At 71.2% G+C, this 57,318-nt stretch carries 48 protein-coding genes (2 of these 48 cut by a window edge); 17 read left to right on the top strand and 31 right to left on the bottom strand.

The features are described 5' to 3' along the window. Positions 1–418, bottom strand: the 5' portion of a protein-coding gene (gene gltX / locus IEY82_RS07855; protein ID WP_189123341.1) for a glutamate--tRNA ligase. Its footprint begins 956 nt before the window's first position; only the first 418 of its 1,374 coding nucleotides appear in the window; it begins with the start codon at positions 416–418; its stop codon lies off the left edge, out of view. Beyond that, positions 411–1,187, bottom strand: coding sequence for a fumarylacetoacetate hydrolase family protein (locus tag IEY82_RS07850; protein WP_189123340.1), 777 nt, complete (start codon positions 1,185–1,187; stop codon positions 411–413). Before IEY82_RS07850 ends, gltX begins: the two co-directional genes overlap by 8 nt. A 115-nt stretch (positions 1,188–1,302) precedes the next feature. Between IEY82_RS07850 and IEY82_RS07845 the strand changes: the two genes are divergently transcribed. After that, positions 1,303–1,641 (top strand): antibiotic biosynthesis monooxygenase family protein, encoded by a 339-nt coding sequence (locus IEY82_RS07845; RefSeq protein ID WP_189123339.1) that lies wholly within the window; start codon positions 1,303–1,305, stop codon positions 1,639–1,641. Here IEY82_RS07845 and IEY82_RS07840 read toward each other — a convergent pair. Beyond that, positions 1,638–2,234 (bottom strand): HD domain-containing protein, encoded by a 597-nt coding sequence (locus tag IEY82_RS07840; protein ID WP_189123338.1) that lies wholly within the window; start codon positions 2,232–2,234, stop codon positions 1,638–1,640. The two genes, IEY82_RS07845 and IEY82_RS07840, sit on opposite strands and share 4 nt — an antisense overlap. A gap of 91 nt (positions 2,235–2,325) precedes the next feature. Continuing rightward, positions 2,326–3,744, bottom strand: a complete 1,419-nt coding sequence (locus tag IEY82_RS07835; protein ID WP_189123337.1) for a hypothetical protein — start codon at positions 3,742–3,744, stop codon at positions 2,326–2,328. 154 nt (positions 3,745–3,898) lie between these two features. Here IEY82_RS07835 and IEY82_RS07830 point away from each other — a divergent pair, with 154 nt between their 5' ends. Next, a complete protein-coding gene (locus tag IEY82_RS07830) occupies positions 3,899–5,530 on the top strand; it encodes a heparinase II/III domain-containing protein (RefSeq protein ID WP_225262385.1) in 1,632 nt (543 codons plus the stop codon). Here the strand turns inward: IEY82_RS07830 and cimA are convergent. Both cimA and IEY82_RS07820 read right to left on the bottom strand, forming a co-directional pair. After that, on the bottom strand, positions 5,527–7,104 hold the full coding sequence (gene cimA, locus IEY82_RS07825) for a citramalate synthase (RefSeq protein WP_189123335.1): 1,578 nt from the start codon (positions 7,102–7,104) through the stop codon (positions 5,527–5,529). The genes IEY82_RS07830 and cimA overlap by 4 nt on opposite strands. A 187-nt stretch (positions 7,105–7,291) precedes the next feature. Next, the gene (locus IEY82_RS07820) at positions 7,292–7,933 is read right to left on the bottom strand and encodes a DsbA family protein (RefSeq protein WP_189123334.1); all 642 of its coding nucleotides are present in this window, start codon (positions 7,931–7,933) and stop codon (positions 7,292–7,294) included. 123 nt (positions 7,934–8,056) lie between these two features. On the opposite strand from IEY82_RS07820, the gene IEY82_RS07815 reads away from it, so the two are divergent. Further along, on the top strand, positions 8,057–8,704 hold the full coding sequence (locus IEY82_RS07815; RefSeq protein WP_189123333.1) for an O-methyltransferase: 648 nt from the start codon (positions 8,057–8,059) through the stop codon (positions 8,702–8,704). 6 nt (positions 8,705–8,710) lie between these two features. Here the strand turns inward: IEY82_RS07815 and IEY82_RS07810 are convergent, their stop codons facing one another. The 3 genes from IEY82_RS07810 to serA all read right to left on the bottom strand — a co-directional run bounded on the left by IEY82_RS07810 (position 8,711) and on the right by serA (position 13,280). Continuing rightward, complete coding sequence (locus IEY82_RS07810) at positions 8,711–9,808, bottom strand: branched-chain amino acid aminotransferase (protein ID WP_189123332.1); 1,098 nt, start codon at positions 9,806–9,808, stop codon at positions 8,711–8,713. 192 nt (positions 9,809–10,000) lie between these two features. Continuing rightward, on the bottom strand, positions 10,001–11,047 hold the full coding sequence (locus IEY82_RS07805) for a 3-isopropylmalate dehydrogenase (protein WP_189123331.1): 1,047 nt from the start codon (positions 11,045–11,047) through the stop codon (positions 10,001–10,003). Between the two features lie 643 nt (positions 11,048–11,690). Next, entirely contained in the window at positions 11,691–13,280 is a 1,590-nt protein-coding gene (gene serA / locus IEY82_RS07800; RefSeq protein WP_189123330.1) for a phosphoglycerate dehydrogenase, read from the bottom strand. Positions 13,281–13,615: 335 nt separating this feature from the next. Here serA and IEY82_RS07795 point away from each other — a divergent pair, with 335 nt between their 5' ends. From IEY82_RS07795 to IEY82_RS07770, 6 genes are all read left to right on the top strand, one after another. Beyond that, complete coding sequence (locus tag IEY82_RS07795; protein WP_225262383.1) at positions 13,616–14,377, top strand: hypothetical protein; 762 nt, start codon at positions 13,616–13,618, stop codon at positions 14,375–14,377. A 45-nt stretch (positions 14,378–14,422) separates the two neighbouring features. Beyond that, entirely contained in the window at positions 14,423–15,787 is a 1,365-nt protein-coding gene (locus tag IEY82_RS07790) for an MFS transporter (RefSeq protein WP_189123328.1), read from the top strand. 113 nt (positions 15,788–15,900) lie between these two features. Beyond that, positions 15,901–16,452: an FHA domain-containing protein gene (locus IEY82_RS07785; protein WP_189123327.1), complete on the top strand. Its 552-nt coding sequence runs from the start codon at positions 15,901–15,903 to the stop codon at positions 16,450–16,452. 110 nt (positions 16,453–16,562) lie between these two features. Beyond that, positions 16,563–18,107, top strand: a complete 1,545-nt coding sequence (dacB, locus tag IEY82_RS07780; protein ID WP_189123326.1) for a D-alanyl-D-alanine carboxypeptidase/D-alanyl-D-alanine endopeptidase — start codon at positions 16,563–16,565, stop codon at positions 18,105–18,107. Between the two features lie 241 nt (positions 18,108–18,348). Further along, a complete protein-coding gene (locus IEY82_RS07775; protein ID WP_225262382.1) occupies positions 18,349–19,146 on the top strand; it encodes a CAP domain-containing protein in 798 nt (265 codons plus the stop codon). 284 nt (positions 19,147–19,430) lie between these two features. Next, a complete protein-coding gene (locus tag IEY82_RS07770; RefSeq protein WP_189123324.1) occupies positions 19,431–19,628 on the top strand; it encodes a hypothetical protein in 198 nt (65 codons plus the stop codon). 56 nt (positions 19,629–19,684) lie between these two features. Here IEY82_RS07770 and ilvC read toward each other — a convergent pair whose 3' ends face one another. The 5 genes from ilvC to IEY82_RS07745 all read right to left on the bottom strand — a co-directional run bounded on the left by ilvC (position 19,685) and on the right by IEY82_RS07745 (position 26,914). Further along, positions 19,685–20,668, bottom strand: a complete 984-nt coding sequence (gene ilvC / locus IEY82_RS07765) for a ketol-acid reductoisomerase (protein WP_189123592.1) — start codon at positions 20,666–20,668, stop codon at positions 19,685–19,687. Between the two features lie 23 nt (positions 20,669–20,691). Next, positions 20,692–21,216, bottom strand: a complete 525-nt coding sequence (gene ilvN / locus IEY82_RS07760) for an acetolactate synthase small subunit (RefSeq protein WP_189123323.1) — start codon at positions 21,214–21,216, stop codon at positions 20,692–20,694. After that, positions 21,209–22,948, bottom strand: coding sequence for an acetolactate synthase large subunit (locus IEY82_RS07755; protein WP_189123322.1), 1,740 nt, complete (start codon positions 22,946–22,948; stop codon positions 21,209–21,211). Before IEY82_RS07755 ends, ilvN begins: the two co-directional genes overlap by 8 nt. 205 nt (positions 22,949–23,153) lie before the next feature. Continuing rightward, complete coding sequence (locus IEY82_RS07750) at positions 23,154–25,790, bottom strand: putative bifunctional diguanylate cyclase/phosphodiesterase (protein WP_189123321.1); 2,637 nt, start codon at positions 25,788–25,790, stop codon at positions 23,154–23,156. A 218-nt stretch (positions 25,791–26,008) separates the two neighbouring features. Next, positions 26,009–26,914, bottom strand: a complete 906-nt coding sequence (locus IEY82_RS07745) for a 2-hydroxyacid dehydrogenase (protein ID WP_189123320.1) — start codon at positions 26,912–26,914, stop codon at positions 26,009–26,011. Positions 26,915–26,964: 50 nt separating this feature from the next. Here IEY82_RS07745 and IEY82_RS07740 point away from each other — a divergent pair, with 50 nt between their 5' ends. After that, positions 26,965–28,005 (top strand): PQQ-dependent sugar dehydrogenase, encoded by a 1,041-nt coding sequence (locus IEY82_RS07740; protein ID WP_308015933.1) that lies wholly within the window; start codon positions 26,965–26,967, stop codon positions 28,003–28,005. A 68-nt stretch (positions 28,006–28,073) separates the two neighbouring features. On the opposite strand, the gene IEY82_RS07735 is transcribed toward IEY82_RS07740, so the two are convergent. From IEY82_RS07735 to IEY82_RS07725, 3 genes are all read right to left on the bottom strand, one after another. Beyond that, on the bottom strand, positions 28,074–30,074 hold the full coding sequence (locus tag IEY82_RS07735; RefSeq protein ID WP_189123318.1) for a VanW family protein: 2,001 nt from the start codon (positions 30,072–30,074) through the stop codon (positions 28,074–28,076). 93 nt (positions 30,075–30,167) lie between these two features. Beyond that, positions 30,168–30,830, bottom strand: a complete 663-nt coding sequence (locus IEY82_RS07730) for a response regulator (RefSeq protein WP_189123317.1) — start codon at positions 30,828–30,830, stop codon at positions 30,168–30,170. Continuing rightward, positions 30,827–32,419: an ATP-binding protein gene (locus IEY82_RS07725; RefSeq protein ID WP_189123316.1), complete on the bottom strand. Its 1,593-nt coding sequence runs from the start codon at positions 32,417–32,419 to the stop codon at positions 30,827–30,829. The genes IEY82_RS07730 and IEY82_RS07725 overlap by 4 nt, the downstream gene beginning before the upstream one ends. A 135-nt stretch (positions 32,420–32,554) precedes the next feature. On the opposite strand from IEY82_RS07725, the gene IEY82_RS07720 reads away from it, so the two are divergent. The 3 genes from IEY82_RS07720 to IEY82_RS07710 are packed head-to-tail and all read left to right on the top strand — an operon-like array spanning position 32,555 to position 35,580. Beyond that, positions 32,555–33,526: a tripartite tricarboxylate transporter substrate binding protein gene (locus tag IEY82_RS07720; RefSeq protein WP_189123315.1), complete on the top strand. Its 972-nt coding sequence runs from the start codon at positions 32,555–32,557 to the stop codon at positions 33,524–33,526. After that, positions 33,526–34,053, top strand: a complete 528-nt coding sequence (locus IEY82_RS07715; protein WP_189123314.1) for a tripartite tricarboxylate transporter TctB family protein — start codon at positions 33,526–33,528, stop codon at positions 34,051–34,053. The genes IEY82_RS07720 and IEY82_RS07715 overlap by 1 nt, the downstream gene beginning before the upstream one ends. Continuing rightward, positions 34,054–35,580 (top strand): tripartite tricarboxylate transporter permease, encoded by a 1,527-nt coding sequence (locus IEY82_RS07710; RefSeq protein ID WP_189123313.1) that lies wholly within the window; start codon positions 34,054–34,056, stop codon positions 35,578–35,580. Between the two features lie 31 nt (positions 35,581–35,611). Here the strand turns inward: IEY82_RS07710 and IEY82_RS07705 are convergent, their stop codons facing one another. From IEY82_RS07705 to IEY82_RS07670, 8 genes are all read right to left on the bottom strand, one after another. Continuing rightward, positions 35,612–36,943 carry an MFS transporter gene (locus tag IEY82_RS07705; protein ID WP_225262380.1) on the bottom strand — a complete coding sequence of 444 codons (1,332 nt, stop codon included), beginning with the start codon at positions 36,941–36,943 and terminating at the stop codon, positions 35,612–35,614. Between the two features lie 209 nt (positions 36,944–37,152). Beyond that, positions 37,153–38,658, bottom strand: a complete 1,506-nt coding sequence (gene gatB / locus IEY82_RS07700) for an Asp-tRNA(Asn)/Glu-tRNA(Gln) amidotransferase subunit GatB (protein WP_189123312.1) — start codon at positions 38,656–38,658, stop codon at positions 37,153–37,155. A 129-nt stretch (positions 38,659–38,787) separates the two neighbouring features. Beyond that, a complete protein-coding gene (gene gatA / locus IEY82_RS07695) occupies positions 38,788–40,278 on the bottom strand; it encodes an Asp-tRNA(Asn)/Glu-tRNA(Gln) amidotransferase subunit GatA (RefSeq protein WP_189123311.1) in 1,491 nt (496 codons plus the stop codon). Then, the gene (gatC, locus tag IEY82_RS07690; protein WP_189123310.1) at positions 40,275–40,574 is read right to left on the bottom strand and encodes an Asp-tRNA(Asn)/Glu-tRNA(Gln) amidotransferase subunit GatC; all 300 of its coding nucleotides are present in this window, start codon (positions 40,572–40,574) and stop codon (positions 40,275–40,277) included. Before gatC ends, gatA begins: the two co-directional genes overlap by 4 nt. 279 nt (positions 40,575–40,853) lie before the next feature. Next, entirely contained in the window at positions 40,854–42,926 is a 2,073-nt protein-coding gene (locus IEY82_RS07685) for a putative bifunctional diguanylate cyclase/phosphodiesterase (RefSeq protein WP_189123309.1), read from the bottom strand. Positions 42,927–43,299: 373 nt separating this feature from the next. Further along, positions 43,300–45,483 (bottom strand): NAD-dependent DNA ligase LigA, encoded by a 2,184-nt coding sequence (gene ligA, locus IEY82_RS07680; RefSeq protein ID WP_189123308.1) that lies wholly within the window; start codon positions 45,481–45,483, stop codon positions 43,300–43,302. Between the two features lie 96 nt (positions 45,484–45,579). After that, on the bottom strand, positions 45,580–46,029 hold the full coding sequence (locus IEY82_RS07675; protein WP_189123307.1) for a hypothetical protein: 450 nt from the start codon (positions 46,027–46,029) through the stop codon (positions 45,580–45,582). Positions 46,030–46,042: 13 nt separating this feature from the next. Then, on the bottom strand, positions 46,043–47,050 hold the full coding sequence (locus IEY82_RS07670) for a methionine synthase (RefSeq protein ID WP_189123306.1): 1,008 nt from the start codon (positions 47,048–47,050) through the stop codon (positions 46,043–46,045). A 23-nt stretch (positions 47,051–47,073) separates the two neighbouring features. On the opposite strand from IEY82_RS07670, the gene IEY82_RS07665 reads away from it, so the two are divergent. Then, the gene (locus IEY82_RS07665) at positions 47,074–47,706 is read left to right on the top strand and encodes an MBL fold metallo-hydrolase (protein WP_189123305.1); all 633 of its coding nucleotides are present in this window, start codon (positions 47,074–47,076) and stop codon (positions 47,704–47,706) included. Between the two features lie 6 nt (positions 47,707–47,712). Here the strand turns inward: IEY82_RS07665 and mnmA are convergent, their stop codons facing one another. After that, positions 47,713–48,771, bottom strand: coding sequence for a tRNA 2-thiouridine(34) synthase MnmA (gene mnmA, locus IEY82_RS07660; RefSeq protein WP_189123304.1), 1,059 nt, complete (start codon positions 48,769–48,771; stop codon positions 47,713–47,715). A gap of 91 nt (positions 48,772–48,862) precedes the next feature. Here mnmA and IEY82_RS07655 point away from each other — a divergent pair, with 91 nt between their 5' ends. Further along, a complete protein-coding gene (locus IEY82_RS07655) occupies positions 48,863–49,915 on the top strand; it encodes a DUF695 domain-containing protein (protein WP_189123303.1) in 1,053 nt (350 codons plus the stop codon). Here IEY82_RS07655 and IEY82_RS07650 read toward each other — a convergent pair. Then, positions 49,908–51,071, bottom strand: coding sequence for a cysteine desulfurase family protein (locus tag IEY82_RS07650; RefSeq protein WP_225262379.1), 1,164 nt, complete (start codon positions 51,069–51,071; stop codon positions 49,908–49,910). The genes IEY82_RS07655 and IEY82_RS07650 overlap by 8 nt on opposite strands. Before the next feature lie 53 nt (positions 51,072–51,124). On the opposite strand from IEY82_RS07650, the gene IEY82_RS07645 reads away from it, so the two are divergent. After that, positions 51,125–51,643 carry a TetR/AcrR family transcriptional regulator gene (locus tag IEY82_RS07645; RefSeq protein ID WP_189123302.1) on the top strand — a complete coding sequence of 173 codons (519 nt, stop codon included), beginning with the start codon at positions 51,125–51,127 and terminating at the stop codon, positions 51,641–51,643. A 335-nt stretch (positions 51,644–51,978) separates the two neighbouring features. Then, positions 51,979–53,172, top strand: a complete 1,194-nt coding sequence (locus IEY82_RS07640; RefSeq protein ID WP_189123301.1) for an MFS transporter — start codon at positions 51,979–51,981, stop codon at positions 53,170–53,172. Positions 53,173–53,332: 160 nt separating this feature from the next. On the opposite strand, the gene IEY82_RS07635 is transcribed toward IEY82_RS07640, so the two are convergent. The 4 genes from IEY82_RS07635 to IEY82_RS07620 form a co-directional block, all read right to left on the bottom strand. Continuing rightward, on the bottom strand, positions 53,333–54,286 hold the full coding sequence (locus tag IEY82_RS07635; RefSeq protein WP_189123300.1) for an electron transfer flavoprotein subunit alpha/FixB family protein: 954 nt from the start codon (positions 54,284–54,286) through the stop codon (positions 53,333–53,335). Positions 54,287–54,305: 19 nt separating this feature from the next. Continuing rightward, positions 54,306–55,085 carry an electron transfer flavoprotein subunit beta/FixA family protein gene (locus IEY82_RS07630; RefSeq protein WP_189123299.1) on the bottom strand — a complete coding sequence of 260 codons (780 nt, stop codon included), beginning with the start codon at positions 55,083–55,085 and terminating at the stop codon, positions 54,306–54,308. Between the two features lie 257 nt (positions 55,086–55,342). Continuing rightward, entirely contained in the window at positions 55,343–56,569 is a 1,227-nt protein-coding gene (locus IEY82_RS07625) for a serine/threonine-protein kinase (protein WP_189123298.1), read from the bottom strand. 36 nt (positions 56,570–56,605) lie between these two features. Beyond that, a protein-coding gene (locus tag IEY82_RS07620; protein WP_189123297.1) for a serine/threonine-protein kinase crosses the window boundary here: on the bottom strand, positions 56,606–57,318 show its final stretch. 1,063 nt of this gene lie beyond the right edge of the window; the window shows 713 of its 1,776 coding nt (coding positions 1,064–1,776); its start codon lies off the right edge, out of view — the gene reads right to left on this strand; the stop codon is at positions 56,606–56,608.

The following is a 57,318-nucleotide window of genomic DNA, read 5'->3' as shown; positions in this document are numbered from 1 at the left end:
GGGTGCGGAAGCGCACCGCGCCCTCGGTCAGGCCCCGGTCACGGCAGTGGCCGTCGTAGCCCTTGTGCTCGGAGCCGGTGCGGGCGACGAGCAGCTCGCGGGTGCAGTCGCAGTGGTAGGCCTTGCCGTCGGCGAGCAGCTTGGCCACGGCCTCGCGGTGCTGCGGCTCGTAGGCCGACTGGAAGTAGGGGCCCTCGAACGCCGGGGCGCCGCCGTTGATGCCGATCCAGTCGAGCGCCGAGATGATGCCCTCGGTCCACTCGGGCCGGTTGCGGGTGGCGTCGGTGTCCTCGATGCGCAGCACGAAACGGCCACCGGACCGCACGGCCAGCGCCCAGTTGAACAGCGCCGTACGGGCGCCGCCGACGTGGAACATGCCGGTTGGGGAAGGGGCGAACCGCACCCTCAGATCAGTCACGAGCGACCACCTTGTTCGTCAGAGTGCCGATGCCTTCGATGCCGACGCTGACCTCGTCGCCGACGTCGATCGGACCGACGCCCTCCGGGGTGCCGGTCAGGATCACGTCGCCGGGGATCAGCGTCATGACCGCGCTGACGTAGGCGACCAGCGCGGGAATGTCGTGGATGAGCTGGCTGGTGCGGCCGCTCTGGCGGACCTCGCCGTTGACCGTCGTGGTGAGCGCCAGGTCGCTCGCGTCGAGGTCGGTGCGGATCCACGGGCCGAGCGGGCAGAAGGTGTCGAAGCTCTTGGCCCGGGTGAACTGGACGTCCTTCTTCTGCAGGTCGCGCGCGGTGACGTCGTTGGCGCAGGTGTAGCCGAAGATGACGTCCCTGACCCGTTCGATCGGCACCTCGCGGCACAGCCGGCCGATCACCACGGCCAGCTCGCCCTCGAAGTCGACCCGGTCGGACAGCGACGTGGGGTAGACGATCGGCTCGCCGTGGCCGATCACCGAGGTCGACGGCTTCAGGAAGATGAGCGGCTCCTCGGGCACCTCGTTGCCCATCTCGCGCGCGTGCGCGGCGTAGTTGCGGCCGATGGCGATCACCTTGCTCGGCAGCATGGGCGCGAGCAGCCGCACCTGCGCCAGCGGGAACCGCTCGCCGGTGAACTGCACGTCACCGAAGGGGTGCCCGGAGATCGCGGACACGAACTCCTCGCCCGGACCGCCCTCGACCACGCCGAACGACACGCCTTCGCCTGTGGAGAACCTCGCTATACGCACCTGACAAGGCTATCGCCGCCGCCCGGGGAGTCGGTTCACGGCGACACGCCCGCCCTCGCGTTAGCCTGGAGCCCGCACCGGACGGTGCGGTGAGGTCGCCGCGAGAGGGGTCGTGTTGTCCGTCGTCAAGATCAATGTGTTGACGGTTCCCGCCGAGATGCGCGAGCAGCTCGAGCACCGGTTCTCCAACCGGGCCGGGATGGTCGAGTCGGCCGACGGGTTCGAGTGGTTCGAGCTGCTCAGGCCGGTCGAGGGCACCGACCAGTACCTCGTGTACACGCGGTGGCGCAGCGAGGACGACTTCCTCAGGTGGCAGGAGAGCCAGGAGTTCCGGCGCGGCCACGCCGAGGCGGCCGGCTCCGGCCAGGGGCACGGCCACGGGCAGGGGCCGGCCGCGTCGGGGGCGACGCTGTGGTCGTTCGAGGTCGTGGACAGCGCCGGGCCGAAGGGTTAGGCGTCCAGCGGGTTGCGGGCGATGCGCTCGGCGATGCCCGACCTGACGAAGCCGGCGGCCAGGCTCGCCGGCTTGCGGGCGCCCTGGTCGGTGACGCAGGCGGCGAACTCCTTGGCGATCTCCAGGCGGGGATGCCGGGCGAGCACCTCGTCGCGGAGCCCGGCCGGGAGCTCGTCGGTGCCGCGGCCGGAGATGTCCATGGCGGTCGAAAGCTCCAGCAGGTGTCCCTCCGGGTCCTCCTCCACCGGCACCTCGTCCCACATGTGACGGATGATCACCTCTGAGGCGCGGCGCCTGCGGTCCTCGGGCCAGCCGGCTCCCGCGCAGAAGGCCCAGGCCACGTGCCCGCCGGCCTCCTCGTATCCCACCGTGTGGCTGTCGAACTCGGCGGCCAGCCCGATGTCGTGCAGCATGGCCGACACGTAGAGCAGCTCGGCGTCGAAGGCGATGTCGTGCGCCCGGGCGTAGGCCGCGGCCCACAGGTAGGCCCTGATCGAGTGGTTGAGGAGCGAGGGCGTGTGGTAGCGGGCCGCCACCTCCAGGGCGCCGCCGCAGGCGGGGGTGTCGGGCAGCACCAGGTCGTTGAGGTTCATGTGCTCATCTTCGAGCCTCGGATCCGGCCGGGGCGAGTGGCCCTGTGGCCACCTGTCGACAGGATCCGGCCAACCCTCCCCCGCCCCGGCCTCACGGGCGGGACACCTGGCCGGGCGGCTCGGCGGCCTCGTCCCGGGGCGCGCCGCTCCGGCGCGGTTCACCGTCCGCGTCGCGGCGCCGGGCGAACGCCAGTCCCGCCGCCAGGCAGGCGAGCGGCACGGCCGGCAGCACGTACCTGTGGTCGAAGGCCGCGATGAAGACCGGCAGCGTGAGCAGCGTCACGGCGCTCGCCCACGGCAGCAGCACCTCCCCGCCCAGCCGGCGCCACCGGAGCGCCACCCCGGCCGCCCCGGCCACCAGGAGCGCGGCCAGGAACGGTCCACGCAGGTAGCCGAAGGTCTGGTAGCCGCGGATCCAGCCCGCGTACGGCTCCACCATGACCGTCTCGCCGGATTCGCCCTGGTAGGCGGTGGTGATCTCCTCGGCGGTGCGGTCCCTGGACGCGATCGAGTCCTTGAACGGCGCGGTCTCCTCGGGGAAGACGTAGGCGCTCTGGTCGCCCTCGACCGGATAGACCCGGCGTTCCCAGGAGAAGATGTGGGCCACGTCGACCAGGCCGGCGCGCAGGAAGTCGAGCGGCTGGGCGAGGATGGCCTGCTTGGCGAAGGCCCCGGCGACCTCGTCGCGCCGGACCGCCCCGCCCTTGACGTCGTTGATCGGGGAGTCGGCCGACCAGATGTACTCGGGCGGCGCCAGGCGTTCGCCCAGCGGCTCGGCCGGGCAGAGCGGCACGTCCGATCTGATCTTCGCGCAGTCGGCGAACGTCATGGTCCGGGCCCACAGGAAGGTGTTGCCACGGCTCAGCGCGAGCGTGCCGTGCTCCGACTCGAACCACAGGGCGTAGCAGGCCAGCGGGATCACGGCGGCCGCGGCGAGCGTGAGGACCGGCCGCCAGCCCGTACGGCGCAGCAGCACCGCGACCAGCACGACGGCGATCAGCGGCAGGCCGATGGTCCGGGTCACGGTGGCCGCCGCCAGCAGGAGCCCGGCGCCCGCGGCCGTCATGGGCGTGAGGGCCGGCCGCCGCATGAGCAGCGCGACCGCCGCCATGACGAGGAACACGAACAGCAGGTCCGCCATGATCAGGTGCTCCAGCTGGATCTGGAACGCGTCGAGCAGGACGGGCAGCGCGAACAGCGTGGCCGCCCAGCCGGGCAGCCGGCGACGCAGGAGCAGGTAGACGAGCACGCCGATGCCCAGCCCGAGCAGGTGCTGCACCACGACGACCAGCTCGATGCTGCTCAGGGGCCGCAGCGCCCACAGGAACAGCGAGTAGCCCGAGGTGCGCGACTCCAGCGGTCGCGGGTCGAGCCCGGCGTTGAGGTAGGCGAAGGAGTCGGCCCAGAACCAGATGGCCGGGCGGTAGCCGAGGATCGCCACGCCGCGCAGCGCCGCTCCGGCGAGCAGGGCGAGGAGAAAGATCCAGTGCTTGCGCAGCGTGGGCACCATCCGCCTCCTCAGTCCCTCTGAGCAAACCACCCTATAAAGTACGGATGAACATCGGCGCGTTAACGATCCGGAACCCGACTTGACCCCGTGATCGAGCCCGGCCACCATGTTCCACCTCGTCCCTCTTTGCTTCTTTTGTCCGGAAGGAACTGGCGTGCGCCGCCTCGCGATCCCCCTCGCCCTCATACTCGCCGTCGCGGGACTCACGAGCACCGCACGGGCCGAGGCGCCGGTGAAGCGCACCGCGCAGTGCCAGGGTGACTGGCTGCCCGGTTCGCCGACGGCCGACGAGGTCATGAAGGGCGAGATCTCCCTGGTGAGCCTGCCCGCGGTCAAGATCGGCAAGAAGATCGACTGGGGCATGAGCCCGTACCGGAACCGCTCGTGGGAGTACGTCTTCCAGTCGCTGCGCTGGATGGGCACGCTGGTGGTGGCGTACGAGAACACCGGCGAGCGCGCCTATCTCGACCGCGCCGAGGAGATCACCAAGGACTGGGTGGCGAGCAACAAGCGGGGCGCGCGCGGCACCAAGCCCTACGTCTGGAACGACCACCCCGTCTCGCTGCGCACCCAGGCGCTGGTGTGCCTGAGCATGCACGTCAAGGACGGCTGGCTCAAGGACAGCCTGGCCGTCCACGCCAAGCTGCTGGCCGACCCGAGGCTCTACAAGAAGGGCCACAACCACGGGATCGACCAGGACATCGCGCTCATGAGCATCGGCTGCCGCTACGGCCGCAAGGACTGGGCCGGCCTGGCCTCCAGGCGGCTCACCGGCACGGTCAAGCTCGACGTCGACGCGCAGGGCGCGCTCATGGAGCAGGCGCCGCGCTACGCCGTCTACGTGTACGGCAGGCTCCAGGTCGCGATGGCCGGCATGAAGGACTGCGGCCGCAAGGTGCCGGGCGAGATCTCCAGGCGGGCCGACGCGCTGAAGGACTTCGTCGCCCACTCCACGATGCCCAACGGCTACATGGTGCCCATCGGCGACGGCAGCGCCGAGACCGAGCCGAAGATGGAGACCGGCACCCCCAAGGAGAAGGTCAAGGTCTACCGGGCCGGCTACGTGTACGGCCGGACAGAGTGGGGCAAGGCCGACTCCGCCTACTACTCGATCAGGTTCGGCCCCGGCACCAAGTTCCACGGCCACGAGGACCACCTGGGCGTGACCTACTACGCGCACGGCCGCGACATCCTGGTCGACGCCGGGTTCCACTCCTACGAGAAGAGCGCCTACCGCTACTGGACGCTCTCCCCCGAGGCGCACAACGTCCCGGCCGTGGTGGGCGAGAGGTTCCGGCCCCGTACGGCCAGCAAGCTCACCAAGTCGAGCCAGGGCACGGACCGGCAGGCGTTCCGCCTCACCGACAAGGCCTACGGCACGGCCCGCACCCGCTCGGTGCTCGTCGACCACGGCGAGGACCTGATGGCGGTGCTGGACACGGCGTCGGGCGGCAAGCAGGTGCGCAACCAGTGGCGGTTCGCGCCGTCGTACAAGGTCGTCTCCAACAGCGGCGGCCGGGTGGTGCTGAGCGACGGCAAGTTCGACGTGACGCTGCTCCAGCTGTCCGGCTGCACGCCGGTCGGCGGGCAGAAGGTGGAGCGCGGCGGGAAGCTCGGCTGGATGTCGCCGACCTACCTGTCGAAGGAGCGGACCAACGTCGTGGTCTCGCCGGCCGCCACCTCGCTGCTGACCGTCATCGTGCCCGGCACGGACGCGCCGAAGGTGTCGTGCTCCGGCGGGAAGGTCACCGTCCAGGGCGTGACCTTCCCGGCAGGTCTCCTCTAGGCGGCCTCGCGGCCCGCGCGCAGCAGCCCGTAGGTCACGGCCTGCTCCAGCGCCTGCCAGGAGGCGTCGATGATGTTCTCGGCGACGCCCACCGTGGCCCACTCGGAGGTCTCGTCGCTGGAGGTGATGAGCACGCGGGTGACGGCGCCGGTGCCGTGGCTGCCCTCCAGGATGCGCACCTTGTAGTCGACCAGCTCCACCCTGGCCAGCTCGGGGTAGAGCTTCTCCAGGGCCAGGCGCACCGCGCGGTCGAGGGCGTTGACGGGGCCGTTGCCCTCGCCGGTGGCGACGATGCGCTCGCCCTTGGCGTGCAGCTTGACGGTCGCCTCGCTGACCAGCTCGCCGCCCTTGGCGCGCTCGACGATCACCCGCCACGACTCGACCTCGAAGTGACGCCGCCGCTCGCCGTGGACGGTGTCGCGCAGCAGCAGCTCGAACGAGGCGTCGGCGGCCTCGAACGTGTAGCCCTTCGACTCCAGCTCCTTGACCCGGTCGACCAGCTCCTTGGTGTTGCCGGCGCTGAGCTCGTAGCCCAGCTCACGGCCCTTGAGCTCGACCGAGGCGCGGCCGGCCATGTCGGAGACCAGCATCCGCATGTCGTTGCCCACCTGGGCGGGGTCGATGTGCTGGTAGAGGTTGGGGTCGACCTTGATCGCGCTGGCGTGCAGGCCCGCCTTGTGGGCGAACGCCGACGTGCCGACGTAGGGGGCGTGGGAGTTGGGGGTGACGTTGGTGACCTCGGTGATCGCGTGCGCGATGCGCGTCATGTCGGCCAGGGCCTGCGGCGGCACGAGGTCGAACCCCCGCTTGAGCTGCAGGTTGGCGACCACGGTGAAGAGGTTGGCGTTGCCGGACCGCTCGCCGTAGCCGTTGGCGCAGCCCTGCACGTGCGTCGCGCCCGCCTGGACGGCGGCGAGGGTGTTGGCCACCGCGCAGCCGGTGTCGTCGTGGCAGTGGATGCCCACCCGGGCGCTGGTGCCGGCCGCGGCCTGCACGATCTCGGCCAGTTCGTCGGGGAGCATGCCGCCGTTGGTGTCGCACAGGGCGATCACGTCGGCTCCCGCCTCGGCCGCGGTGCGGATGACCTCCAGCGCGTAGGCTGGGTTGGATCTGTAGCCGTCGAAGAAGTGCTCGGCGTCGAGGAAGACTCGCTGTCCCTCCGCACGAAGGTGGGAGACCGTGTCGCGGATCATCGCGAGGTTCTCCTGGAGAGTCGTGCGAAGGGCCAGCTCCACGTGCCGGTCGTGACTCTTGGCGACAAGGGTCACGACCGGCGCGCCGGATTCGCGCAGGGCGGCAACCAGAGGGTCGTCGGCTGCCCGCACACCGGCCCGGCGGGTCGCACCGAACGCGGCGAGCTGCGCGTGCTTCAGGTCGAGCTCTGTTTGAGCCCTCCTGAAGAACTCTGTGTCCTTGGGGTTGGCGCCCGGCCAGCCCCCTTCGATGAAACCGACGCCCAGCCCGTCCAGGTGGCGCGCGACGGAGAGCTTGTCGGCGACGGTGAGGTTGAGCCCTTCCTGTTGCGCGCCGTCACGCAGCGTCGTGTCGTACACGTGGAAGCGGTCGTCGGCCATGGTTTGTCGTCTCCCTGGGAAAACAAAAAGACCCCTCACGGACGTGAGAGGTCTGCGCGCTGGCGGTGTCCCTGTGTCAGCCAGCGCGCCTGTCAATAATGAGCAGACGGTAGAACATGATGCCTGCGAGTCTGCCACACGATTTCACCGGTCGGCACATTGATCTCGCCATGTGGGACCGGAGCGATCACACGGTGACGCCCGGACCGCCGGTGATGATCTCCTCCAGCACGGCCGGGTCGAAGGCCGCGTCGCCCAGCATTCGCCCGTCCAGCAAGACGGTCGGCGTGCCGTCGATCCGGATCTTGGCGCTCTCGGCCAGGTGATCCTCGGCGAAGGACTGTGAGATGACGCACTCTTCCACCGACGCGCCCACCTTCGTCGCCGCCGCGGCCAGCTCCTTCACGGTGAACCCGGAGGCCACCCCGTGCGGGGCCGGCTGCATGGCGTACAACTCGTCGCGGAAGGCCAGCCAGTTGCCCTCGGGCACGCACCGGGCGGCGGCCGCGGCCCGGACGGAGTTGGACCGCATGGGCTCGTCGCGGAAGATCGTGACGGGGTGGAAGACCACCTTGACCAGGCCCTCCCTGGCCAGCCGCTGGATCGTCGCGTCGACCCGGGAGTGCAGGTCCTTGCAGACCGGGCAGTCGTAGTCCTCGTAGATGTCGAGCACGGGGGCGTTGCCGCCCCTGTCGGCCAGCACCATGGTGCCGTCGACCTGCCGGGTCAGCCGCACGCCCCGCTCCGCCTGGCCGCCGTCGTACCCGACGATCGCGACCAGGGCCAGCATCGCGAAAGCGACCAGCACGGCCGCCACCCTCTTCATCATCCGCCCGCCCTCAGCTCATCGATCGCGCAGACCCTACCTGAAGAAGGTGAAATGTGACTGATCGGGGCGGGTCAGGCGTACCGCGCCACCGCCGGCCGCCGACTCGGCGCGACAATGGATCCCATGAAGGCCTTCGCGATGGACACCGCGCTCGCCCGGTACATCCTCGACCACACCACCCAGCCCGACCCGTTGCTGCGGGAGCTGGCGGCGGAGACCGAGGCGCGGACGGGCGACCACGCCGGAATGCAGATCTCCGCCGACCAGGGACGGTTCCTGACCATGATCACCCAGCTGGTGGCGCCGGCCGTGGCGGTGGAGGTCGGGACGTTCACCGGCTACTCGTCACTGTGCATCGCCCGCGGGCTGTCCGGCGGCAGGCTGCACTGCTTCGACGTGAGCGAGGAGTGGACCTCGATCGCGCGGCGCTACTGGGAGAGGGCCGGGGTGTCCGACCGCGTCACGCTCACGCTCGGCCCCGCGCTGGAGACCCTGGCCGCCTTCGACCAGCCCGTCGACCTCGCCTTCCTCGACGCCGACAAGGCGGGCTACCCGGCCTACTACGAGCTGCTCATGGACCGGCTGCGGCCGGGCGGGCTGCTCATGGTGGACAACACCCTGTGGACGGGTCACGTGGCCGACCCGTCGCGCGATGACGAGATGACGGTGCTGATGCGGGAGTTCAACGACCTGGTGGCCGAGGATCCACGGGTGACGGTCGTCATACTGCCCATCGCCGACGGGTTGACCATGGTGCGGAAGAACGGCTGAGCCGGGTCAGCTGATCTTGTGGATCCAGTTGTGCGGGTCCGGCCGCGAGCCGTACTGGATGCCGACGAGCTCCTCGCGCACCCGCATCGTGACCGGGCCGGGCGTGCCGTCGCCGATGCTCCAGGAGCGGTCGGCGCCCTTGACGAAGCCCACCGGCGTGACGACCGCGGCGGTGCCGCAGGCGAAGACCTCCGTCAGCTCCCCTGACTCGCATCCGGCCTGCCACTCGTCGGTGGTGATCAGCCGCTCCTCCGGCTTCAGCCCCAGGCCGGCGGCCAGCGTGAGGATCGAGTCGCGGGTGATGCCCGGCAGCAGGGTGCCGGTCAGGGCCGGGGTGACGAGCCGGTCGCCGAAGACGAAGAACAGGTTCATCCCGCCCATCTCCTCGACGTAGCGGTGCTCGTGGGAGTCGAGCCAGACGACCTGGTCGCAGCCGTTCTCGACGGCCTGACGCTGGGCGACGAAGGCGGCGGCGTAGTTGCCGCCGCACTTGGCGAAGCCGGTGCCGCCGGGGGCGGCGCGGGTGTACTCGGTCGACAGCCACACCGAGACCGGCTTGATGCCGCCGCTGAAGTAGGAGGCGGCCGGCGAGGCGATGACCATGTAGCGGTAGGTGCGGGACGGGTAGTTGACGCCGAGTCCGACCTGGGTCGCGAAGATGAACGGCCGCAGGTAGAGGCTGTGCCCCTCGGTGGTGGGCACCCAGTCGCGGTCGGTCTGGACGAGCAGCTCCAGCGACTCGACGAACGTCTCCTCGGGCAGCTCCGGCATGGCCATCCGCTGGGCCGAGAGGTTGAACCGGGCGGCGTTGGCGTAGGGGCGGAAGGCCACGATGGAGCCGTTGGACTGGCGGTAGGCCTTGAGCCCCTCGAACAGCTCCTGCGCGTAGTGGAGGACCGCCGTGGCCGGGTCGAGCGAGAGCGGCCCGTACGGTTCGAGCCGCGCGTCGTGCCAGCCCTCGCCGTCGGTGTAGTCGATCGAGATCATGTGGTCGGTGAAGACCTGGCCGAAGCCGGGATTCGCCAGTACCTGCTCCCGCTCGGCCGCGGTGCGAGCGTGGTCGGAATGCTGCACGTCGAAGCTGAGCTTCTGAGCGATGGTCATGACGGAGGTTCCTTCTCTCTACGAACTCTCTGACGAATCCACGGATCTGATCGACACGGCCCGTGGGTACTTCCTATTGTCTCGCTATTTGGGATGGCAAGAGGCCGATGGGGTGTTTGGCCTTTTAGACGCGAAAAAGCGCCTGGCGGGTCCTGTTCGGGACCGCCAGGCGCCGGTGGAGCTGGGCGGGCCCTAGCTCGATACTCGCGCGGTGATGTCGTCACCGATCTCGTGCGTGGTGCGGCTCGCCCACCCGGCCAGGCGCTCGACGATGTCGTCGGCGACCGCCTGCTCGACCTGGGCCGCCTCGGCGTGCAGGCCGAGGTGGTCGAGGAGCATGGCGACCGACAGGATCGTGGCGGTCGGATCGGCCTTGCCCTGCCCGGCGATGTCGGGGGCGCTGCCGTGCACCGGCTCGAACATGCTGGGCGTCGTGCGCTCGGGGTTGATGTTGCCGCTGGCCGCCAGGCCGATGCCGCCGGCGATCGCCGCGCCGAGGTCGGTGATGATGTCGCCGAACAGGTTGTCGGTGACGACCACGTCGAACCGCTCGGGGTGGGTGACGAAGAACATCGAGGCCGCGTCGATGTGGCTGTAGTCGGTGGTGACGTCGGGGTAGTCGGCGGCCACCTGGTCGACCGTGCGCTGCCAGAGGTCGCCGGCGAAGGTCAGCACGTTGGTCTTGTGGACGAGCGTCAGCTTCTTGCGCGGCCGCGACCGCGCCTTCTCGAACGCGTAGCGGACCACGCGCTCCACACCGTGGGCGGTGTTGAGCGACTCCTGCGTGGCGATCTCGTGCGGGGTGCCGCGGCGCATGGTGCCCCCGGTGCCCGCGTAGAGGCCCTCGGTGCCCTCGCGGATGACGATCATGTCGATGTCCTCGGGCCGGCTGTCGGCCAGCGGGGTCTCGATGCCCGGGAAGAGCTTGACCGGTCGCAGGTTGACGTAGTGGTCGAAGGCGAAGCGGATCTTGAGCAGCAGGTCGCGCTCCAGGATGCCCGGCGGGACGCTGGGGTCGCCGACCGCTCCGAGCAGGATGGCGTCGTAGCCGCGCAGCTCGTCGAGCACGCTGTCGGGCAACGTCTCGCCGGTGCGGTGATAGCGGGCGGCGCCCAGGTCGTAATGGGTGGCCTCGATCTTCGTGCCGACCGCTTCGAGGACCTTCAGCCCCTCGGCCACGACCTCGGTGCCGATGCCGTCTCCGGGGATGACTGCCAGGCGAATGTTGCGCGACTCCATGGATGGCACCTTACCGGCTCGTCTCGACTGACGAACACACCGTCTCATTTTCTGGACATTCCATTCTACTCCTCGCGGAGTAGCGCAATCAGCATGTCAGAGGAGAAAGCGCACTTCACCGGCAAGCGGGCCCCCGCCGAGCGGACCTGTCCGCACGACAGGGACCGCCGGTCTTCTACTGGCCCGGGTCCTGCGGCTGGCCGCCGTTGTCGCGGCGGTCCAGCGCGGTCTGCACGGCCTCGGCGGCCTTGTCCTCGTGCTCCTCGGCACCGTTCCAGGCATACATCTCGTACATGGGACTCATCTCGTTTCGCGGGGCGTCGTATCGGGAGGTCGGGCTCAGGTCGCGAGCCGACCGGGCCTGAAGCTCGCGGGCCCGGGTCACGGACCGGCGAAGGGGACTGACGGCCGACGGGAACGCCGCTCTCCGCGGCGGGTCGCCGACCTGCCCTAACAGGCCCCGCCGCGGCAGGTAATAAGTACGAGAACCTGGCGCATGTCTTGTTCAGGCTACCCGGCGCCGCTCCAGCTGTCTCGTTGGATGTCCTAGCATCTCGCATCGTGAGACAACCCATGGAACGACGAAGCGGCCGCCGCCGGACGATCCCGGCGGCGGCCGCACCCCCCTGAGCCCTGCGCGAGGTCAGTCCTCGAGGTCGACCGAACGACCGCTGTCGGCGCCGATCTCGCCGCCGATCTGCTCGACCACCTCGGCCGGGATGGCCGTGTCGACGGTCAGCGCGATGAGCGCCTTGCCGCCCTTGACGTCACGGGCCACCTGCATGGAGGCGATGTTGATGCCGTGCTCGCCGAGAAGGCGGCCGACCACCCCGACGACGCCCGGACGGTCGGTGTAGGTGAAGAACGACAGGTGCTCGGTCGGCTCGATCTCCATCTCGTAGCCGTTGACCTCGACGATCTTCGTGATCTGGCGCGGCCCGGACAGCGTGCCGGAGACCGAGACCTGGCGGCCGTCGGCGAGCACGCCGCGCACGGTCACCACGTTGCGCCAGTCAGGGCTGTCGGTGCTGGTGACCAGGTCGACGATGAGGCCGCGGTCCTTGGCGATCAGCGGGGCGTTGACGTACGTGACGGAGTCCTCGACCACGTCGCTGAAGACGCCCTTGAGAGCGGCGAGCTCCAGCACCCGCACGTCCTGGGAGGCGATCTCGCCGCGCACCTCGATGTCGAGCTTGGTGGCGACCTCGCCGGCCAGCGCGGTGAACACCCGGCCCAGCTTCTCGGCCAGCGGCAGGCCCGGCTTGACGTCCTCGGCGACCGCGCCGCCCTGGACGTTGACCGCGTCGGGCACGAACTCGCCGGCCAGTGCCAGCTTCACGCTGCGCGCGACCTGGGTGCCGGCCTTCTCCTGGGCCTCGTGCGTGGAGGCGCCGAGGTGCGGCGTGACCACGACCTGGTCCAGCTCGAACAGCGGGCTGTCGGTGCAGGGCTCCTTGGAGAACACGTCGATGCCGGCGCCCGCGACCCGGCCTTCCTTGATCGCGGCGTAGAGGGCGCTCTCGTCGACGATGCCGCCGCGGGCCACGTTGATGATGCGCACCGAGGGCTTGACCTCGTGCAGCTCCTTGTCACCGATGAGCCCGACCGTCTCCTTGGACTTGGGCAGGTGCACGGTGATGAAGTCGGCCTGCCTGATGACCTCGTCGAGGCTCAGCAGCTTGACGCCCATCTGCGCGGCGCGGGCCGGCGGCAGGTAGGGGTCGTAGGCGATCAGCTCGACCCCGAACGGCTGCAGGCGCTGGGCCACGAGCTGGCCGATCTTGCCGAGACCGAGGATGCCGACGACCTTCTCGTCCAGCTCGACACCGGTGTACTTGGACCGCTTCCACTCGCCGTTCTTGAGGGCGGCGTGGGCCTGGGCCGTGTTGCGGGCGCTGGCCAGGATGAGCGCGATGGTCTGCTCGGCGGCGCTGGTGATGTTGGAGGTCGGCGCGTTGACGACCATCACGCCGGCCTTGGTGGCCGCCTCGACGTCGACGTTGTCGAGGCCGACACCGGCACGCGCGACCACGCGAAGCTTGGGGGCGGCGGCGATGGCCTCGGCGTCGACCTGGGTGGCCGAGCGGACGATCAGGGCGTCGACCCCGGCGAGCGCGGGCAGCAGCTGGGAACGATCGGCGCCGTCGGTGTGGCGAACCTCGAAATCGGCGCCGAGCACGGCGAGGCCTGCCTCGGACAGCTCCTCTGCGACCAGAACGACGGGCTTGTTCACTGATGGATCCTTAGATGCAGGCGGCGGGCGTGAAGGACACCGTGACGGGTCCCTCGGGATCGCTCCTGAGTCTATCCGCGCTTGTGAACGCATTCACGAGGGACCCGCATACTGAGACGGCGCCTGCCCGGCGTACCCCTCGATGGGCAAAGTCATCCACATGAGAGCCGTCTTTGTCTTGATCGGGAGATTTATTGGCTATTAGCCTGATAAGCCATGGCCGACTACCTATGGTTCGTCATATGAGCATCGGGAACCCTGCGCTCGCCGACGTGCTCGCACAGCATGGCGCCCCCCACCGCCTGCTGGCAGCCCTATCGGACGGTGGAGTCCTGGTGGCCGTGCGACCAGACCGATCCGTCGTCCTGGGCACCACCCAGGCAGGTGATCGCGTGCTGCTCGGATACACCGGAGCGGCGACCTACGCGAGACACCGCGGCAGCCACTCGCTGTCGGCCTGCGACGCGAACACGATCCTGGACATCCAGCGTGTCACCGGCGTACGGGAGATCGTGATCGACGCGGCCGGACCCGCCGCGGCGGCCGTGCCGATCGACGACCTCCAGCGCTTCCTCACCTCGACCCGTACGGGACCGACACCGGTCCTGTCCGGCGCCGCGCCCGCCGCCTACGCGACGGGCGCGATGGCCACGGTCTCGCGGGGCACGGCCCTCGCGCAGGTCGCGGCCCCCTCGACCGAGTCGCCCCCGATGCCGTGGATCCCGGCGCCGCGGCCGCACCTGTCGGGGCCGATGCAACAGGTCGACCCCGGCTACCGGCGCTGCGCGCATCCGATCCTGCCCGCGCTCCGGCGCGCGATCGCCACCCTGCTCGCGGACTTCCCGCTGGTGCACCACGTCTGGATCTCCGAGGCCCGCACCGCCTCCGGGGCTCCCGGCATCATGCTGCACGTCAAAGTGCACATGTCCGCCGCCGAGGACGTGGTCCGCGACCTGCATCGCGGGGTCCGGGCCCGGTTGCCGCAGTTCGCGGCGAGCGAGGCGCCGATCCTGATGGCCCGGGTGGCCGACGCGCGCAGCGAGCGCCGCATGATCGAGATCGGCGCGCACGTCGTCTGCGCCGACGTACGCGACTAGAACTGGGCTCTACCAAACAAGGGCCCGCTCGGTTTAGATGAGGGGATGATCGCACCGGCCGTGGGCGTACCCACCGTTTCCCGGGGTGTACGCCTCGGCTACGGCGTGGGATCGTTCTGCACGGCGACGTTCGGCGCCGTGCCCGGCCTGTTGCTGCTCTACTACATGACCAACTTCCTGGCCGTGCCCGGGTGGCTGGCCGGGATCGTGGTCGCCGCCCCCAAGGTCTGGGACCTGGTGATCAACCCGCTGGTCGGCCGCTGGTCCGACCGCACCAGGTCACGGCTCGGCCCGCGGCGGCCGTGGCTGCTGGCGGGGGCGTGCACGCTGCCCATCATGTTCTACCTGGTGTTCGCCGGTCCTCCGCTGACCGGCACCCCGGCCGCCATCTACGTGGGCGTGTGCTTCATGGCCGCCGCCACCGCGTACGCGCTGTTCGAGGTGCCGTACAAGGCGATGCCCGCCGAGATGACCGAGGACTACCACGAGCGGACCTCGCTGCTGCAGTGGCGGATCATCTTCGTCGGCCTGGCGACCATGATCAGCGGAGTCCTGGCTCCGACCATCGTCAACAGTCAGGGCGAGAACGGCACCCTCGGCAGCTACCGGCTGATGGCCGTGACGATCGCCCTCATCATGTTCGCCGCGATGCTCGGCTCCTTCTTCGGCACGGCGCGCGCCCCCATGACCGCCGCGCCGCACGCGGACACGGGCGGGCTGCTGCGGCAGTTCGCGGCGGCCCGGAGCAACCCGGCGTTCGTCTGGCTCCTGGCGCTGAGCTGCACACAGCAGCTCGCGGTCGCCACGATGCTGGCCGCCGCGCCGTACTTCGCCGCCTACACGCTCGGCGATCCGAAGGCGACCACGACGCTCTTCGCCGTGCTGGTCGGGCCGATGCTGCTGACGATGCCGCTGTGGGTGCGGCTGGCCAAGCGGTTCGACAAGCGCGGCGCCATGATCCTGGCCGGGCTCCTGTACGGCGTCGGCACCGCGTCGGCCCTGGCCACGCCGGTCTTCGGCGCCGTCTACGCGCACGCCGTGCTGCTGCTGGTCGGCACCGGGATCGCCGGGGTGACGCTGCTGCAGTTCTCCATGCTGGCCGACGTGATCGCGACGGACGCCGCGACCACGGGCCAGCGGCGGGCCGGCGTGTTCACCGGGCTGTGGACGGCGATCGAGAGCGGGGTCAGCGCGTTCGGAGCGCTGATCTTCGGCGTCATCATCTCCCTGGGCGGCTTCATCCCCTCGGAGCCGAGCACTCCGGTTCAGCAACCGGACAGCGCGGTGACGAGCGTGCTCATCGGCCAGACCGCGGTCCCCGCTCTGATCATCTTCGCGTCGGTGCTGATGACGCTGAAGTACCGCCTGACCGATCCCACGAAGGCCGCCACTTCGGCCACGACTCCCTGAGCCAGGAGGGTGAGGGAGGCCGTCCGGGGGCGACGGGACAAGGGCGGAGGGATCACTCCACGGAGATCCGTACTTTCTGGACAGGGCACGCCGTGTAGGCCGATACTCGGGGCATGAGCTCGACGCATCCACCGTTCCGCGCCTCCGACGGGGAACGCGATCGTGCGATCGATGAGCTGCGCGACCGGGCCGTCGAGGGGCGGATCTCGCACGACACGTTCGTCGGCCGGGTGGATCAGGCGCTCCGGGCCCGCAACCAGGACGAGCTCGACAGACTGGTGGCCGATCTGCCTCGGCGCCGGTCGCTGCGCCGGCGGCTCACCGACCTGGTGTCGTCCGCCTCCGACTTCAGCACCGGCCTGCGGTCGGCCTGGCGGCGGCCCCGCCTGCCCCGGCTGGCGCTGCCCGACGACGACCGGGCCCGCTACGTGGTGGGCCGCGGGTCCGCGTGCGATCTCGTCCTGGCCGACCTGACCGTGTCGCGCGTCCACGCCGAGCTGCGGCGCGATCCTGACGGCGGATGGATGCTGGTCGACCTGGGCTCGCTCAACGGGACCCGGCTGAACGGGTGGCGGCTGGTCGGTCCCGCCCGGGTCCGGTCGGGTGACGAGGTCTCCTTCGGCGACTGCGGCTTCCTGGTGAGCGCCGGCCTGCCCTCCGTCTGACTCGCGTAGCGGGCGCAGGCAGCGCCCAAAAATACGGATATTTGCGGATTACAGGCTCCGTGTGCTGACCCATGATCCCAGGCGAGACCCCCAGCCCCTTTGGAGATCCCATGCGGCGCACCTCAGCCTCGCTCATCGCGGGCGCGCTCGTCGCGACCCTCGCGTGGGCGTCCAGCCCCACCTCCACAGCGGTCGCGCTCGAACCGTCACCCGGCGTGGCCGACCTGACCCAGGACCTCAACCAGATCCTCAGCGACTCGCGGCTGACCATCGCCAGAGCCGGCGTGGTCGTCAAGAGCGCCGCCAACGGCGACGAGCTCTACGCCACCGACGCCGGCAAGCTGCTGATCCCGGCGTCCAACACCAAGCTCTTCACCTCCGCGGCCGCCGCCGAGACGCTCGGCCTCGACTACCGCTTCCCCACCACCGTCCTCACCGGCGGGCGCAAGGCCGGCTCGGTCCTGGGCGGCGACCTGGTGCTGCGCGGCACCGGCGACCCGACGATGCTGGCCGCTGACTACGACGCGCTGGCCGCCAAGGTCGCCGGGGCGGGCATCAAGGTGGTCACGGGCAGGCTCGTCGCCGACGACACCTGGTTCGACTCCGTACGACTCGGCAACGACTGGACCTGGGACGACGAGACGGCCTACTACGCGGCGCCCATCTCCGCGCTGACCGCCTCGCCCGACACCGACTACGACGCCGGCTCGGTGATCGTCTCGGTGGCTCCCTCGGGTGGCGAGGTCAAGGTCTCGACCACACCGGAGACCGACTACTTCAAGATCGTCAACAGGGCCACCGTCGGCGCCTCGACCGACGTGCTCATCGAACGGCAGCACGGCACGCGTACGGTCGTCATCACCGGCACCGTGGCCGGCACGTACAACGAGTGGGTCGCCGTCGACGACCCCACCGCGTACGTCTCCTCGCTGTTCCGCAAGGCGCTGACCAAGCACGGCGTCCGCGTCCTCGGCCCGACGGTCACCGCGGCGGCCCCGTCCGGCGCGCAGGAGCTCGCCCAGCACGAGTCGATGCCGCTGAGCGAGCTGCTGGTGCCGTTCATGAAGCTCAGCAACAACATCCACGCCGAGATCCTCACCAAGGCGATGGGCCGCAAGGTCGCCGGTCAGGGCACCTGGGCCGCCGGGCTGAAGGTGACCACCGACTTCGCCAAGGCGAACGGCGTCGAGGTGCTCAACCTGCGCGACGGCTCCGGGCTGTCGCGCCGCGACGGGTTCACGCCCACCTCGATCGTCCAGCTCCTGACCGCCGTACGCGGCAAGCCCTGGTATCAGACCTGGTACGACTCGCTGCCCATCGCGGGCAACGCCGACCGGTTCGTCGGCGGCACGCTGCGCAGCCGGATGCGGGGCACCCCCGCCGCGAACAACGTGCGCGCCAAGACCGGCTCGCTGACCGGCGTCACCGCGCTGTCGGGCTACGTCACCAGCGCCGACGGTGAGCCGCTGGTCTTCTCCATCATGCTCAACCAGTATCTGTCGGGCTCGCCGAAGGACATCGAGGACAAGATCGCCGTCCGGCTCGCGCAGTTCTCGCGCACCGCCCCGGCCGACGCTCCGGCGCGGCTCCGCACCGACACCGCTCCGGCCTCCGCCGACCTCGAGTGCTCCTGGCTCAAGCCGGCCCACTGCTGATCCTCCCCCGGCTCCCCGCGGGACCGCCCCACGGTCCCGCGGGGAGCGCCTTCCTCCACGGCGACCGAGAAGAGAAGAAGACGCGCGAGGGAATGGGGAGGTTTACCCAGGTCGACGGAGATGTGATTACGATTCGGACACTTGGGGCTCCAGGTATAGGCCCACTTTTCCTGACATGGCCGATGTGCACCCACCAGAATGCGGGTTCGACGCAGTGTCTAACCCCCCAACGGAGGACATCGTGCGCAGACAGCTCCAGGCACTGGCCTGCCTCGGAAGTCTGACGGCATTGAGCTTCCCCGTCCCGGCCGCCCAGGCGGCGACCACCGAACAGGCCCCGCTCCAGCAGGCGTGCCAGGTCGTGGCCGTACAGCCGCGGATCGACGCCAAAGGCATGATCAGGGGCACGGCGGTCAGGAGCGGCTGCGATGAGCGGACCCGGCTCCGGGTGCGGATCAAGCGGGTCGTGCCCGGCCCCGACCGTACGGTGAAGAGTGGCTCCAAAATGCTCACCAACGGCAGGATCGTGGCCGGCGTACGCTGCGTCAGGACCCCCGCCCGCTTCTACGTCATCGCCCTCGACCACAAGGGCGGGCTCGCCAGGTCCCGGGCCGTGACCCTGTCCTGCAAGAGGCAGACCCCGCCGACCGGCGGCGGCGCGTCGGCCGTCGAGACCGCGGTCGTCAAACTGACCAACGCGGCCCGCGCCGCCGGCGGCTGCCGCGCCCTCGTCCACGACTCCAAGCTGCGCACCGCCGCCGAACGCCACTCGGCGGACATGGCCGCCAGGGGCTTCTTCGACCACACCTCCCCCGACGGACGCTCGCCCGGCGACCGCGTCAGGACGGCGGGATTCGCCCCGATCAGCACCTGGGGCGAGAACATCGCCAAGGGCCAGCGCACCGCCGCGCAGGTCGTCGAGGGCTGGCTGAACAGCCCGGGACACCGCGCCAACATCATGAACTGCGCCTTCACCCACATCGGCGTCGGCCACGCGACCAACGGGCCGCACTGGACCCAGGTCTTCGCCGCCCACTGACCCCCCCGGCCAGGGAGCGTCTGGCCCCCACCGAGCGCGCCACCGCGCCGGTTCCCACCGCCCGCCATGACGCTCCCATCCGGCGGGCCCGGCCGCGCCTCCCCCCGCACATGGACCGCGGCCGGGCCCGCTCACCTCCGCACCGGCATCGGCACGGGTCAGCGGAAGGTCAGCGGCGGGTCATCACTCGCACCGGAGAGCCGGACGCGGGCGCGCATGATCCGCCGTTCTCAGGGCAGGAGCTACGCGCGCCAAGCCGGACGGATATCGGACGGATGTGGGACATGAAGCCGATCCCCTTCGAACTGCTGGTGACGGTCACCGGCTCCTCGCCTGTCGAACTCAGGGAAGCCGCGTACCGCGAAGCGGAGCGCTTCTTCGGCGGGAACGCCGAGACCGACGTCATCAGCGCCCGGGCCGAGCCGGACCAGGACGGAAGCTTCCGGGCGACCATCGTCTTCCGGCAGATCGCGACCGGGTAACCCTCCCGGGCGCGCGAGCCCGGGGCGTGGGGGGCGCCGGGCCCCCCACGGCTGAGTCAGGCCTTGAGCCAGCTCATCATCGGGCGGAGCTTGGCGCCGGTCTTCTCGATCGGGTTGTCCGCCAGCTCCTCGCGGTGACGCGTGAACTCCTTCTGGCCGCCGTCGAACTCCTCGACCAGCTGCCGGGCGAAGGTGCCGTCCTGGATCTCGCCGAGGATGCGGCGCATCTCCTGACGGGTCTCGTCGGTGATGATGCGCGGGCCGCGGGTGTAGCCGCCGTACTCGGCGGTGTCGGACACCGACCAGTACATCTTCGACACGCCGCCCTCGTACATGAGGTCGACGATGAGCTTCATCTCGTGCAGGCACTCGAAGTAGGCGACCTCGGGCTGGTAGCCGGCCTCGATCAGGGTCTCGAAGCCCGCCTTGATGAGCTCGGACACGCCACCGCAGAGGACGGCCTGCTCACCGAACAGGTCGGTCTCGGTCTCCTCGGTGAAGGTCGTCTTCAGCGCGCCGGCGCGGGTGCCGCCGATGCCCTTGGCGTAGGACAGGGCCAGGTCGAGGGCCTTGCCCGAGGCGTCCTTCTCGACGGCGACGAGACACGGCACACCGCGGCCCGCCTCGAACTGACGGCGGACGAGGTGGCCGGGGCCCTTCGGGGCCACCATGCACACGTCGACGCCCTCGGGCGCCTCGATGAGGCCGTAGCGGATGTTGAGGCCGTGGCCGAAGAACAGCGCGTCGCCCTCGACGAGGTTGGGGGCGACGTGCTCGGCGTAGAGATGGCGCTGGATGTGGTCGGGCGCCAGGATCATCGTGAGGTTGGACTCCTCCACCGCCTCCGACGGGGTGAGCACGCGCAGGCCGTCGTTCTCGGCCCGCTCGCGGCTCTTGGAGCCCTCCGGCAGGCCGACGCGCACGTCGACACCGGAGTCACGCAGGGAGAGCGCATGGGCGTGGCCCTGGCTGCCGTACCCCAGCACGGCCACGTGACGTCCCTGGATGATCGACAGATCGGCCTGGTCGTCGTAGAAAATCTCGGTCACTTCTGTAGAACCTTTCAGGCGGTACGGTCCAGTGCCCTGAGGGACCGGTCGGTAATGGAACGGGCGCCGCGGCCGATGGCCACCATGCCCGATTGGACTAGCTCCTTGATCCCGAAGGGCTCGAGGACCTTGACGAACGCCTCGAGCTTGTCGGGAGTGCCGGTGACCTCGATGGTCACGGCGTCGGAGGCCACGTCGACGCACCGGGCGCGGAAGAGCTGGACGAGCTCCAGCACGTGGGACCGGCTGTCGGCGTCGGCCTTGACCTTGATCAGCATCAGCTCGCGCTGCACCGACTGCGCCGAATCGAGCTCCACGATCTTGAGGACGTTCACCAGCTTGTTGAGCTGCTTGGTGACCTGCTCCAACGGCAGCTTCTCGACGCTGACCACGATGGTCATGCGGGAGATGTCGTCGTGCTCCGTGGGCCCGACGGCCAGCGAGTCGATGTTGAAGCCCCGCCTGCTGAACAGCGAGGAGACCCGGGCCAGGACACCCGGCCGGTTCTCGACCAGCACAGAAAGCGTGTGCCTACTCATCTTCGCTCTCCCACGTCGGCGCCATGTCCCGCGCGATCTTGATGTCGTCGTTGCTGGTGCCCGCCGCGACCATCGGCCAGACCATGGCGTCCTGGTGGACGACGAAGTCGACCACGACGGGCACGTCGGTGATCTCCATGGCCTTCATGATGGTGGCATCCACGTCCTCGGGACGCTCGCAACGCAGGCCCACACAACCATAGGCCTCCGCCAGCTTGACGAAATCCGGGATGCGGCGGGCGGTCTGCAGGTCGGTGTTGGAATAGCGCTGCTCGTAGAAGAGCGTCTGCCATTGGCGGACCATACCGAGGTTACCGTTGTTGATGACCGCGATCTTGATCGGCACACCCTCCAGGGCGCAGGTGGCCAGCTCCTGGTTGGTCATCTGGAAGCAGCCGTCGCCGTCGATGGCCCACACGGTGGCGTCGGGCCGGCCCATCTTGGCGCCCATCGCCGCCGGCACGGCGAAGCCCATCGTGCCGAGGCCGCCGGAGTTGATGAACGTCCCGGGGTTCTCGTAGCCGATGAACTGCGCGGCCCACATCTGGTGCTGGCCGACGCCGGCGACGTAGTAGGCGTCGGGCCCGGCGATCGCGCTCAGGCGCTGCATGACGTACTGCGGGGCCAGCGAGCCGTCCTCGAACTCGTCGTAGCCGAGCGGGTAGGTCTGCTTGTAGCCGTTGAGCAGGGTCCACCAGTCGGTGTAGTCGCCCTGCCGGTCGGACGCCTCGACGGTGGCGATGAGGTCGGCGATGACCTCCTTGCAGTCGCCCACGATCGGCACGTCCGCGTGGCGGTTCTTGGAGATCTCGGCCGGGTCGATGTCGGCGTGCACGATCTTGGCGTAGGGGGCGAAGGTCGACAGCTGCCCGGTCACCCGGTCGTCGAAGCGCACTCCGAGGCCGATGAGCAGGTCGGCCTGCTGCAGGGCGCCGACGGCGGAGACACTGCCGTGCATGCCCGGCATGCCCATGTGCTGCGGGTGGCTGTCGGGGAACGTGCCGCGCGCCATCAGCGTGGTGACCACCGGGATGTTGGTCAGCTCGGCCAGCCGGATCAGCTCGGCCGAGGCGCCCGCCTTGTGCACGCCGCCGCCCACGTACAGGACGGGTCGGCGGGACTCGGCGATCAGCTTGGCGGCCTCGCGGATCTGCTTGGAGTGCGGCCTGGTCACCGGCCGGTAGCCGGGCAGGTGCATGACCGGCGGCCAGGAGAAGGTGGTGTCGGCCTGCAGCGCGTCCTTGGAGATGTCGACCAGCACCGGCCCCGGCCGGCCGGTGGAGGCGATGTGGAAGGCCTCGACGATCGTGCGCGGGATGTCGAGCGGGTCGGTGACCAGGAAGTTGTGCTTGGTGATCGGCATGGTGATGCCGGAGATGTCGGCCTCCTGGAAGGCGTCGGTGCCGATCGCCCCACTGGCCACCTGGCCGGTGATCGCCACGATCGGCACGGAGTCCATGTAGGCGTCGGCGATCGGCGTGACCAGGTTGGTCGCGCCGGGACCGCTGGTCGCCATGCACACCCCGACCTTGCCGGTCGCCTGGGCGTAGCCCTCGGCCGCGTGCCCGGCGCCCTGCTCATGCCGTACGAGCACGTGCCGGACCTTGGTCGAGTCGTAGAGGGGATCGTACGCGGGGAGGATGGCGCCTCCCGGGATCCCGAACACGGTGTCGACTCCCACGTGCTCCAGCGCCCTGACCAGGGCTTGTGCACCTGTCATCCGTTCGGTCATCGGCTCGTTCCTTGTGTGGCTACTCGCTCAGGACATAAAAAATGCCCCTTCCCGGCCGAGAGGGCGGGGCTGGGGCGGCGCGCAGGTCGTAGTGCTTCGCTATCGGCCCGCGCGCCGGCGAAGTACTACGAGAATCCCACTACGAAGCATGGGCACACCATAGCCCCTCCGTGGCCCCCAATGTCAAATTGGTGGGATACACGTCTCAAACCGTGAGACTCGTCCTCATCAGGGAGTCGACGCCGCGCGCCGCCATCGGCCTGGCGACCAGGAAGCCCTGACCTCGGGTGCAGCCCATCTCGCGCAGCAACTCGAGCTGCTCGGGACGTTCGATGCCCTCGGCCACCACGACCAGGCCGAGGTCGTTGCCGAGGCGCACGATCGTGCGCGTGAGCAGGGTCAGCGTGTCGTCGCGGCCCAGACCCGACACGAACGACGGGTCGATCTTGATCATGTCGACCGGCAACTGCCGGAGGAACGCCAGCGAGGCGTAGCCGGTGCCGAAGTCGTCGATCGCCAGCCGCACACCGAGCGCGCGCAGCTCGGACAGCCGCCTGATCGTCTCCTCGGCGTCCTCGACCAGCATCTCCTCGATCACCTCAAGGGTGAGCGCGGAGGCGGGCAGGCCGCTCTCGGCGAGCGCCTCCTCGACGGTCTCGACGAACCGGGGCGCGGTGATCTGGCGGGCCGACAGGTTGAGCGACAGCCCGATGTCCCACGACGACGCCCGCCAGGCGGCCACCTCACGGCAGGACTCGCGCAGGATCCACTCGCTCAGCGGCACGATCAGACCGGTGTCCTCGGCCGGGCCGAGGAACTGGTCGGGCGGCACGAACACCGACCCGCGCCACCACCGTACGAGCGCCTCGACCGCGGTCACCCGCGAGGTCGCGAGGTCGACCACCGGTTGGTACTCGATCGCGAACTGCTGCTCGATCAGCGCCCGCTGCAGGTCGGCGGCCAGCTCCAGCCGCCGGACCACGTCGGCGTGCATCTGCGCGGCGAACACCTCGACCCGGCGCCCGCCGAGCTCCTTGGCCCTGGCCATGGCGACATCGGCGTTGCGGATCAGGTCGCCCGCGGGCATGTCGTCCTCGGCGAAGGCCACGCCCACGCTGGCGGTCAGCGCCACGTCGCGGTCGGCCACCCGGAACGGCTCCTGCGAGACCGCCCCCAGCAACCGCTCGGCCAGGTCGACGGCCAGCTGGGCCTCGCCGCCCGTCTCCACGAGCACCGCGAACTCGTCGCCACCCCACCGGGCGAGCGTGTCGTCGGGGCGCACGGCTCCGCGCAGCCGGCGCGCGGCCTGCCCGAGCAGGTGGTCACCGCTGGCGTGCCCGACCGAGTCGTTGACCGAGGTGAACCCGTCGAGATCGAGGAAGATGACCGCGACGTGGCCGGTGCGGCCGGACAGCACCTCGCGGGTGCGCTCCTCGAAGTAGGCGCGGTTGGGCAGCCCGGTGATGCCGTCGTGGAAGGTCAGGTGGGCGACCTGGTTGCGCAGCGCCTCCTCGTCGCTCACGTCTCTGGTGGTGACGAGGACGAGGTCGTCGCCGCTGACGTGGCGGGTGGCGACCGACTCGGTGGGGCGCCAGGTGCCGTCGGAGGCGCGTACGCGGCAGGCGATCAGGCAGGTGCCGGGATCGGCGCCCTCGTCGTCGACCATCGCGCGCAGCGACCGCTGGATGCCGGGCACGTCCTCGGGGTGGATGTAGTCGAAGATCGTGCCGTTCAGCAGCTGATCGGGACGGTAGCCGTAGGTGACCTCGACGCCGGCGCCGATCTCGCGCACCACTCCCTCGTAGTCGCAGAGCAGCACCACGTCGCCGGTGCTCTCGGCCAGCTCGCGCAACTGCCGGTCGCCGAGCGAGACCAGCCGGCGCAGCCGGATGTTGATCGCGGCCAGCACGGACAGGCGCACCAGCAGGAGGAGCACCGCGGAGCCGGCGAGCGCCACGACGCCGGTGACCGGCTCCTCGCGCCCACCGCCGGCCAGGTGGACGAGCAGCGTGCAGGTGGCCACGGCGACCAGCGCCAGCGGCACCATCGCGACCAGGTTGCCGGGCGTCGCCCCGGCCGGGGCCGAGTCGCTCTCCACCGGGCGCAGCGCCCACGGGGCGGCGGCCAGCAGCAGGAACGCCACCGGGGCGAGCATCACGCTCCAGGTCGGCGGGGCGGTGTCGGACAGCCGCGCGACGGCGGCCGCCAGCCCGTCGATCGTGGTGGTGGCGAGCACGCCGGTGCCGGTCAGGGCGAGCGACCAGGACGTGGACCGGCCCTTGACCACCGGCGGGACGGCGGCGTAGGTCACCAGCAGCGAGATCATCGGCGGCAGCATGGCGAAGGCGAACGTCGCCGGGTCGACCTGGCCGTAGACGTGACGCAGCCCGATCACCCAGGCGATCAGGAAGAGCGAGGCGGCGCACAGGTAGGAGTCGGTGACCAGCCGCAGGATGACGCCGGCGGGGAGCGTGCGGCCGACGGCGGTCAGCGCGCCGCCCGCCATCAGCACGGTGCCCAGCATCAGGAGCAGGTCGCCGAAGCTGACCACGATGCTCGAACTCGTGGCGAGCGCCTGCACGCCCGAGCCGGCGGCCCAGGCCAGGGCGCCACCGCCCATCCAGCGCGCGCCCACGGCCGCCGGGCGGTGCTCCGCCAGCTGGACGGAGGCGAGCAGCAGGGACGCCCCGGCGAACATCGCCGCGAGGAGCCCGGCGACGGCACCGGTGACCAAGGCCGGGCCGCCCGCGAGGAGCGCAGCCGCGAACCCCGCCGCACCCGTCGCCGCAGCGGCGATCAGCGGTGCCCGTGGATCACGCCAGCGGATCACAGTCGTTGCCATCCCGTCTCGTTGCCCGATGATCGCCGATGCCCGGCCGACCACACCGCAAGTGTGTGCGGTCGCGGGTGCTCGGGTGGTGACAACGCCGATGTCGTCACCGATCTGATAACCACACAGACCGATAGATCCGAGAACATACTTGACAGTGAGTCAGGAATGTTTGGTAGATGCAACGGTACGCACTGGAGGTCACGGACCAGCCACGTTCCGGATTACTCTCAGTATGCGTCCGTGATGATGTTGTTGAGCTGCTCGCCGGCGAGATGGCGCAGCAGCTGCGAGCGGACCAGCCGGAGCACCCGCCGGTCGGAGGCGGGGGTGCTGCCCGCGACGTGCGGGGTGATCAGCACGCCAGGAGCGGTCCACAGCGGGTGGCCCTCGGGCAGCGGCTCGGGCGCGGTCACGTCGAGCGCGGCGCGCAGCCTGCCGGTCTTGAGCTCGGCGAGCAGCGCGTCGGTGTCGACCACCCCGCCTCTCGCGGCGTTGACCAGCACGGCGCCGTCCTTCATCCGGGCCAGGAAGGCGGCGTCGACCATGCCGGCCGTGGCCGGAGTGGCGGGCACCAGCAGCACCACCACGTCGGCGGCGGGCAGCAGCGCGGGCAGCGCCTGCATGGGATGGACCCCGTCACGGGCACCGCGGGCCACCCGGACGACCTCGACCTCGAAGCCGTCGAGGCGGCGTTCGAGCGCGGCGCCGATGGAGCCGTAGCCGACGATCAGCACGGTCGAGTCGGCCAGCACACCGGTGTGGTGGTAGGTCCACTCGCCCCTGCGCTGCGCGTCGACGAACCCGGGGAACTCCCGCAGCACCGCGATCATCGCGCCGACCGCCCACTCCGCGGTGCCCGCATCGTGCACCCCGCGCGCGTTGCACAGCACCGCGCCCTCCGGCATATGCGGCCGGTACGGCTCCACGCCGGCCGTGACGGTCTGCAGGAGGCGTAGCGAGGTCATCCTGGCCAGGGTCCCCGGCACGTCGGGCACCGTGACGAGCGGCGGGATCCAGACCTCGACCCGCTCAATGCCGTCCGGAGCCCGGCCGCCGGAGTAGACGTCACACTGCACGCCAGGCAGATCGGACAGGACGTCGGCGACCGCGTCGGAAGGGACCCAGATCTTCATGCCCAGAACCTTACGGCGACCGGGTAAGTATGGAACACATGAGAGTCCTTATGGCTTTGCTCCTCGCGCTGGCCCTGACGGCCTGTTCGAACGCGAGCGGGGTGACACCGACGGCCGCCGTGTCGCCCGCCACGCCGCCGGGCGACCCGAAGACCGTGGCGAGCGATCTGGCGGTGCCGTGGGCCATCGAGTTTCTGCCGGGCGGGGACGCGTTGGTGACCGAGCGCGACTCGGCCCGGCTGCTCCGGGTGAGCCCGGCGGGTCAGGTGACCGAGCTGGGCACGATCGAGGGGGTCACCCCCGACGGCGAGGGCGGCCTGATGGGCGTGGCGGCCCGGGACGACCAGGTGTTCGTCTACTACACGGCCGCCGAGGACAACCGGATCGTCCGCTACCGCCTCGGCGACACCGGGGTGAGCGACCCCCGGGTGATCGTCAAGGGCATCCCCAAGGGCGGCATCCACAACGGCGGCCGGCTGGAGTTCGGCCCCGACGGCCACCTGTACGCGAGCACCGGCGAGATCGGCGACCGTGACCTGGCCCAGCGGCGCGACTCGCTCGGCGGCAAGATCCTGAGGATGACCACCGACGGCGCGCCCGCCCCCGGCAACCCCTTCGGCACGCTCGTCTACAGCCTCGGCCACCGCAACGTGCAGGGCATGGCCTGGGACACCGCCGGCCGGATGTACGCCTCGGAGTTCGGCGCCAGCACCTACGACGAGATCAACCAGATCAAGCCGGGCGCCAACTACGGCTGGCCGCGGGTCGAGGGCCGGGGCGACGACCCCCAGTTCACCGACCCGATCGTCACCTGGCCCACCTCCGACGCCTCGCCGTCGGGCCTGTCGTACGCCGAGGGATCGCTCTGGATGGGCGCGCTGCGCGGCGAGCGCCTGTGGCAGATCCCGCTCGGCCAGGACGGCGCGCCGGGCACGCCGGTCGCCCACTTCACCGACCGGTACGGCAGGCTGCGCGCGGTGGCGGCCTCGCCCGACGGCACGCTCTGGGTGTCGACCAGCAACAAGGACGGCAGGGGCACGGTCCGCGACGGAGACGACCGGATCCTGTCGGTCACGCCGCGCCGCCCGTGACCGGGCGCAGTTCGCGCCGCGGCCTATGAGCACGGGCCGGTTCGCGCCGCGCCGCCCCTGACCGGGGGTCAGTTCGTGCCGGTGGAGACCGTGCAGGTGACCTGGGCCTGGGGCCGATACTTCGTGGTCAGCTTGCGGTCCCGCCTGACCTCCTCGCCGCCCTTGTAGAAGACGCGGGTGACGTCGATCGTGAAGCCCTGCTGACCGGTCACGGGCAGGCAGCCGGGGGCGCTGCTGGTCTCGCGGCGGAACGGGGTGAAGGCCCGCTTCGGCGACTCCAGCGCCTGGATCCTGTCGTAGCGCTTCGTGCCCCAGAGCGTGACCGTGACCGAGGTCCCGGTGGTGGTCGCCTTGATCAGCACCCCGTGGTCGGAGTCGTTGCGCCACTTCAGGTCGAGATCGGGGTAGAGCAGGGCGACGTCGCGCCCGGCGGGGTAGCGGGCCGCGTAGTAGTCCATCGGGACGTGCTCGACGTCGTCGAAGCCGGCGAAGAAGACCGCGTTGTACATCGTGGTCGCGAACTGCGAGACGCCGCCGCCGACGATGTTGACCATCCGGCCGCCGACGATCTGCCCGGCCTCGACGTACCCCTTCTCACGGGTGCGCTCGCCCACCGCCGCGTTCAGCGAGAAGGTCTCGCCTGGCTTCACCAGGCGACCATCGAGCTGGGCGGCCATCCGCTGGATGTTGATGGCGCGGGGCTGGCAGCAGTCGAACGTGGTGGTGAACTCACCCACGTTGGCCGTGATGCCGAGATCCTTGACCTCGGAGGTGGCGACCTCGGGGCGGACGGTGTCGAGCTTGACCGGGATGACCCGGGGACCGTCGCCGGTGATCACCCTGGCCACGTCCCGGGCGAGCTGCCGGTCGTCCACTCCCCTGCCCGCACGCGCGGGGACCAGCTCCGGCTTGCCGTTCACGATCTCGTACGTGGCGTCGCGCGGCGCCTGGCTCTCGTCGATCAGGCTGCTCTCGACGCCGGCGAGCGCCGCCTTGGCGTCGAACTGCGGGGCCAGGCCGCCCTTGCCGTCGGAGACGTAGGTCAGGTGGGCGGCGATGGCCGACGGCGAAAGCTCGGCCCGCTTGCCGTCGATGGCCAGCGTGAGCGGGGCGGCGATGGCCTGGAGGGCCTCCGCCTTGGCCGCGGTGACGTCGGCGACCGTGGTCTGGGGCTTGGCCGGCCTGATCGTGAGCGCGGCGGAGCCACGCGCGTGGAGGAACGCGTCGGTGATGACGCGCACGGCGTCCTCGCGGTCGAGCAGCGCGCCGTCCTGCGGCTCGGCGGCCACCGGCCGCAGCTCCCTGAACGCGACGCGGCCCTCGCGCGGAGCCTTGTCGTACGCCTCGGCCAGCCCTTCCACGGTCCTGGTGAGCTGGGAGGCGTCGACCGTGACCTTCGGTTCGAGCTCGGTCGTGCCGGTCAGCCCCCGCCATACCTCGACGGGGCTGGGAAAGCCGCTGGGCGCCTGGTTGATGGTGCCGACCACGTCGAGTTCGAGCCCGGCCTCGTCCGGCTGGATGGTCTCCCGCTTGCCGGCGATGTCGACGGCGACCGGCTTGCTCAGCCTGGCGGCCAGCTCGGCGCGGAGTTTGTCGGCCGCCTGGGTCATGGTGAGGCCGCCGATGTCGACGCCGCCGACGCGGGTGCCGCGCAGCACCGAGCCCGACATCATCACCGCGGGCACCAGGTACGCCAGCACGGCCGCCATGACGACGAGCACGAGGATGGCGGGCAGCAGCCGGCCGCGTCGGGGCGGGTCGGGGTCGAGCAGGGCGGGCGGCCGGTCCTGCTGCCCCGGCAGGCCGAAGACGGGGGCGGGCGGGATGGGCGGATCGACCTTGCCCTCGTTCACCGGCCAGGGTTGGGCGGGGGTGGCGACGGGTGGCAGGGATCCGCCGTCCTGGCCTTTCGCGGTGGCCTGCGGGGCGTCCTGGACGCCGCCGAAGATGTCGCGGGAGACGCCGGGCGGCAGACCTTCGATGCGTGGCTTTCTGCTGGTGGCCGACGTGGGTAACGGCACCGAGGCGAACGGGTCCGTCGGTGATTCGATCGGTCCGGCGTTACGCACGCCTCAATCTCCTCCCGCTCCGCAGCCACATCCTCAGGAAACAGTAAGGCACGCGCATCCTGATATGTCACGGGAAATGACTACGGAAGTGTGTCAACCTATCCACCGGTAGCGATGTTCCGGGCGACCGGCCGTGCCGTACCTCGGACGCAGCTCGGCCCGGCCCGCCGCGCACAGGTGCTCCAGGTAACGGCGGGCGCTGACCCTCGACAGACCGGCGAGCACGGCCGTCTCGGCGGCCGACAGGTCGCCGCCCGCGTCGCGTAACGTGCCCGCCACCAGCGCGCACGTCGCGGGCGACAGCCCTTTGGGCAGCGCGGCGGCCGAACCGGGGGTGCCGAAGAGGCGGTCCACGTCGTCCTGGCGGGCCTCGGGACCGAGGGCGGTGAGCCGCCTGCGCGTGCCGGCATAGTGGCGGAGCCGCTCGGCCAGCGCCGCCGACGTGAACGGTTTGATCAGGTAGTTGACCGCGCCGCCGCGCATCGCCTCTCTGACCGTGGGGACGTCGCGGGCCGCGCTGACCACGAGGACGTCCACGTCGTGCAGCGACTTGAGCACCTCCAAGCCGGACATGTCGGGCAGGTAGATGTCGAGCAGCAGGAGGTCGGGCCGGTGCTCGGCCACGGCGGCGAGCGCGCCGGCCCCGCTGTGCGCGGTCGCGACCACCTCGAAGCCGGGCACCCGGGCGACGTAGCCGCCGTGGATGCGCGCCACCATGAAGTCGTCGTCCACGACGACCACACGCACGTCACTCATCTATCCCCCACGAAGTCGACCGGGAGCGCCGGAGGCAGCAGCGCCGTGAAGACCGCGCCGTCCGCGTTGCGCGCCTTCACCCAGCCGCCCCTGCGCAGGCACGCCTGCCGGGTCAGCGCCAGGCCGAGGCCGCGCGGCCCCGAACGGGCCGCCTTGGTGGTGAAGCCCTCCCTGAACACCTCGCCGACCAGCTCGGGCGCGATGCCGGGCCCCGAGTCGCACACGCGTACGCGCAGGCCGCCGGCGTCGGCCAGCAGGGACACCTCGATCGTGCCCGGCGCGCCGTCGAGCGCGTCGATCGCGTTGGCTACCAGGTTGCCGACCACCAGCACCGCGTCCTGCGGATCGCCGATCGCGCCCTCCGGCACCGACGTGTCCTCGGCCAGCACCAGCCGGGCGCCGCGCTCGGCCGCCTCGGCCGACTTGGCCACCAGCAACGCCGCCAGCGTCGGATCCTGGACCCGCTCGCACAGGTCGGTGGCGTACGCGCCACGGGTGAGCCGGGTGATGAAGCCGATGGCCTCCTCGTGCTCGCCCAGCTCCAGCAGGCCGACGACCGTGTGCATCCGGTTGGCGAACTCATGGGCCTGGGCGCGCAGCGCCTCGGTCGCGCTGCTGCTGTCGTTGAGCTCGCGGGACAGCCGGACCAGCTCGGTACGGTCGCGAAGGGTGACCACCCAGCCCCGGTGCTGGCCGCGTACGGAGACGGGAGTGCGGTTGAGCACCAGCACCCGGTCGCCGTGCAGCACCACCCGGTCCTCCCCCGGGTCGTCGCCGGCCAGCACGTCGCGCAGCCGGTCGGAGACCGGCATCCGCGTCAGGTCCTCGCCCACGTCGCCGAGCAGCTCGCGGGCCGCGTCGTTGACCAGCGTCACCCGGCCCGCGAGGTCGAGCGCGAGCACGCCCTCCTTGACGCCGTGCAGCACGCCCTCGCGCTGCTCCAGCAGCGCGGCGATCTCGCTCGGCTCCAGCCCGAAGGTCTGCCGCCGGACCCGGGCAGTGATCAGCGCGGCGGCGGCGAGGCCGCAGACCAGGACGGCCAGCGCGGTCCAGAGCAGAGGGGGCAGCGCGGCGGCCAGCCGGCCGCTGACCGTGGTCCGCAGCACGCCGACCGAGACCAGGCCGATGACGTCGCCGTACTCGTCGAAGATGGGCGCCTTGCCGCGGACCGTGGTGCCGATCGTGCCCGTCTCGGTGCCGACCCAGCTCCTGCCGGTCGTGAGCACGCTGGTGCCATCGGTGGACAGGCGCTCGCCGATCAGCGCGGCGTTGGGGTGGGCGTAGCGGGTCTGCTCGCGGTTGGCGATCACCACGTAGTCGGCCCCGGTGGACTCCTGCACGCTCAGCGCGAGCGGCTGCAGCACCTTCTCCGGGTCGCGCAGGTCGAAGGCGTCACGCACCTGCGGGAGCGCCGCCACCGACTGGGCGATCGCCAGCGCGCGCTGCTCGTACAGCGAGTCCAGCTGGTCGCGGGTGTGGTCGGCCCACACGCTCGCGGTGCCCCCGACGGCCAGCAGCACGATCACCATCTGGAGCACGAACAGCTGGGTCCCGAGAGAGGCGCCTCGTACCCGTCTCACGAGGCTCATGCAAACAGCCGGAGGTCACGGCCCGGTCGCGACCAGAACGACCTAAACGACTCCTATCGCGGAAACCTCGACGCCACCCCGAGCACACTTCACGATCCGAATTCCATAACGGTGAAATCCCCCCTTGGAGTGATCATGCGTCTGCGCATACTCGCCGCCCTCGCGGCGATCTCCGTCGCCGCGCTGAGCGGCTGCGGCGAGACAGGCGGCAGCGGCGCCAACGCCGGCGCGCTGCGCATCATGGCCCCCGCCGCGCCGGGCGGCGGCTGGGACCAGACCTCCCGTACGGCCGAGCAGGCGCTCAAGTCCGCCGACCCGGGCCGCAAGGTCGAGGTCTACAACGTGCCCGGGGCGGGCGGCACGATCGGCCTGGCCCAGCTGGCGGGCGAGAAGGGCAACGGCAGCCTGCTGATGACCATGGGCCTGGTCATGGTGGGCGCGATCGAGCAGAACAAGTCCACGGTCACCCTGGCCGAGACGACGCCGATCGCCAAGCTGACCGAGGAGTACGAGATCATCGTGGTCCCGGCCGAATCCCCGCTCAAGCAGCTGTCCGACCTGGTCGCGGCCTGGAAGGCGGACCCGGCGAAGGTCTCGGTGGCGGGCGGCTCGGCCGGCGGCACCGACCACATCGTGGCCGGGCTGATGGCCAAGGCCGCGGGCGTGGACCCCAAGCAGGTCAACTACATCGCCCACTCGGGCGGCGGCGAGGCGCTCAACGCGCTGCTCGGCAACAAGGTCACCCTCGGCATCTCGGGCGTCGGCGAGTTCGCCGAGCACGTCAAGTCCGGCAAGCTGCGCGCTCTCGGCGTGACCTCGGGCGAGCGGCTGCCCGACCTCGACGCGCCCACCCTCAAGGAGGGCGGCCTGGACGTGGAGCTGGCCAACTGGCGCGGCTTCGTCGCCCCCGGCGGGCTCAGCGACGCCGACAGGCACGCGCTCACCGACCTGGTGACCAAGATGCACGACTCGCAGGCCTGGAAGGACGCCGTGGCCAAGAACGGCTGGATCGACTCGTTCCAGACCGGGCAGCAGTTCGCCGACTACCTGGCCGCCGAGCAGACCCGGGTCAAGGGCATCATCGCCGAGATGGGGCTCGTCTCCTGATGTCCGAGTCCGGCAACCCCACGACCGGGCCCGCTGAGAAGCGGGCCCGGTGGTGGCGGCCCGAACTGGGGCTGGCCCTCGTGGTGCTCGCCCTCGGCGGGTTCGTCATAGCGGGGACCCTGGAGGTGTCGGCGGCGGCCTCGCGGCTCGGCGTCGGGCCGCGCTTCTTCCCCATGCTGGTCGGCGGCGCGATGATCCTCGTCGGCCTGTGTTACGTGGCCGACGTGCTGCGCGGCGGGCGCGGCGATCCCGAGGAGAGCGAGGACGTCGATCTCGACGCCCCGGCCGACTGGCGGAGCGTCGGCCTGGTCAGCGGGGTCTTCCTGGGTTTCACCGCGGTGCTCGACGCGCTCGGCTGGATCATCGCCGCGAGTCTGCTGTTCTTCGGGCTGTCGGTGGCGCTCGGGGCCGAGCACCGGCTGCGCGCGGCGGGGGTCGGGGTGCTGCTGGGGATCAGCACGTACCTGCTGTTCGTCAAGGGGCTGGGCGTCACGCTGCCCGGCGGCGTGCTGCGAGGGGTGATCTAGGTGGAGTCGTTCGAGCTCCTGCTCGGCGGGTTCGCCGAGGCGCTGACGCCGGTCAACCTGCTGTACGCGCTGATCGGCGTCACGCTCGGCACCCTCGTCGGCGTGCTGCCCGGCATCGGCCCCGCCATGACCGTGGCCCTGCTGCTGCCCATCACCTTCACCGTGCCGCCGGCCAGCGCGTTCATCATGTTCGCCGGCATCTACTACGGCGGCATGTACGGCGGCTCCACCACGTCGATCCTGCTCAACACGCCCGGCGAGTCGTCCTCCATGATCACCGCGTTGGAGGGCAACAAGATGGCCAGGCGCGGCCGGGCGGCGCAGGCGCTGGCCACGGCCGCCATCGGCTCGTTCGTCGCGGGCACCATCGCGACCGCGCTGCTGGTCGTGGCCGCGCCCGCGGTGGTGAGCTTCGCCATCGCGTTCGGCCCCGAGGACTACTTCGCGCTGGCGGTGCTGGCGTTCACCGCCGTGTCGTCGGTGCTGTCCCGCTCGGTCGTACGCGGCCTGGCCTCGCTGGTGCTGGGCCTGGCCATCGGGCTGATCGGCATCGACCAGCAGACGGGGCAGGCCCGGCTCACCCTCGGCATCCCCCAACTGCTCGACGGCATCGACGTGGTGATCGTCGCGGTCGGGCTGTTCGCGATGGGCGAGGCGATGTACGTGGCCTCGCGGCTGCGCCACGCGGTCCCCGAGGTGGTGCCCGTCGGACGGGCCTGGATGGGCCGCTCCGACTGGCGCCGGTCGTGGCGGCCGTGGCTGCGCGGCACCGCCCTCGGCTTCCCCTTCGGCGCGCTGCCCGGCGGCGGCGCCGAGATCCCCACCTTCCTGTCGTACGCGGCCGAGAAGCGGCTGGCGCGCGGCGTCGCCCGCGAGGAGTACGGCAAGGGCGCGATCGAGGGCGTCGCCGGGCCGGAGGCCGCCAACAACGCCTCGGCCGCCGGGACCCTGGTGCCGCTGCTCACGCTGGGGCTCCCCACCTCGGCGACGGCCGCGATCCTGCTCGCCGCCTTCCAGCAGTACGGCCTGCAGCCCGGTCCGCAGCTGTTCGACCACAACCCGGCCCTGGTGTGGGGCATGATCGCGTCGCTGTTCGTCGGCAACACGATGCTGCTGGTGCTCAACCTGCCCCTGGCCCCGCTGTGGGCCCGGGTGCTGCGGATCCCACGCCCTTACCTGTACGCCGGGATCGTGCTGTTCGCCGCGCTCGGGGTCTATGCCCTGAACGCGACCGTGGTGGACCTGGTGGTGCTGTACCTGCTCGGGCTGCTGGGGTTCGCGATGCGCCGGTTCGGGCTGCCCATCGCCCCGGCGGTGATCGGCATGATCCTGGGGCCGATGGCCGAGATCCAGCTGCGCCGGGCCCTGGCCATCGGGGCGGGGGACGTGGGCGTACTGGTGCGGAGCCCGGTGGCCGTGGTGCTGCTGGCGCTGTCGCTCCTCGCGCTGCTGACGCCGGTCTTCAGGAGGCTGCTGGCCCGGCGCGCCCCGGCGGCCGTCGCCCACGTGCCCCGGGAGGAGGACTAGCTTCCTGCCGGGGCCGTACGGACCGGCCGCCTCAGACCGCCGCCACCTTCTCGCCGGCGGGAACGCCCCGTGCGGAGCTCACGACCGCGCGGGGCGCGATCGCCACCCCCACCAGCGTGATGACGAGCGCGGTCGCGAAGACCGCCCAGTAGCCGGAGCCGGCCGCGGTGAACAGCGCGGCCGTGACCGCGACGGCCACCACCGAGAACACCGCCTCCCCCACCTGCAGCGCGGAGCTGTTCACGCCCTCCTCGCCGGGAGCGGACAGTTCGAGGGTGAGGACCGACAGCGTCGGATACACCAGCCCCATCCCGAAGCCCGTCACGATCCACGCCGGGTAGGCCAGGGCGACGGGCACGACGGCGAACGCCAGGCCGCCCATGAGCAGGATGCCCAGCGCGATGGTGGCCGAGCCGAGCCAGAGGTTCGTCCTCCGGCTCCACACCTCGCGCCCCTGCAGCCAGGACGCGAACGACCAGCTGACGCCGCCTCCGGTGAGCGCCAGGCCGGCCACCAGCGGCGACAGCCCCCGGTGCTCGATGAGCATGAGCGGGACCATCACCTCGGCGGCGAAGAACGCACCGGCGGTCAGCCCGCGCAGCCCGACGACTGCGGGCAGGCCCCTGACCGCCCGCAGCGTGCCCTTCGGAAGCAGCCTGGGCAGGGCCACCGCCAGCATGGCGAACCCGGCGATCAGGAGGACGAACCGCCCGCCGCTGCCGTACTGCATGAGGGCCGCGCCGGCGGCGGTGACCGCTCCCCACGCGACCTTGGCCATCAGCCCCGGAGCGGGCGCGCTCCGGCCGCCCTTGACGGGCCGTCCGGCCAGGCCGCGCAGCAGCATCAGCACCGCGATCAGGGTCAGGATCGGCACCAGCAGGAACACCCAGCGCCACCCGAGGGTGTGCAGCACCACGCCCACGATCGCCGGCCCCACCATCGACGGCACCACCCAGGCCGTCGCGAACAGGGAGAACACCCTCGGATGCAGCTCCTCGGGATAGACCCGGGCCACCACCACGTACAACGCCACATTGACCAGTGCCCCGCCGAACCCCTGCACCAGCCGTCCGGCGATCAGCATCTCCATGCTGGTCGCCAGCCCGGCCAGGAGCAGGCCACCGGAGAAGCCCGCCACTCCCGTCCACAGGGGGGCGCTCGGGCCGCGCAGGTCCGCCCACCGGCCGCCCAGCACGGTCCCCACCACCCCGGCGGCCATCGCGCCGCTGAACGCCAGCCCGTAGAGCTCCATCCCGCCGAGCTCCGCCGCCACGACCGGCATCGCGACCGCCACCGCCATGTACTCCAAGGCCACCAGTGACACCAAGGCCACCAGTCCCGCCGTCAACGCCTTCCGATTCATGCAACCGACGCTAGGGACCGGCCGCACCCCGGCGCCTCCCGCCATGGTCCTAAGCCCAGCTCAGAAGATCGTCCTAGGACCTCACGACGGCGATGCCCCCGACCCGGCGGGCACCGCCGCCGGTCCGGGCCACCTCGCGGCGAGCGCCGGCGGGCACGCGCAGGGGCCCCGCCACGGAAGTGACAGGGCCCCCAGCGCGACCTCCGTGGCTAATCGGAGACGCCCAGCTTCTCCAGGATCAGCTCGCGGGCCCGGGCGGCGTCGGCCTTGCCGCGGCTGGCCTTCATCACGCCGCCGACCAGTGCGCCCGCCGCGGCGACCTTGCCGGAGCGCACCTTGTCGGCGGCGTCGGCGTTGCCCGCGATGACCTGGTCGACGATCGCGGACAGCTCGCCCTCGTCGTTGACGATCTTGAGCCCGCGCTTCTCGACCACCTCGTCCGGGGCGCCCTCTCCGGCGAGCACGCCTTCGAGCACCTCGCGGGCCAGCTTGTCGTTGAGCGCCCCCGAGGCCACCAGCTCGGTGACCCGGGCGATCTGCGCCGGCGTGATCGGCAGCTCGGCGAGCGCCGAGCCGGACTCGTTGGCGCGGCGGGCCAGCTCGCCCATCCACCACTTGCGCGCGTCGGCGGCCGGCGCGCCCGCCGCGACCGTGGCCTCGACCAGGTCGATCGCGTCGGCGTTGTGCATCGCCTCCATGTCGAGCTCGGACAGGCCCCACTCGGCCCGCAGCCGCTTGCGCTTGACCGACGGCAGCTCGGGCAGAGCCGCCTTCAGCTCGGCCACCCAGGCGCGATCGGGCGCGATCGGCACCAGGTCGGGCTCGGGGAAGTAGCGGTAGTCCTGCGCCTCCTCCTTGGACCTGCCGGACGTGGTGCTGCCGGTGTCCTCGTGGAAGTGCCTCGTCTCCTGCACGATCCGGCCGCCGCCGGCCAGAACCGCGGCCTGCCGCTCGATCTCGCTGCGGACCGCCCGCTCGACGCTGCGCAGCGAGTTGACGTTCTTCGTCTCGGTGCGGGTGCCCCACTCGGACGAGCCGCGCGGCATCAGCGAGACGTTGACGTCGCAGCGCAGTGACCCCTCCTCCATGCGCACGTCGGAGACGCCCAGCGAGCGCATGATCTCGCGCAGCTCGGTGACGTACGCCTTGGCCACCTCGGGCGCCAGCCGGTCGGTGCCGGGGATCGGCTTGGTGACGATCTCCACCAGCGGGATGCCGGCGCGGTTGTAGTCGACGATCGAGTAGTCGGCGCCGTGGATGCGGCCGGTCGCGCCGCCCACGTGCGTGGACTTGCCGGTGTCCTCCTCCAGGTGGACCCGCTCGATCTCGATCCGGACGGGCTTGCCGTCGACCTCGATGTCGAGGTAGCCGTCGAAGCACAGCGGCTCGTCGTACTGCGAGATCTGGTAGTTCTTCGGCATGTCCGGATAGAAGTAGTTCTTCCGGGCGAAGCGGCACCACTCGGCGATGGAGCAGTTGAGCGCCAGGCCGATGCGGATCGTCGACTCGATCGCGACGGCGTTGGCCGTCGGCAGCGAGCCGGGCAGCGCCAGGCACGTCGGGCAGACCTGGGTGTTGGGCGGCGCGCCGAACGTCGTCTTGCAGCCGCAGAACATCTTGGACTCGGTGCCCAGCTCGACGTGCGTCTCCAGGCCGAGCACCGGCTCGTACCGATCAAGCGCTTCGTCGTACGGCATGGCCGTCTCGACATTCATGTTGAGGTCCTTAGTTCAGATCGTCGCATTCGAAAATATCGCCGCCCGCGCGAAGGCCGGCGCGTCCGGAAGGCTCGGCCTCCCGCTCGCGTCGGCCCCGCCGTTCCTTCCTCACCCAGAGCGCCTCGCCTAGAGCGCCGGGGCCTTGGACAGCAGGCCACCGCCCCAGCGGCTCTCCAGGGCCTTCTCGACGGCGGCGCCGACCCGGTAGCAGCGGTCGTCGCCCAGGACCGGGGCCATGATCTGCAGGCCGACCGGCAGGCCGTCCTCGTCGGCCAGGCCGCAGGGCACCGAGATGGCGGCGTTGCCGGCCAGGTTGGACGGGATCGTGCAGAGGTCGGCGAGGTACATCGCGATCGGGTCGTCGGCCCGCTCGCCGATCGGGAACGCCGTGGTCGGCGTCGTCGGCGACACCAACGCGTCGACCTGGTGGAAGGCGGCCTCGAACTCACGGGAGATGACCGTGCGCACCTTCTGGGCCTGGCCGTAGTAGGCGTCGTAGTAGCCGCTGGACAGGGCGTAGGTGCCGAGCATGATGCGCCGCTTGACCTCGGGACCGAACCCGGCCGCCCTGGTCAGCGCCATGACCTCCTCGGCGCTGCGGGTGCCGTCGTCGCCGACGCGCAGGCCGTAGCGCATGGCGTCGAAGCGCGCCAGGTTGGAGGAGCACTCCGACGGCGCGATCAGGTAGTAGGCGGGCAGCGCGGTCGCGAACGACGGGCAGGACACCTCGACGACCTTGGCGCCCAGCGACTCGAGCAGCTGCACGACCTCGTGGAAGCGGGCCAGCACGCCCGGCTGGTAGCCCTCGCCGGCGAACTCCTTGACCACGCCGATCCGCATGCCCGCGACGTCGGCCGTGCGGGCCGCCTCGACCACCGAGGGCACCGGCGCGTCGATCGAGGTGGAGTCGAGCGGGTCGTGCCCGGAGAAGGCCTCCTGCAGCAGCGCCGCGTCGAGCACGTTGCGGGCGAACGGCCCGGGCGTGTCGAGCGAGCTGGCGAACGCGATCAGGCCGTAGCGGGACGAGCCGCCGTAGGTCGGCTTCATGCCCACGATGCCGGTGACCGAGGCGGGCTGCCGGATCGAGCCGCCCGTGTCGGTGCCGGTGGACAGCGGCGCCTCGTACGCGGCGACGGCGGCGCTCGAACCGCCCGAGGAGCCGCCGGGCACCCGGGTCAGGTCCCACGGGTTGCGGGTCACGCCGTAGGCGGAGTTTTCGGTGGACGAGCCCATCGCGAACTCGTCGAGGTTGGTCTTGCCGAGGATGACCAGCCCGGCCTCGCGCAGGCGGCCCGTGACGGTGGCGTCGTAGGGCGGCCGCCAGCCTTCGAGGATCTTGGACGCGGCCGTGGTCGGCATGTCGCGGGTGGCGAAGATGTCCTTGTGCGCGACCGGCACGCCGGCCAGCGGGCCGAGCCGCTCGCCCGACCTCAGCCGGTCGTCGACGACCCTGGCCTGGGCGAGCGTGGTCTCGCGGTCGACGTGCAGGAACGCGTTGATCTTGGGCTCGGCCTCGGCCATGCGGTCGAGGTGGGCCTCGGCGACCTCGACGGACGACACCTCGCCGGCGGCGATCAGCGCGCCCAACTCGGCGGCGGTCTTGTGAATCAAGCTCATGCCTCCTCCCCCAGGATGCGCGGCACCCGGAAGCGATCGTCCTCGACGGCCGGAGCGCCGGACAGCGCCTGCTCGGGCGTCAGGGACGGTCGCACCTCGTCGGCGCGGAAGACATTGGTCAGCGGAAGCGCGTGCGACGAAGGCGGCACGTCCTCGGCGGCGACCTCGGCGACCTTCGCGACCGACTCGATGATGGCACCGAGTTGCGTGGCGTAGTGGTCAAGCTCGTCGTCGGTGAGCGCCAGCCTGGACAACCGGGCCAGGTGTGCGACCTCGTCGCGGGTTATGGCGGACATGAGTCGTTGAACCCGTTTTCGTGAATGGAGTTGGGACACTGTCATCCTAGGGGGCTCCCCGGAGCGCCTCCGAACCCTTTAACCACCTGGAAACACCTGCCGTGCCCACCGGTGATGGTCGTCCGGCCCGCTCCGCGGTCACCCGTAGAGCTCGTCGAGCCCGACGCCCCGCCCGTCCTTCTCCTACCGGGCGCGTCGCCGAATCGAAAAGGGCGCCCGCATGCTCGGTGAGCGCGGATGGAGGAGTGTCCTTCGACGAAGCGCGCTCCTCCATCTTCGCTAGGCCGTCTGGGTGACCTCGGGGCGGTAGCCCAGCTCGATCTGCGGCGTCGTCTCGAAGCGCTCGCGCAGCCACGAGGTGGCCTCGGCGGGCGGCATCGGCCGGCCGAACAGCCAGCCCTGGCCCACGTCGCAGCCCATCTCGGCGAGCCGGATGGCGGCCTCGTCGGACTCGACGCCCTCGGCGACCGAGCGCAGGCCGAGCGAGCGGACCAGGTCGACGATGGAACGGACGATCCGGTCGTCGTCCTCGGACTCGGTGATGCGGCGGACGAACGACGAGTCGATCTTCACCTCGGAGACGGCCAGCCGCTGGAGCCTGATCAGCGAGGAGTAGCCGGTGCCGAAGTCGTCGAGGGCGAGAGGCACGCCGAGCGCGGCCAGCGCCTTGATCGTCTCGTGGGTGTAGGCCTGGTCGCCCATCAGGATGCGCTCGGTGACCTCCAGCTGGATGGCCATCGGCGGCAGCCTGAACTTGGCCAGGCCCACCTCCAGCTGCTCGGGCAGCTTCGAGTCGAGCAGGTCACGGGCCGAGATGTTGACCGAGATCTGCACCCGCAGCCCCGTGTGCCACCAGCGGGCGGCCTGCTCCAGCGCCATCTCGATCACGTAGGCGGTGATCTGGCGCATCAGGTAGGACTGCTCGGCCAGCGGGATGAACTCCGACGGCGCGATCGGGCCCCGGACCGGGTGGCACCAGCGCAGCAGCCCCTCGACCCCGTGGACCACACCGCTGGTCAGGCCCACCTTGGGCTGGTAGTGCAGCTGGAGGTCGCCGCCGTCGACGGCGCGGCGCAGGTCACCGAGAAGGTTGAGCCGCTCGGGTGAGTTGCGGTCCTTGTCCTGCTGGTAGAGCTCCACCCCGGTGCGGCTCTCCTTGGCGAGGTACATGGCCACGTCGGCGCGTTGCAGCAGCAACTCGAAGTCGGGGGCGTGGTCGGGGTAGAGCGCGATGCCGACCGAGCCGTCGAGATCGAAGGTCATGCCCTCCAGGCGCACCGGCTCGGTCAGCGCAGCGCGCAGCCTCGCCGCCACCTCGCGGGCCGCGTGGGCGTCTCTGATCGAGGGCAGGAGCACCGCGAACTCGTCGCCGCCCAGCCGGGCCACGACGTCGCCCGGCCGTACGGAATGGGTGAGCCGGTGGGCCACCATCTGCAGCAGCCGGTCACCGACCGGATGGCCCATCGTGTCGTTGACCTCCTTGAACCGGTCGAGGTCGAGCAGGAACAGCCCGACGCGCTCGTCATGGCGGGCCTCGGCCAGCGCCTCCTCGGTGCTCACGATGAGCATCTTGCGGTTGGGCAGGCCGGTCAGCTCGTCGTGCAGCGCCTGATGGTCGCGGCGCATGGACAGCGTCGCCGTGAAGTAGACGGCGGCCAGCGGCGCCACGAACAGCGGCACCAGCTCCGGAGAGTCGCTCATCACCACCACGACCAGCGGCGCCAGGCCGAGCAGCGCGGCGTAGACCAGGCTCTGCGGCCCGGCGGTGGACCTGAGCACCCGGGTGATCGAGCGGCGTTCGTGCAGCGCGACGGCCCCGCTCACCAGCGACGCGCGGACGGCGAAGTAGGCGACACCGGCCAGCGCCATCGCCGGCAGGTCGGCCCCGGTGGGCACCCAGGGCTGGACGGGGCTCGGCGCGATGCCGAACAGCCCCAGCACGACCGCGGCGGCGGTCAGCGCGAGCGTCGACTGGGCGACGTTGAACATCACCCGGTGCCACGACTTGCGGGTGAGAACGCCGTTCATCGCGACGGCCACCGCCTGCATCAGCACCGCCACCGGCAGGCCGAAGTGCAGGAGCACGGCGAAGGTGAACAACGCCGAAGGGTAGGTGCCGCCCACGAGCGCCGCGGAGGACACCATGACGGGCCTGAGCTCGCCCAGAGCGACCAGGACGGCGAGCACCCAGAACAAGGGGGCACGCGCGAGGTCCATCAGGCTGGCCGGATCCAGTCTCAGCATGGCCACGACCAGGGCGGTGAAGCCGATCACCGTAATGCCCGCGAGGAACGCCCACAGGGGCGTGCCGACGCGTGGTCCTGTGTCGCGGGTGTCGGTTGGGTCAGTCATCGGTAACAGAACCCCCATTGGGTCACTATGGGAGGGTACGACCTTCAGCCCACTTCGCGAAACCAAGCGCGTACGTTCCGTCACTTCTCCTTTCGGACATATGCCCAGAAACAACCCTCTGTAGACAGCATATCGACGCTCTGTACGTGGACGGGTGACTTTCCTCGCATTCGCTGCGAAGCGCCCCAAGACCCCGCACAGCACGGGCGACCCGGCCGAACGGGACGACGGACAACGGGCGACAACGGCGGCGATGACCGTGGCGGCGACCGTGGCGGCGACCGGTGCGGCGACCGGCAACCGCCCCCGGAACCGGGATCGAGCGCGCAACCGACACCAGACCGGACGGGCGGAAGCAGGACCGGAGCCCGGCTCAGGTTTCGGGCGGGGCGGCCGCTTGCGAGGCGGCCTCGGGCCCCTCGTTGAGGAGCACCTCGAACCCGGCCTCGTCGAGGATCGGCACTCCCAGGGTCACGGCCTTGTCGTACTTGGAGCCGGCGTTCTCTCCCGCCACCACGAACGAGGTCTTCTTCGAGACCGAGGAGGCGACCTTGCCGCCCCGGCCGGTCAGCGCCTCGGCCGCCTGGTCGCGGGTGTAGCCGGACAGCGTGCCCGTCACCACGAACGTGAGGCCCTCAAGGGTCTGGGGCCCCTTGGCCGGGGCGGGCTCGTCCTCCATCCGCACGCCGGCCGCCCGCCAGCGGGCGATGATCTCGCGGTGCCAGTCGACCGCGAACCACTCGCGGATCGTCGCCGCCACCCGGGGCCCGATGCCCTCGACGGCCGCCAGCTCCTCCTCGGAGGCGTCCATGATCGTGTCGATCGAGCGCATGGCGTCGGCCAGGGCGCGGGCCGTCGGCGGGCCGATGTGCCGGATGGACAGGGCCACCAGGACGCGCCAGAGCGGCACCTCCCTGGCCTCGCGCAGCTCCTGCATGAGGCCGAGGGCGTTCTGCGAGGGCTGGCCGTTGAGGTTGGAGAAGAAGGAGACGACCTTCTGCTCGCCCGTCTTCGGGTCGATCTTGGGCAGGCCGGTGTCCATGTCGCGGACCACCGACCTGATCGGGATGAGCTGGTCGAGGGTCAGGTCGAACAGGTCGGCCTCGGTGCGCACGACGGGCTCCTGCGGCGGGAGCGGCTGGGTGAGCGCGGTGGCCGCGACGTAGCCGAGGCCGGCGATGTCGAGCGCGTAGCGCCCGGCCGCGAAGTAGAGACGCTCGCGGATCTGCGCCGGGCAGCCGCGGGCGTTGGGGCAGCGCAGGTCGGCGTCGCCCTCCTTCTCGTAGGCCAGCTCCGTGCCGCACTCGGGACAGTGGGTCGGCATGACGAACTCGCGCTCGGAGCCGTCGCGCAGCGGCGTGACGGGCCCGACGATCTCCGGGATGACGTCGCCCGCCTTGCGCAGCACGACCGTGTCGCCGATCAGCACGCCCTTCTTGACCACGACGGCGGCGTTGTGCAGGGTGGCCCGCTCGACCGTCGAGCCGGCGACGGACACGGCCTCCAGCACCGCGTACGGCGTGACCCGGCCGGTGCGGCCGACGCCCACCTGGATGTCGAGCAGCTTGGTGTTGACCTCTTCGGGCGGATATTTGTAGGCGATCGCCCAGCGCGGAGCCCGCGAGGTGGAGCCGAGCTCGCGCTGCGTGCGGAAGTCGTCGACCTTGACCACCACGCCGTCGATCTCGTAGGGCGGATCGTGGCGGTGCACCCGGTAGTGCTCGATGAAGTCCTTGACCTCGGTGAGGTCGCCGACCACCCGGTAGAGGTCGCTGACCGGCAGACCGAACTCGCGCAGCCGCTCGTAGACCTCCGACTGCGCGCGTGGCTCGGTCGCGCCCTCCCAGACGCCGACGCCGTGCACGATCATGCGCAGCGGACGCTGAGCGGTGATGCGCGGATCCTTCTGCCGCAGGGTGCCGGCGGCGGAGTTGCGCGGGTTGGCGAAGGGCGCCTTGCCCTGCTCGACCAGCTGCTCGTTGAGCTTCTTGAAGTCCTCGACCGGGATGTAGACCTCGCCGCGCACCTCGACCAGGCTCGGGATGTCGTCACCGCGCAACCGGTGGGGCACGCCCTTGATGGTGCGGACGTTGGGCGTCACGTCGTCACCCGTGCGGCCGTCGCCCCTGGTCGCGGCGCGCTCCAGCCGGCCGTCGCGATAGACGATCGCGATCGCCAGGCCGTCGATCTTGAGCTCGACCAGGTAGGGGCCGGGATCGCCCTCGGCGAGCCGCTCGGCCCGGACCTGCCAGCCGGCCATGTCGGCCTCGTTGAACGCGTTGTCGAGGCTCTCCATCCGGGCCAGATGGTCGACCTTGGCGAACTCGCCCGCGACCGGCGCCCCCACCTTCTGCGTCGGCGAGTCGGGCGTCTGGAGCGACGGATGCGCCTCCTCCAGCGCCAGCAACTCGTGGAACCAGGCGTCGAACTGCGCGTCGCTGACCGTCGGCTGGTCGAGCACGTAGTAGCGCCAGCGAGCGTCCTCGACCAGCTCGCTCAACTCGGCATGCCGCTTCAGCGCGGTCACCGGGACGCCCTCGACGCTTGGCTCGCTCACCCGGGGTCTCCTTCCTTCGCACACCCTGAGAGAACGCTATCGCCGAGCACCGACAAGAACACCCCTGGTGGCGGCGTATGGAAGAAGGAGTTTCGGTCAGCCGCCCCGGGCCCAGACCCCCTCCCAGGACGAGCAGGCGCCGGTGATCTGGTCGGAGGTGCCGCGGCACACCCTGCCCTCGATCGAGACCACGTATCCCACCCCGACAGAGAACGCCGCCGGCCTGCTTTCGGAGCAGTTGCCGTAGGTCTTGGCCCCCTTGCTCCCGTCCTCCTTGACCCAGCGCAGCTGCAGCCACGAGCAGCCCGCCCGCCCCGGCAGGTCGTACAGCTTGCCGTTGACGACGAACCCCGGCCGGTCCTGGACGACCTTGCCCCTCGCCAGACCGGCCCGGTCGGCGGAGCGGATCGAGCCCCAGCTCCAGACCACGGGGTTGGCCGCGGCCACGGCCGGAACGGGAGCCGAGGCGCGGGCCTCGGCGGGAGCGGCGACCGACACGGACCCGACGAGCAGGGTGACGACCGCCCCTGAAGTGCGAAGACTCATGTGAGGAGGCTACTCATCCGGCCTGCCGCTCGCCCGCGACTCGCCCTTCGGCAGGGTCGTCTCTGAGCACGTGGGCGGCCTTCCGGCAGGCGGCCAGGGCGGCCCTGGCGTAGCGCGGCGAGGCTCCGGCCAGCCCGCAGGCCGGGGTGAGCACGACCTGCTCGGTGAGGCGTTCGGGCGCGAACCCGAGCCGCCGCCACAGCTCCAGCGCCGGCTTGGCGACGACGCCCACGTCCGGCAGGCGGGTGTCGGTGCCCGGCACCACGCCCAGGAACAACAGCAGCCCCGCCTCCAGAGCCTCGCCCACGGCGTCCTCGTCCCTGCGCCGCAGCAGCGAGGCGTCCACCGAGACACCACGCACCCCGCTCGTACGGAGCAGGTCGTAGGGCACCGACGGCGCGCAGCAGTGCACGATCGGCTCGGCGAACAGGCGCAGCGACTCCGCCACCCGCCACCCCTCGACGGCGGCCAGCCGGCCGAAGCCCGACGCGGTCGGCACGGTCCCGGCCAGCACGCCCGGCAGGCCGGGCTCGTCGAGCTGCAGCACGATCTCGGTGACGCCGGGCAGCCGCCTGCGCACCTCGTCGACGTGCTCGCGCACCCCCTGCTCCAGCGAGGCGATCAGATCGCGGACGGCCCCCTGGTCGGAGAGCATCTTGTCGCCGTGGCGCAGCTCGATGCCGGCCGCCAGCGTCCACGGGCCGCACACCTGCAGCTTGAGCGGGCCGGTGTAGGCGTGGCCGGCCTCCTCAAGCCCGTCGAGGTCGCGCCGGAGGTGGTCGGCGGCCCGCTGGTGATCACGACCGGGCCGGTCGGCCAGCCGCCAGCCGGACGGCTGCACCTCCGCGTACAGATCCACGAGCAGCGCCGCCGTCCTGCCCACCAGGTCGGCCCCGACGCCCCTCCCAGGCAGCTCCGGAAGGTACGGCAGCCCCGGCACCTCACCGAACACCAGCCGAGCGGCCTCGAGATGATCCTGCCCCGGGTGCGAACCGACCCCGGTGGCCTCCCACGTCAACATGGGTCAAGCGTAGGCTCTCCAAGATGAAGCTCACGAAGTACGGCCACGCGTGCGTGCGGCTGGAGAAGGATGACAAGGTCCTGGTGCTCGACCCCGGGGCGTTCAGTGACGGCCCCGTGCTCGACGGCGCCGACGCGGTGCTCATCACCCACGAGCACTTCGACCACGTCGACGTCGAGCGCCTGAGGTCGGCTCCGGCCGGCCTGGAGGTGTGGACCTGCGAGGCGGTCGCCGCCCAGCTGGCCGGTGTTCCGGCCAAGATCCAGGTGGTGGAGCACGGCGACGAGTTCGAGGCGGCCGGGTTCGCGGTCCGGGTCTACGGCGAGTGGCACGCCAAGAACCACCCCGACATGTCCATCGTGCAGAACATCGGGTTCATGTTCGACGACGAGGTCTTCTACCCCGGCGACGCGCTCACGGTGCCCGACCGGAGAGTGCCGACGCTCCTGGTGCCCACCAACGCGCCATGGCTCAAGCTGCTGGAGATGGTCGACTATCTCCGTACGATCCGCCCGGGCAGGGCCTTCTCCACTCATGACGGGCTGCTGAACGACATCGGGCTGTCGCTCGTCGACACCTGGCTCAAGCTCGAGTCCGACCACCAGCGCGCCGACATGCGCAGGCTGGCCGTCGGCGACTCGATCACCCTGACCTGACGCCGGTCAGGCGGCGTGGGCGATCGTGGCGGAGCCGATGACGGTCGAGCCCGAGTAGAGCACCGCCGCCTGCCCCGCGGCCACCCCGGTGGCGGGCCGGTCGAGCTCGATGCGCAGCTCCCCGCCCGCCTCCTCGAACCGGCACCCGTAGACCTCGCCGTGGGCGCGCAACTGCACGGTGAGGTCGTCGAGGACGGACGGCCCGTTCCACACCGGACGCAGGCAGGTGATGGAGGTGACCTCCAGCGCCGAGCGGGGCCCGACGGTGACCGTGTTGGACACCGGCTCGATCGACAGCACGTAGCGCGGCCGGCCGTCGGCGGCGGGCCGGTCGATGCGCAGGCCCTTGCGCTGGCCGACGGTGAACCCGTGGGCGCCCTGGTGGCTGCCGACGACCTCGCCGGACTCGTCGAGGATGCGCCCCTCGGCCGAGCCGAGCCGTCCGGCCAGGAAGCCGCGTGTGTCGCCGTCGGCGATGAAGCAGATGTCGTGGCTGTCGGGCTTGTCGGCCACGGTCAGGCCACGACGGGCGGCCTCCTCGCGCACCTCGGCCTTGGTCGAGTCGCCCAGCGGGAAGAGCGCGTGGCTGAGCTGCTCGCGGGTGAGCACGCCCAGCACGTAGGACTGGTCCTTGCCCGGGTCGACGCTCCTGGACAGGACGCCGTCGAGCAGCCTGGCGTGGTGACCGGTCGCCACGGCGTCGAACCCGAGCGCCAGGGCGCGGTCGAGCACCGCCGCGAACTTGATCTTCTCGTTGCACCGCAGGCACGGGTTGGGCGTGCGGCCGGCGGCGTATTCGGCGACGAAGTCCTCGATCACGTCGCGCTGGAAGCGCTCGGCCATGTCCCAGATGTAGAAGGGGATGCCGATCACGTCGGCGGCGCGCCGCGCGTCTCGCGAGTCTTCGACGGTGCAGCAGCCCCGGGCCCCGGTGCGGTGGGATTGGGGGTTGGCCGACAGGGCCAGATGCACGCCGGTGACGTCGTGGCCGGCCTCGGCGACGCGGGCAGCGGCCACGGCTGAGTCGACGCCGCCCGACATGGCGGCAAGCACACGCATTCCCATGACCGTTCCAGAGTACTGTCCCGTTCGGGTGCGCTTCGCGCGGCGGCCGCCGGGGCACGTGGGGGCTCCGGATCTGGAAGGATTCCTGGTTATGCGACTGTTCGGGCGCAAGGCAGAAAACACACCGGCCGGAGAGCCGGACAACGGCATCGCGGGCTTCTGGACCTGGTGGCAGGAGGCCAGACCGCGGCTCGACTCGATGGTGGCCGCCGGCGACACCGACGGGTTGGCGGAGTGGCTCGCTCCGGCGGTGAGCGCGGTCCATCCGGACCTCGTCTGGGAGGTGGCTCCCGGCAGGAACGCGGCGCACGCGCTGGTGGTGACCGCCGCCGGCGACGCCGAGCTGCGTTCCCTGGCCCACCGCTGGGCCAGGGCGGCGCCGCCCGCCGACCTGCTGTGGGAGTTCCACCCGTCGCGGCAGGCCAACGCGAGAGCGCTGGAGCTCACGCTCGACGTGGGGGGTCACTCGTTCGGTCTGGACGGGCTCGTGCTGGGCCTGCGGGTGCCGAGGAGCACACCTCGGGTCGACGTGGCCGCCTACCATCCGATCTTCGGCGAGCTCGGCGCCGACGACCGGATGGAGGCCACGCTGCTCGCGCTCGACTGGCTGCTCGGCGAGGACGACGTGGCCCGCTGGGTCGGGGAGATCACCCCGGCCACGTTCGAGCCGATCGACTCCGTCGCCGCGACGCACCTGCCGGCGGTGGTCGCCGACCTGGCCTCGGGCTACGGCGAGGAGCAGTGGGCGTTGCTGGAGGGCCAGACGGCCGGCGGCGCGCCGCTCATCGCCACCACCCGCTATCCGCTGCGGCCGGTCGACTACCCGTTGTTCGACCAGCACATCGCGATCACGCTGCCCTACTCCCACCGCGACGAGAACGGCCTGCCCGTCGGCGAGTCGCTGACCGCGCTCCGCGACTTCGAGGAACGGCTCGCCACCCGGCTGCTCAAGCTGCGCGACGACGCCGTGCTGGCCGCCCACCTGAGCGCCGAGGGCCATCGGATCATCCACGTGTACGCCGATCCGACCGGAGACGCCGCCCTGCACGCCAAGGAGCTGATCGTGAGCTGGGAGGAGGGCGAGCCACGCGTGGACGTGTCGGCCGACCCCGCCTGGACCGCGGTGGTGCCGTTCGTCAGCTGAGCCCGGCCCGGCGGGCCCGCTCGACGACCGCCGGCAGCACCTCGATGAGGCGGTCGACGTCGTCGCGAGTCGAGGTGTGGCCGAGCGTGAACCTGAGCGAGCCCCTGGCCGCGGCCGCCTCGGCGCCCATGGCCAGCAGCACGTGTGACGGCTGCGCCACCCCGGCGGAGCAGGCGGAGCCGGTCGAGCACTCCACGCCCTTGGCGTCGAGCAGCATGAGCAGCGCGTCGCCCTCGCAGCCGGGGAAGGAGAAGTGGGCGTTGCCGGGCAGCCGGTCGACCGGGTCGCCGTTGAGCACCACGCCGGGCACGGCCTGGCGTACGCGTTGGATGAGCTCGTCGCGCAGGGTCGTCAGGCGGCGGCCCTGCTCCTCCTGCTCCTTGACGGCGACGCGCACCGCGGCGGCCAGCCCGGCGATGGCGGGCGCGTCGAGCGTGCCGGAGCGCACGTCGCGCTCCTGACCGCCGCCGTGCTGCACGGAGACCGGGGTCAGGCCCCTGGCCAGCAGCAGCGCTCCCACCCCCATCGGGCCGCCGATCTTGTGGCCGGTCACGGTGAGCGCGTCGGCGCCCGAGTCGGCGAACGACACCGGGAGCTGGCCGACCGCCTGCACCGCGTCGGAGTGGAACGGGATGCCGTGCTCGTGGGCGACCGCCGCCAGGGCGTGCACCGGCTGGACGGTGCCGACCTCGTTGTTGGCCCACATGACGCTGACCATGGCGACGCCGCCGGGGTCGGCCTCGATGGCCGCGCGCAGCGTGTCGGGATGCACCCGGCCGAGCTCGTCGACCTCCAGCAGCTCGACCCGCGCGCCCTGACCGTCGGCCAGCCAGTGGGCGGGGTCGAGCGTGGCGTGGTGCTCGATGGAGCTGATCAGCAGGCGCGCGCGGGGCGCGCGCGCCCAGTAGAGGCCCTTGACGGCGAGGTTGTCGGCCTCGGTGCCGCCCGAGGTGAACACCACCTCGCTGGGCCGGGCGCCGAGCGCGTCGGCGATGGTCTCGCGAGCCTCTTCGACGACTCTGCGCACCTGCCGCCCCGCCGCGTGCAGCGAGGACGCGTTGCCGACCCGTCCGAGTTGCTCCGTCATGGCCTCGATCGCCTCGGGAAGCATGGGCGTGGTCGCCGCGTGATCAAGATAGGCCGACGGTCTGCTCACGTGGTCAGGGTATCTCGTTTGCGACTGTACCGTCCGGACGGTACAGTCGAGGTATGAGAAGGGACGAGCTGCTGGACGCCGCCGAGGAGATCCTCTGCGACCAGGGCTCGGCGGCGCTCACCCTGGCGGCCGTGGCCGACCGGGCCGGCGTGAGCAAGGGCGGCCTTCTCTACCACTTCAACAGCAAAGAAGCCCTGATCAAGGCCATGGTCGAGCGGCTCATCGACGACTTCGACCAGCTCATGGCCGCGCAGCCCGACGACACCTACACCGAGCGCTACCTCGGCGCCACCCTGGCCGCCGTGCGCTCCGGCCGGCTCCGAAGATGGGCCGTCGTCACCGGCGCGTCGGGCAACATCTACCTGCTCGCCCCGCTGCGCGAGGCGATGGCCCGCTGGCATCGCGAGGGCCTCGACGAGGAGCCCGACCGGCTGGCCTCGCAGGTCGTCCGGCTGGCCTGCGAGGGGCTCTGGGACGTGTCCAGCCACGACCCCGACCTCAACACCGAGGACGATCTCGTGGCCCTGGAGGCACGGCTGAGAAGCCTCCTCAAACCCGAGGCCATGCCCTAGCGCAGCCGTTCCAAGTGACCGACATCACTCGGGCACAGTACGGCCTCCCGCCCGAGCCACCACACCCGGCCGGGCATACGCGCGGCCGGGTGAACGCGCCGGGCAGGTGAACGACGGGGGCGGGTGAACGCGCCGGGCGGCCGAGGCGCTTCCGCGAGCCCGCCCACCGGACCCGCCAGGACGCCCCGGAAGCCGCGTTCCCGAAAGCGTGCCCGACCCACCTCCCACCGGACACGCATGGCCCGCCGCCGCGCGCGGGCCGGGCGGCGAGCCGACTTGCCGCGCCCCTTGGCGCGTGATCTCTCTGAAGACTCTGAACGTGAAAGGTACGACTGATGGCGCGCGACCTGCGAATTGCCCGTTACGGGGCGATTCTTACCTTCGTGATGTCCGGCCTGATGGTGGGCACGATGACGGTGCGCATCCCGGCGTTGAGCGACAAGCTGGGCCTGTCCGAATCATCCATCGGGATCATCCTGCTGGCGTGGGGCCTCGGCGCGCTGGTGACCATGCAGTCCATGCGGCGGATCATGGCCCGCGCGGGCAGCAAGGCCGTCCTGCGGGTCGGCGGCCCGCTGACCGCGCTGGGCCTGGTGGGCGTGGCGTTCGCGCCGAACCTGCCGCTGCTGCTGGTCGCCGCGGCGTTCTTCGGCATGGCGTTCGGCGTGGTGGACATCGCGATGAACGCCCAGGGCTCCACCGTCGAGCGCGCCTACGGGCGCCCGCTGATGAACGGCATGCACGCGGGCTGGTGCGTCGGCGCCATCGCCGCCGGCGCGCTGGGCAGCGTGTCGATCGCCCTGGGCCTGTCGTTCACCGCGAACGTGGCGCTGATCGGGCTGGTCTCCCTGCCGGCGATGGTCCTCATCGGCCGCGCGTACCTGCCCGAGGCCCCGGCGCCGCGGGCCGCGACGGCCGCCCGCCGGCGCATGCCGCCGATCGTGTACCTGCTCGGCGCGCTGATGTTCTTCGCCTTCATGGTCGAGGGCACGGTCGCCGACTGGAACGGCCTGTTCATGCGCGACGAGCTGGGCGCGCCGGAGGCGCTGGCGGCGCTCGGCTACCCGGTCTTCGAGGCCGGCATGCTCGTCGCCCGGGTCACCGGTGACCGGCTGCGGTCGAGGTTCGGGGTGCGCGGGATGCTGACCGTCTCCGGGCTGGCCACGGCCGGGTTCTTCCTGGTCGTGCTGGCCGCGCCCGCGCCGCTGGTGGCGGTGTTCGCGATGTTCTTCGTCGGTCTGGGCGTCGCGACGATCTCGCCGATGACGCTGTCGCTCGCGGGCACCGCCACCGACAACCCCGGCCCGGCGATCGCCCAGGCGGGCGCGATGGGCTACGCGGGCCTGCTGCTGGGCCCGGTGGTGATCGGCTTCCTGTCGGACGTCACCTCGCTGCGCACCGCGCTCGGCATCACGGTCGTCCTGGGCCTGCTGATCACGGTCGCGGCTCGCTTCCTGCCGCGTACGGAGCCCGCGACGATCACCGTACTGCCGCCACGGGACCGGGAACCCGCCGAGATCGCCGCCTGACGGCGGACACCCGGGCGCACGCGCGGACGGACACGCGGACGGACGCGCGGACGGACGCGCGGACGGACGCGGAGGCCGCGCGGAAGGCACCGGGAGCCGCGAACGCGAACGGCGCCGCACCGGAGGAGTGCGACGCCGTCGCGGGATGAACCGCGTCGAACTACTTACGCTTGTCGACCTCTTCGGTGAGCTGCGGCACGACCTGGTGCAGGTCGCCCACGACGCCGTAGTCGGCGAGCTCGAAGATCGGTGCCTCGGGGTCCTTGTTGATCGCGACGATGGTCTTCGCGGTCTGCATGCCGGCCCGGTGCTGGATGGCGCCCGAGATGCCCGCGGCGATGTAGAGCTGCGGCGACACCGTCTTGCCCGTCTGGCCCACCTGGAACTGATGGGGGTACCAGCCGGCGTCGGTGGCGGCCCGGGAGGCGCCCACGGCCGCGCCGAGCGAGTCGGCCAGGCCCTCGATGACCGAGAAGTTCTCGGCCGAGCCGACGCCGCGCCCGCCGGAGACCACGATGGCGGCCTCGGTCAGCTCGGGGCGGGCGCCCTTCTCCTGCTTGACGCGCTCGACGATCTTCGCCGCCTTCGCGCCGTCGCTCAGCGAGACGGACACCTCCTCCTCGGCGCCCGCGCCCGCGGCGGCCTCGGGAGCCGTGGAGTTGGGACGGACGGCGACGATGGGCGTGCCCTTGCGCACCTTGGACTGGACGTTGACGCCGCCGCCGAAGATGGACTGGTCGGCGACGAAGCCCTCGCCGAGGCCCACGGCGTCGGTGATGACGCCGGAGTCGGTCTTGACCGCGAGGCGGCCGGCGATCTCCTTGCCCTCGGCCGTGGCCGCCACGAGCACTGCGGCGGGCGACTTGGCCGCCACGAGCTGAGCCAGCAGCTCGGCCTTGGGCGCGACCACGTAGCCGACGATCTCCTCGGAGCCGGCCACGTAGATCTTCTCGGCGCCGTACTCGGCCAGCCTGGCCTTGGCGTCACCGGTGATGCCGGGACCGGCCCAGACCGCGGCCGGCGTGCCGAGCGAGCGCGCCAGGGTCAGCAGTTCGAGAGTGACTTTCTTGACCTCGCCGTCGACATGCTCGACGAGAACGAGAATCTCCGACATATCAGCAAAACCCCCGTTCTCAGATGAACTTCTTGGCGGCGAGGAAGTCGGCGGCCTTGGCGCCACCGTCGCCCTCGTCCTTGACGATCGTGCCGGCGGCACGCGGCGGGGCCGCGGCGAAGTCGACGACCTCGGACCAGGCGGCGCCGAGGCCCACCTGGTCGGCCGCGATCTCGGCGTCGGCGATGGCCAGCGTCTCGACCGGCTTCTTCTTGGCCGCCATGATGCCCTTGAAGGACGGGTAGCGCGGCTCGTTGATCTTCTCCACCACGGAGACGATCGCGGGCAGCGTGGCCTCGACCTTGTCGAACCCGTAGTCGGTCAGGCGCTGGACGCTGATCGAGGAGCCGTCGACGTCGACCTTGTTGACCAGCGTGAGCTGCGGGGCGCCGAGCCGCTCGGCCAGCATCGCCGGCAGCACGCCGGTGCGGGCGTCGGTGGACTCAGAACCGAGGATGACCAGGTCGAACCCGATCTTCTTCAGCACCTGGGCCATCGCGTAGGAGGTGGACAGCGCGTCGGAGCCGTGTAGAGCCTCGTCGCTGAGGTGCACCGCCTTGTCGGCGCCCATGGCCAGGGCCTTGCGGATGGTCTCGGTGGCCCGGCCCGGCCCCATGGAGAGGACGGTCACCTCACCACCGTGGGCCTCCTTGAGCTTCAGGGCCTCCTCGACCGCGTACTCGTCAAGCTCGTTGACCACGCCGTCCACGGCGTCGCGGTCGAGCGTCTTGTCATCGGACCGCAGCTTACGCTCGGTCGCCGTATCGGGGACCTGCTTCACGCAGACGACGATGTTCATGGCCGGTGGCCGACCTCCCGTGTTCGCGTGCGCCACCACGTTCGGTGGACGCCGGATGCATGCTGTCCAGAGTGCCAGGTGCCCCGTGAGGTCAGTGACAGCGGGTGGCGTCAAAGCTCAACGGGCCTCCCACCAACATATTACTCACGAGTAGCTTAGGCGCGAACACGCTGCGCGGGCCGCGCCAGAGCGACACCGCTTACACCATACCGAGCTTTATTCCGCCACCCGTCCAGCGCCCCCCTCGCCGCGCGTGATCAGGCCGACAGCAGGAAGACCACGCTCACCACCAGCGCCGTGCCGGCGAACAGCGCCAGCGTGAACGTGCTGAAGACCGCGCTGAGCCCGAGGCAGATCCCGGCCGCCCCGGCGATGCCCGCGAAGTCGACGACCACCCTGGCGGTGCGGTGCGGGCGGTGGGAGAAGAGCGCCACCCCCGCGTCGCACACCACCGCCAGCGCGTAGCCCGCGAGCAGGAAGAGGGCCACCTCGGGCAGCGGCTGCCAGGCGGCCGCGGCCAGCAGGGAGACGAACAGCCCCGAGCCGATCACCCAGCGCCTGCGCACCTTCTCGCGGTGCCGCGCCCTCGACTCCTCCACCGAACGGCGATGCTGGTCACCCGGCCGCCATTCGCGGGTCGACAGGTGGTGCACGTCCTCGCGCCGGCGGCGCGGCGGCGCGACGGCGAGCGAAGGTAAGGCGCGGCCGGCGCGCGGCGCCGGCGCGACGCCCAGCCGGGCGCAGATCTGCGCGGCCGTCGGCCGCGCGGCCGGATCGGTGGCCAGGCACTCGCGCAGCAGCGGCGCCAGCCACTCCGGCGCGCCCTCCAGGTCGGGCTCGTGGTGCACGACCCGGTAGGCGACCGCCGACACCGGCCCCAGCCCGTACGGCTGACGCCCCGTCGCCGCGTAGGCCAGCGTGGCGCCGAAGGAGAACACATCGGCCTCGGCGCCCGCCGCCCTGCCCTCCAGCACCTCGGGCGCCAGGTAGCCGGGGGTGCCGACCACCGCTCCCGAGGCGGTGACGGAGAGCGAGTCGAGCGCGCTGGCGATGCCGAAGTCGATGACCACGGGCTCGCCCTCGGTCATCATCACGTTGGCCGGTTTGAGGTCGCGGTGCACGACGCCCGCCTCGTGCACGGCGAGCAGCGCGTCGGCCAGCCCCGCGGCCAGCAGCCGCAGGTCGGCCACGGGCACCGGGACCACGCTGAGCGGCCGGCCCTGGATGTAGCGGGTGACCAGGTAGGGGCTGGCCCCGTCGAGCGAGGCGTCGAGCACCTCGGCCACATGCGGCCCCTCGACCCGGCGCATGGTCTCCACCTCGCGGGCCAGCCGGGCCAGCGCGCCGGCGTCGGCCGCCACGTGCGGGTGCAGCACCTTGACCGCGACCGTGCGCCCCTCAGGGTCGAGCGCCAGGTGCACCTCGCCGAAACCGCCCGCGCCCAGCCGGGAGAGCAACTGATAGGGCCCGAGACGCTCGCTCATACCCCTTAGTTTCCCCTCAGGAGCTCGCTCGGACACTCAGGACCAGGGTGACAGGAAGCCCAGCCCCACCCTCTGCAGCAGGTCGTCGATCAGGCCGGTGATCAACCCGACCGTGCTGTCCTGGGCGGTCCTGGTCAGCTCCTTGATCGCGGACTCGGGAGCCCGCCAGGGCACCCACGACGTCTCCTGGCCCATCGCGAACATCACCGCGAGCAGCGCGATGGTGCCGACGCTCAGCAACGCGACCGTGGCGGCGCCGGGACTGCGCAGGACCCCCGTCAGCGTGCGGGTCACCGCCTTGCGCGGCGCGCCGCCGCCCGGCAGGACGAACAGCCCCGCGGTGAAGGCGCCCGCGGCCCAGGCGGCGGCGTCGTTGACGCTCATGCCTCCGCCCCAGCGCAGCACGCCCCACACGCACACGCCGAACAGGATCGACAGCGGCACGTGCACCAGCATCACCAGCGACGCCTTGACCAGCGCCCACGGGGTGCCGACCAGGGCGAGCAGCGGGTCGGCCGCGCTGCTGCCGCGCACCTTGCGGCGCTCGACCAGATCGCCGAAGAGGTATTCGCCCACCCGCAGCACCAGCGCCAGCGCGACGGCCACCGCGCCGACCGCGACGGGCAGCATGACCGTCAGCGCGACCAGCGTGACCAGCAGCAGCGCGCCGATGAGCTGGCTGCCCGCCGGATAGCGCCTGCGCTCGGCCGGCGGTGAGTAGGGGCGCGGCCGGGCGTCCGGCTGGTGCC

Origin of the sequence: Nonomuraea cavernae, assembly GCF_014646355.1 — a bacterium.
Taxonomy (GTDB): Bacteria; Actinomycetota; Actinomycetes; order Streptosporangiales; family Streptosporangiaceae; genus Nonomuraea; species Nonomuraea cavernae.
The sequence above is the reverse complement of the archived record's forward strand: the minus strand, read 5'-3'. Positions and strand labels throughout refer to the sequence as shown.

Excerpts from the sequence above, each read along its gene's own strand:
- IEY82_RS07840 (WP_189123338.1), bottom strand. The coding sequence starts at position 2,234 with ATGAACCTCAACGACCTGGTGCTGCCCGACACCCCCGCCTGCGGCGGC.
- IEY82_RS07835 (WP_189123337.1), bottom strand. The coding sequence starts at position 3,744 with ATGGTGCCCACGCTGCGCAAGCACTGGATCTTTCTCCTCGCCCTGCTC.
- cimA (WP_189123335.1), bottom strand. The coding sequence starts at position 7,104 with ATGGCCGACGACCGCTTCCACGTGTACGACACGACGCTGCGTGACGGC.
- IEY82_RS07820 (WP_189123334.1), bottom strand. The coding sequence starts at position 7,933 with ATGATGAAGAGGGTGGCGGCCGTGCTGGTCGCTTTCGCGATGCTGGCC.
- IEY82_RS07815 (WP_189123333.1), top strand. The coding sequence starts at position 8,057 with ATGAAGGCCTTCGCGATGGACACCGCGCTCGCCCGGTACATCCTCGAC.
- IEY82_RS07810 (WP_189123332.1), bottom strand. The coding sequence starts at position 9,808 with ATGACCATCGCTCAGAAGCTCAGCTTCGACGTGCAGCATTCCGACCAC.
- IEY82_RS07805 (WP_189123331.1), bottom strand. The coding sequence starts at position 11,047 with ATGGAGTCGCGCAACATTCGCCTGGCAGTCATCCCCGGAGACGGCATC.
- IEY82_RS07790 (WP_189123328.1), top strand. The coding sequence starts at position 14,423 with ATGATCGCACCGGCCGTGGGCGTACCCACCGTTTCCCGGGGTGTACGC.
- IEY82_RS07785 (WP_189123327.1), top strand. The coding sequence starts at position 15,901 with ATGAGCTCGACGCATCCACCGTTCCGCGCCTCCGACGGGGAACGCGAT.
- dacB (WP_189123326.1), top strand. The coding sequence starts at position 16,563 with ATGCGGCGCACCTCAGCCTCGCTCATCGCGGGCGCGCTCGTCGCGACC.
- IEY82_RS07770 (WP_189123324.1), top strand. The coding sequence starts at position 19,431 with ATGAAGCCGATCCCCTTCGAACTGCTGGTGACGGTCACCGGCTCCTCG.
- ilvN (WP_189123323.1), bottom strand. The coding sequence starts at position 21,216 with ATGAGTAGGCACACGCTTTCTGTGCTGGTCGAGAACCGGCCGGGTGTC.
- IEY82_RS07755 (WP_189123322.1), bottom strand. The coding sequence starts at position 22,948 with ATGACCGAACGGATGACAGGTGCACAAGCCCTGGTCAGGGCGCTGGAG.
- IEY82_RS07750 (WP_189123321.1), bottom strand. The coding sequence starts at position 25,790 with ATGGCAACGACTGTGATCCGCTGGCGTGATCCACGGGCACCGCTGATC.
- IEY82_RS07745 (WP_189123320.1), bottom strand. The coding sequence starts at position 26,914 with ATGAAGATCTGGGTCCCTTCCGACGCGGTCGCCGACGTCCTGTCCGAT.
- IEY82_RS07740 (WP_308015933.1), top strand. The coding sequence starts at position 26,965 with ATGGCTTTGCTCCTCGCGCTGGCCCTGACGGCCTGTTCGAACGCGAGC.
- IEY82_RS07730 (WP_189123317.1), bottom strand. The coding sequence starts at position 30,830 with ATGAGTGACGTGCGTGTGGTCGTCGTGGACGACGACTTCATGGTGGCG.
- IEY82_RS07725 (WP_189123316.1), bottom strand. The coding sequence starts at position 32,419 with ATGAGCCTCGTGAGACGGGTACGAGGCGCCTCTCTCGGGACCCAGCTG.
- IEY82_RS07720 (WP_189123315.1), top strand. The coding sequence starts at position 32,555 with ATGCGTCTGCGCATACTCGCCGCCCTCGCGGCGATCTCCGTCGCCGCG.
- IEY82_RS07715 (WP_189123314.1), top strand. The coding sequence starts at position 33,526 with ATGTCCGAGTCCGGCAACCCCACGACCGGGCCCGCTGAGAAGCGGGCC.
- IEY82_RS07705 (WP_225262380.1), bottom strand. The coding sequence starts at position 36,943 with ATGAATCGGAAGGCGTTGACGGCGGGACTGGTGGCCTTGGTGTCACTG.
- gatB (WP_189123312.1), bottom strand. The coding sequence starts at position 38,658 with ATGAATGTCGAGACGGCCATGCCGTACGACGAAGCGCTTGATCGGTAC.
- gatA (WP_189123311.1), bottom strand. The coding sequence starts at position 40,278 with ATGAGCTTGATTCACAAGACCGCCGCCGAGTTGGGCGCGCTGATCGCC.
- gatC (WP_189123310.1), bottom strand. The coding sequence starts at position 40,574 with ATGTCCGCCATAACCCGCGACGAGGTCGCACACCTGGCCCGGTTGTCC.
- IEY82_RS07685 (WP_189123309.1), bottom strand. The coding sequence starts at position 42,926 with ATGACTGACCCAACCGACACCCGCGACACAGGACCACGCGTCGGCACG.
- IEY82_RS07675 (WP_189123307.1), bottom strand. The coding sequence starts at position 46,029 with ATGAGTCTTCGCACTTCAGGGGCGGTCGTCACCCTGCTCGTCGGGTCC.
- IEY82_RS07670 (WP_189123306.1), bottom strand. The coding sequence starts at position 47,050 with ATGTTGACGTGGGAGGCCACCGGGGTCGGTTCGCACCCGGGGCAGGAT.
- IEY82_RS07665 (WP_189123305.1), top strand. The coding sequence starts at position 47,074 with ATGAAGCTCACGAAGTACGGCCACGCGTGCGTGCGGCTGGAGAAGGAT.
- mnmA (WP_189123304.1), bottom strand. The coding sequence starts at position 48,771 with ATGGGAATGCGTGTGCTTGCCGCCATGTCGGGCGGCGTCGACTCAGCC.
- IEY82_RS07655 (WP_189123303.1), top strand. The coding sequence starts at position 48,863 with ATGCGACTGTTCGGGCGCAAGGCAGAAAACACACCGGCCGGAGAGCCG.
- IEY82_RS07645 (WP_189123302.1), top strand. The coding sequence starts at position 51,125 with ATGAGAAGGGACGAGCTGCTGGACGCCGCCGAGGAGATCCTCTGCGAC.
- IEY82_RS07640 (WP_189123301.1), top strand. The coding sequence starts at position 51,979 with ATGGCGCGCGACCTGCGAATTGCCCGTTACGGGGCGATTCTTACCTTC.
- IEY82_RS07635 (WP_189123300.1), bottom strand. The coding sequence starts at position 54,286 with ATGTCGGAGATTCTCGTTCTCGTCGAGCATGTCGACGGCGAGGTCAAG.
- IEY82_RS07630 (WP_189123299.1), bottom strand. The coding sequence starts at position 55,085 with ATGAACATCGTCGTCTGCGTGAAGCAGGTCCCCGATACGGCGACCGAG.
- IEY82_RS07625 (WP_189123298.1), bottom strand. The coding sequence starts at position 56,569 with ATGAGCGAGCGTCTCGGGCCCTATCAGTTGCTCTCCCGGCTGGGCGCG.